This window comes from Candidatus Thorarchaeota archaeon, assembly GCA_013388835.1.
In the GTDB taxonomy this organism is placed as follows: domain Archaea; phylum Asgardarchaeota; class Thorarchaeia; order Thorarchaeales; family Thorarchaeaceae; genus JACAEL01.
Genome location: JACAEL010000055.1, coordinates 1 through 56,105 on the forward strand (window position 1 = coordinate 1; position 56,105 = coordinate 56,105).

Here is a 56,105-nt window from a genome sequence, read left to right on the forward strand (position 1 = left end):
AGTAGTGCTAGTTGTGGCTGTAGCACTGAGCCTTCTCAGGCCTGCTGCTGCAGTCCATGAGCCAACTGGAGTCCAAGCCAACGATGGCACCGTGTACTCGGGAGATGCCCAGATGCTGGCCATTGTCAACGAGGGAGACTATGACTACGGTGTGTGGAACCCAGTTACCGTCGGAGAGTACACTGGTACCTTTGAGTTCAAGGGGCATACCTATGCGGCACTTGGTGCGAGGAACATCGACTTCTACTGCTTGATAAAGATTAAGCCTGCAGACTCGCAACATAAGTACCTGCAGCTGAAAGTGGATGCCGACTTCTCGTACGGAATAAGTGCTGGATGGTTCTCCAGTGCCGCATGGCAAGTACAGTACGTCGTCTTGGACATGGGATACATGCCTCCAATCAGGACAGGCTGGAGCTCGTACAATCCGGGCGACAGTGTGTCTTGGGGAGTGAAGAACGACATGTACTTCGAAACCTCGGATGGCTACAAGACGATTTATGATGGCATGGACTACGTCAAGCCCTATGTCTTCTCCACTGGTCAGTGGTACTTTGTAGCAGTGTGGCTTCGCTGCGGTCTGGCCGGCTCGGCGGACTTCTACAGGTACCCGCAACAGGTTGGCTGTGCCCTCTGGCATACCTCATCCATCTCATGGCACTTCTATGCAGCATAGCCAACAGGAGTGTACAGGCAGCCGCCTGTACCACTCCCTTCTGTGCCGCTGTTTCAGTTCGGTCATGCCCGTTGCAACACAAAGTGGTAACAACTCCAGATTTGAGATGTACTTGGCAGCCCGTCGGTGGCAGGGGGGAAACGGAGGCAGATGAGAAACGACCAGACGATCATCGAACAGCACTGACCTACTCTGTTGCACAAGTGGCTTTGACCTGTCGCCTCACGGCTAAGACTGACACATGGGGTGGCCTTGTGTGCCATACTCGTACGAATCAGGCAGCGCTACGACCCCTCTGCAACTTCGGACATGACTTCCGCAACACAGTCACACTGCCCACTATATTTATATCAGATTGGTTGGCGTTGATTGTTCGAGCCTCGGTAGATTAGTTGGGAGATCGCACGGCTGAAGACCGTGTTGTCGCTGGTTCAAGTCCGGCCCGAGGCACCACACACCACTTCTGGCAACAATTGGCTTTGTCCGCTAGTCGTAAAAGCAATCTGTGTGACTGAATCTCGATTCATCATGGGCCCACACGAACACGCCCACCTAGCTGGCGAGATGCCTCGAAGCCATGACATACAGACGGTCCTGATGGCCCTTTTCCTCGCTACCTGGGCTGTCGACTCCTTCCTACTCAGGCTGACGACCTTTCTCTCGGCAGTTTTACCTATCTGGTATTCTGCGATTCCTGCGCTCGTGGTTTTCGCCCTATCCATATACTTCATGAGGGGGTCTCACAGAGTCCTCTTCGACACGAGAGTTGAGGGGCTTGTGACGCATGGGGTCTTTGGTCGAGTGAGACACCCGATGTATCTTGGAACAGTCCTTGTCTATCTCGCTATGGCCATCGCCACTCTGTCACTGGCTTCGCTGGTGCTGTGGTTCGTGATTCTTGCGTGCTATAACAGGCTCGCCAACTACGAGGAGATGAAGCTTGAGGAGCGGTTCGGTCAGGCCTTCTTGGAATACAGGAAGACTGTACGGAAGTGGCTCCCGTTCTAGAAACCAAGTCCCAGCAGACCTCCAGTCCGCATCTGCGAAGCAGAGAGGTCAAAAGGGAGGGGGGGGAGCGCTTGCGGCGCCCCCAGAGTTCTACTAGTAGTTAGATGGAGTGTGTCCGTCCTCGTGGCCCGGCCTGCTCTCAGCCCGCTTTGCAGGTCGGTATTTACGCCATCGTGCCTGACCATGCTCGCCCTTCCACCACCATCCCTTGCCAGCGCTCAGATACATGGGAATCTTGATTGATGCAACCATGACCTCCCAGAGGCTGGTCAAGACTATGACGAAGATGACTCCAATCCAGAAGAGATTGAATGGCATGACTATGTCGACGCCCGGGAACAGCTCCATCAGCTCGGCGAGCGTGACTATAGTCCAGTGGTCAGTTATGAACACAGGTATTCCCTGTAGTGGGAATGGTATGTTGATTAGGAACATGCAGAGGACCACCCATGATGCGCCCACCAGAGCCTCAATGATGAGGTTGACGTTGTTCTCTCCCACGAACATGAACAGAAGTGCCTTGATTCCGTCGCACAGCGCGAGTATGATTGCCGGGTAGACGAAAGGAAGCCACTCCGGGTAGACCACTGACCGGATGAGTGGGGAGGTCAAGACGAGAAGAAATATGATGGCGAAGATAAGGTCAGCCACAGCATCAGACAGAGGTTTCGGTTTGAAGGCGCCACTGCCAATTCCAAGTATGCGTTCGACCACCGTCTTCTCGCTGGCGGCCCCACCTCGGTCCAAGTAGGACAAACCGCCGATGATCAGGACCGCGTATATGAGGGACATCACCACGGAAGTGATAATGATGAAAGGAAAGTTGATTGACCCAAGTACGTCGGGCAGGGCAATCCCAATCATGCTCGCCCCAACAACAAAGAGCGTCGCCAGGACGATTAGGAGCAGCACAAGCCTCAACAGCGGCATCGTGTACTCGGCAGGCACGGGACCAATCTTGCGTCCGGTGCCCGCATACGCGCTCGCCGCATCCTTCGAATCACCGAATCGTTCGATAGCCAGCATTGCCGAGCCATGGGTCAGCTGACCCTGCCCTAGCGCTTCCGCTTCCTCAATGAGGTGTGTACGAATCTCAGCGAGAGTGTCCTCACTCCCTAGGGGGAGATATACTTTCACGCGTTCCAGATACTTGTCAATCAGGTCTATTGGTTTGTCAGTCATCTTGCTTCGGCTCCTATCAGTCGAGTCATCTCTTCTGAGAGTGTGTTCCAAGTGTCCGTCATCATGGCGAGAGCTCTGCGACCCTCTTGGGTGAGTCCATAGTATTTTTTTGGTTTTGTCGGGTCATCATAGTTCCAAGTGCCCACGAGAAGACCACGCTGTTCAAGTCTACGCAGCAGGGGGTAGACGGTACCCTGCTCGAGCTGCAAGAAGGACACCCGCGCGCTCAGCTGCTTGACTATCTCGTATCCATAGGCGGTTTGTTCATCCAACACAGCAAGAATCGCCAGAGAGGCGGCTCCACGCTTCACCTCTGTGGACCAGCGCTCATACTCCTCGAGGGCTTTTCTTGACTCCTTGCTCATCAGGACTCACCAGCCCTGCGTCTATCGCCTTGGTCGGGACTCATCTTGTTCTACACCTCAATATATGACGCATGATACTATGTGTCACATAGTGCTGTGCAACATTCATATATAAGTCTTGCTAGGTGTGCCCTCACACCAGACCGATGTCTTGCGCCGGAGGTCATAGAGCAGATTCTGAAAGCACCCAAGTGGCAAAGACTGGAATGCTGAGTGTTTGATACGCAAATCTATATTGCAGGTCAATGTCAGCCGCCAGAGAGTGATTGATTAATGAGAGAAGACGAGCAGGTGACTGTCAAGGTCAGGTTCTTGGACCCGGAGGCGAGGATACCAACAAGGGCCAGAGAGGGCGACGCTGCCTTCGACCTCTATTCGATCGCAGAGACCTGCCTCGCTCCGGGAGGTTACAATGTCGTACCTACTGGCATATCGATTGAGATACCGGCCGGATATGAGGGAGAGGTCCGGCCAAGAAGCGGACTGGCAGCCGAGCATGGGGTGACTGTGCTCAATTCGCCAGGCACCATCGACAGCGGCTATCGGGGAGAAGTGAAGGTGATACTTCTCAACTTGGGAGATAAGGAGTTCTTGGTCACGAAGGGCATGCGAATTGGTCAGCTCGCGATTCGAGCCGTACCGAAGACTCGGTTTGTTGAATCAGATGTCCTGTCAGAGACCGATAGGGGAGAAGATGGGTTCGGGAGTACCGGGACGCACTGACTCATAGCACCGGATCTGTCATTGCATCGACCACGGCGCCAAGGAGCAGTCCCCGAGGTAACTTGGTGAACACGAAGTACCGCATACCGTGCTTCAGTGTCACCTGCAGACCTTCCTGTCTACAGAGGCTTAACAGGATCTTGATGACGTCAGGGTGCCAGTTGGTGACATCTATAGCTCCCCCATCAGTTGACTCTCGGATCAACTGCCCCATCTCTGGTGTGTCCTTCTCGGAGAGAATTCTAGCCAAGTCCTCAGGACCGCCAATCACTGACAATGCTCGATGAAGCCCCATGACAGACTGTCGCTACACTTGCTAATAAACAACTCTGAAAGACAACATGCCAGTGGTCGTCGAATGGCTGACAAGGAGCGAGGACCCAGCTCAGTGCTCGCAGATTCACATAGGACTTACTGACGTCGGAGGTCGGCACGGACAGCGACAGGTGTCAGTTCAGAATAAACAGCAGCTGCATGAACATCCTCAGGGATAACGAGCCAATGCCATCTGTCGTTGCATCAGGAGCGACTCCTAATCTCGTCTGCTCAGCAAGTCATCTGGTCTTGTGCGCTGCTCGTCCCGTTCCTGCACAGCCGAGCCAGTGACGTGTCGGCAGGTCTAGTCGCAGACGAGAACAGTCTGTGTCAACAACTGCAGTCACTCTGTCTTTCAAGACGCGCATCCCCATGATGGACAGCAAGTCACCTAGGAACTTACTCTGCTCAGTAATCCTTTTATTCGACTCGTCAACGACCTACTCAGCTACGGGTCGTTGGTCTAGCTCGGCTATGATACCGCATTGACAGTGCGGTGGTCGCTGGTTCATGAGTGTCACACAGTGCCACTCAGCCAAGAAATCCGGCACGACCCACCATTCTTCTCTTCTCAGCACGAGCAGTCAGATGGAACTGAAGCGCCGACTAATGCCTGCCATGAGTATTGGCAAGGAGAAGAGCCGTGATTCTTGCCACTATTCGAGAACTGATGAGTGCCCTATGTAGTCCACAACGGAGCGACTGTTGAGAAGAGGTGGTGCGCCCGCCGGGATTTGAACCCGGGCCGGGTCCGTGGCAGGGACCCATCATAGCCCCGTGGTCGAACTCCCAGAGGCAGGGAGTTCTTAGACAACAGGCGCAACCGTTTCTGCTCAGTCAGCAGGGGAGATTGAAGCTGCCCTGCGAGTGTGAGCGGGAAAAACGCAGCAGTCGCCGTTAAAAAGCTTGCCAAGATTCAATTGCTCTGGACAGAGCACATGTCAGATGCAGGTGGAGCAGCACGTCGATCTCAGTGGATTGATGCTTCCAAGGGCATAGGGCTTCTGTGTGTGATCACAGTCCATTCCATGATACCGGACATCAATCCGGTCACAATCCACCTGAGTAGTTTCACCATTCCTCTATTCTTCATCCTGGCCGGACTCACTTACAACAGCGACGCTCACAGATATGACCTGAGGCACTTTGTCATGTCAAGAGGCCGGCAGTACCTGATTCCATACTTTATGCTGTACCTCCTCACACTCGTCCTATTCTCGCTGCTACAGCCCTACGTGGCAACCTATCTCACGCCCGACCAGCTCCTGTTCTGGTTCTTCTACGGTAGTGGACCACCCGATGCTGCCACTCACCTGTGGTTTCTGCCGGTCATGTACTTCGGTCTCGTGCTCTTTGCACTGATAGACCGCCTGACCGCACACCTGCCAACCGCCTCTCGTATACCGTTCCTGTTCTTGCTGCCATTCCTAGCTAGCGTAGTAGAGGCGACTCTCAGTCTGCAAGGGAGTCTTGTGCCATGGCATCTCAACGCAGTACTGATTTCGACAACATTCTCATTGATTGGAAACCAACTCAGAAGACTCAATGGTCTCAATGAGTGGAGCATCGGCTCCGCCGCACGCGACCTTGCACTTGCGTCAGCTGGTACGATGGTGCTTCTGCTACTGTCCAGTGTCAATGGTTTCACAGACATCGCGGTGGACAATACCGGAGCCTCTGTGTGGTTGTACATGGTGAATGGCACAATGGGCTCTGCAATCGTCTTCACCGTCGCCGGGCATGTGGCTCGTTCGGGTGGCAGAGTCAGAGGATCCCTCGTCAGCCTTGGAAACTACTCCCAAGAAGTGTACGAAATCCACCCCATCATGTTCTACCTCGTGCCGGTCTCCCTAGTACTGCTTGGATGGACCTCAACCCAGATTGCAGCGTGTCATTCTATCTTCTGGCCGCTTAGACTAGTAATAGGGACAGGTGTTTCATTCTTGGCTGCCAAGAAGGTCATCTCACGCCATAGAATTACGCGACTCATGTTCCGTGGTAGTACAGCAGAGAGGAAACCGCCGTTACCAAGCACTAGGCCCACAGGGAGTCAGAGTTAAGAACTAGCAGCAGTCAGGAGACTCACATGAGCAGAGTGCGTGGCCCAAGTGAGACCGTGAAGAGAAGTATCATGGCAGGCATTTACGCGAATCGAATGCTCCTCACTGCTGAACGCGACAGACCCGAAGGCTGGAAGCTTGTATCGGGGTTATGGAGCCCCTTCTACATTCAGCTTCGTCTTCTGAGTTCGTACCCAGAGATTCTGAAGCTCGCTGGAACCGCCATTGCAGAGACTATCAGGGAGCAGGCTCCCGAAGTCAACCGACTGGTTGGGATTGCGTTCGCTGGCGTACCAATCGCCACAGCAGCATCCATTGCATCGGGCATTCCTGCCTGCCACACACGGAAGGTGTTGGGTGTCAGGAATGAAGCTGATATGCAGAAGGCACTGGCAGAATACGGTCAGCACTCTCTCGTAGAGGGGGTGATGGAGGACGGGGACTCAATCTGCCTTGTAGATGACTTGGTCACAGGGCTTGAGAGCAAGCTCGTGGCACGGTCTCAAGTCCTCGCAGAAGTGAAGCAGAGAGGATTGTCAGATGTGAGATGTGAGAATGTGGCAGTCATAATCGACAGACAACAGGGGGCAGAACAGAAGGCTAAGGAGGCAAATCTTCGCCTTCACTCCATCATTCGCTTTGTTGATGAGGGCTTGCCAATGCTTCGAGATGTGATGACCCCTAGCGAGTACAAGCTTATTGAGGACTATCTTAGAAGCTCACAGTGACGTGGCTCCCGCGAGCGACCTCATATGTGCGCACGGTTGACATGATGAGCCATGTGGTGGATTAAGCGACGAGGCAATCTAGTACGCATGCATACGCATCTTCGGTGTACGACTGTAGACTGAGCTCTCATGCGGAGGTACTACGCAGTAGAAACGGCTATCTCTATCTTCACTAGAGTAGGAACGGTCGCTATGGCTGTAGAGAAGAAAGAGATTGAGCATATGCTCAACTTGGCCTTGGCTACATCGCTGAACCATCAGAAGTTCTATATGGATGCAGCTGCGGAGGCAACGGATTCGCACATCAAGGCGCTTCTAACGGTTCTGGGCGAGTCCGAGGACGAGATTGCAGCTGAGATAGAGAGGATGCGAGTCATGGGCGTCGTTGGAGCAGTGTTGGAATCTGATACCTCATCAAGTGACAGCCCTCCGGATGAAACACCTTTCGACCTTCAACGAGCCGAAACGGACCAGAGGCTCTTCATCTGCAACACGGCATTGGCCATGGAGATCAAGGGCTACACATTCTACCTCTCTATTGCCGTTCGCGCCAAGTCCGAACTGATAAGCAGACTCTTCGAGTATCTTGCCCGCCGCAAGGCTGCACAGATATCCAAGATTCGTCGTATGTGCGAGACATTCTGACACGCTCTACGATTTCCTTGCAGTCCGATTGGCGCCATTGGTGGATTAGAACACGTGTTCTGTGGGACTAATTAACGTAATAAATGCCGATACGAATCAAAACTCAGATAGATTTATATAGAAGTGTGTTAATACACATACACAAGCCGGCCGGGAGGGCCAGCAGAGGCAGAAGCTCCACGAACTCCATCGGAAATGGAGGGGTGGGAGGGATGCCTCAAGAACAGTGGTGATAGAGATGCAGACTGAAGCTCCTGTGTACATGCCCCCGATAGTGCTTGACAAATACGAGGAGTTCAGAGAGCTTGCAAGGGACGCGGCGCTACTGCTGTATAGCCCTGAGTTCTTCAGGAGTCCGTTTCTCGATGACCAGAGACGGATTCGCCGCGTCACCCTTACTGCAGTCGGTGTGAACGTGAGAGGCGTTCCTCTGACGTTCAAGTACACACTCGACTACAATGAACTCCGGGACAGGTCTGGGACTTGGGATCAGCAGACAGCGGACGTTGACAGAGTCATATCGGGCATTCTTGACACACTTGCCAGCGAATGCAACATGGTCAGCGGCTCTCTAGAGTCGGAACACACACTGGGCGAAGCGCTCAGTCGTCCGTAAGCGCGTTGTGACAGCACGCCCGTTGATGATGAGTGGTCAAGATTACTCGTGCGGACAGATACCAATATGAACAATTGTGTCAGTGTGGATTTGACCAGATTTGACCGAAGCTGAGCCCGTTGAGCAGCTGGTACCGCGCATAGTTGAGCAGTACAATCGCCAACCAAGAGGCTGGCGGGTACTACACACCCCGGCTGGAGACATGTTAGTCATTGGTCCGGAGTCTGCGTTTCAACTCAGATTGATAGCGCTGAGCCCGTTTCAGTTCACAGGTGCAGGAGTCGAGATATCTACACAGGACCCGAGTCTAGCAGAAGTTCGCAACACACCCGAGTTCGGACTCAGACCGCTTGACGAGAGGGACATAGAGAGATTCATGAGTGTGATCCAGAGCCCAGAGGCCGCACTGCCGATGATTGAAGAGATAGTCAAGAGAGAACCTGTCGCCCCGGCAGAGATAGAGCGCGAGAAGGTGAGACATCTGTTGAGTGGTCCGGTACTGACCAGACCAGACTTGACATCATTCAGCCCCGACACGCTGAAACTCCAACGCCAGCTCGAAGCCTCGGCACATGAGGTCTTCCGCAAGAGGCACTCCATGCGGGCAGGAATCTACTACTGAACCAGCCGCACGGTCCAGGCACGACAAGCGACGGAGAAGCGGCTCCAGAATTGCGGACAACATGAAAGAGAGCAGACCGCAACAACGTAATCCTTTTGTCCAGTACTACTGCGCTCCCGCGACAGCAGTCGTAGTAGTCTTATCAGCGAGGCCTGTTGATGAAGTCGCTCGTACACAACGGCATCATTGTATTGCCGCCTCCTCCATACCGTGGACTCTCAATAGTTGTACGGGGACAAACTCGTAAGCTTGATCCCTCACAGGAGGAGATGGCCATGGCATGGGTTCGAAAGCTGGGAACTCAGTATGTGGAGGACCCCGTGTTCGTACGCAACTTCATGACCGACTTCAGCAAGGCGCTCAGAGAGAAGCCCGTCCTCACTCCTGAGGAAATCGACTTTGGAGAGGTGATAAGGGCGGTTGCAGCAGAGCGCGCGGCCAAGGAGGCCATGACTCGTGAGGAGAAGAAGGCCGACCTTGAGAGAAGAAAGGCCGAGAGAGAGAGGCTGAAGGAGAGGTATGGCTATGCGTTCGTTGATGGCGAAAGAATGGAGCTTGCCAACTATCAGACAGAGCCATCGGGAATATTCATGGGCCGCGGAGAGCATCCACTGCGCGGGAGATGGAAGTCTGGCGCAACACATCAGGACATCACTCTCAATCTGAGTCCTGACGCGCCAAGACCAGAAGGACCGTGGGGAAACATAATTTGGGCAGAGGACTGTATGTGGATAGCGAAGTGGACAGACAGACTGACAGGGAATACCAAGTACATCTGGCTTCATGACAGCACACCAATCAAGCAGGAACGCGAGGAGGCCAAGTTCAACAAGGCGCTGAAGATTGGCAAGCGGATGGAGGAGATTCGTGAGCACATCATGCAGGGCATAACCTCAGACGATTCGAGAAGGCGCATGGTGGCCGCAGTGTGCTACCTCATTGACAGACTGAGTATCAGAGTTGGTGATGAGAAGGACCCTGATGAGGCTGACACAGTGGGCGCCACGACTCTTCGTGTGGAGCATGTCTCGTTCACGGAGAACTCTGTGGTCCTTGACTTCCTGGGAAAGGACAGCGTGCCGTGGCACAGGGAACTCGAACTGCCACGGGAGGTCTATGCGGTCATCAAGAAGCTGTATGACGATGCACGGGAGAGAGTGGCATCGTTTGAAGGACGGAGGAGCCGAGTGACAAGTGCCGACTCGAAGAAGGTGGCACAGATATTCCCCTCAGTGAGCAGTACACAGGTGAACAGCTTTCTGGGGGAGTGTGTTCCTGAACTCACTGCAAAGGTCTTCCGGACATTCCATGCAACGGAGACCATGGCTCGGGAGCTGGAAAACAGCAAAGTGCGCAGGACGGACCCCGACTTCATCAAGAAGGAGGCAATCAGGCGAGCCAATCTTGAAGTCGCTCGTGTGATGAATCATACAAAGCAGGCCCCGAAGGGATGGACAAACACCGCAGCACGTTACGAGCAGAGGATGAAGGCGGCAGAGCAGCGTCTCGCCAAGATGCATAAGAAGCTGGAGGAGAAGAAGAAGAGGCTTCGTGATGCTAAGGAGAGAGAGGAAGCGAAAAGGGCAAAGTCGCAAGAGACCAGAAGAAAGAAGACTGGCACTATCCAGCGACTTGAACAGTCTGTAGAGGCCGCCAAGGAGGCATACAAGAGAGCCAAGCTTGCCAAGCAGCGTATCGAAGTTGACTATGCATTGGCAAAGGCCACTCGTACGTGGAACCTTGGTACTTCACTCAAGTCGTATATTCACCCGAGGATCGTCTACCGGTGGTGCAAGAAGGTCGACTACGACTGGAGGCAAGTATACACTAAGCAACTACAGAGAAAGTTCGCATGGGTTGAAGCGGGAGAAGAGGAATCACTTGAAGGCTAGAGCAATTCCGACTTGATGCGTGCGACTATCTCGTCGCGAATGGACCTGAATCGATTCAGGACCTCAGACTCCGTCCCTTCAAATGCGGCAGGGTCCTCTAGCGACCAGTGCAAGGTCATCTTGGCACCGGGAAAGAACGGGCATGTCTGCTTGGCCCGGTCGCATACTGTCACGACCAGATCGAACGGGAGGCTCGTGAACCGGTCAACCGTCTTGGTATGTAGACGGCTCGTATCACAACCGAGTTCCCTGAGCACAGTGATAGCATGGGGGTTGACCTCTGGTGCCGGCTTCGTCCCCGCACTGTACACTTCAAAGATATCTCCGCCAAGCAATCTGAGTAGTGCTTCAGCCATCTGACTCCTCGCAGAGTTACCTGTGCACAGAAAGAGAACTCGCTTCCTCTCAGAGACTTGCTCACCGTCGGACGAGTTGCTGGAATCTCTGACGTACAAAGTGGGAAACCTCAAGCTTCAATCATGCAGCACTGGATAGAGTTGGTGGTGCGGCCACCGGGATTCGAACCCGGGTCACGAGCTTGGAAGGCTCATATCATAACCCCTAGACTATGGCCGCTGTGAGCCCCTGTCCCCGGGGATTCGATTTAAGCGTATTGTTGGGAAGTGCTTCAAGCGGGGACGCATCAATGACCTTCGTATCGCCGCTGACTTACGCCAGTCTTCCACGAGTAAGTCCACAGGACCTCGGCACACACATGCCATGCCATCATCACTTCGGGGTCAAGCTCAATCTGTATCGGAAAGAGACCCCTAATGTTGTCGGAAAAGGTGCCATGAGGAAACGCACCGACTCCCACTATGACGGGAATGTTGGGGTCGGATGGCAGAATCTCAGCTAGGCGACTGATGTCGGTTCGCGTTCCTCCCTCCATGGCCAATAGCGTGAGAGCAGAGTCCGAGCCGGCTTGCAGCTCGCGAATCAGCTGATCCAGTGTCTTGTCAGAAAGTTGTAGCAGTGCGTTGCCATCAGGGGGGACCTGACCAGCGAGAAGAAGCTGTTCCATCAGACCCACGAATCTGTCTTGGGCCCGTGGCAGACGAACATCAGGACTGACATATACCGTTCGTCCATCCAACAGGTGAAGATGCACGCCGAGCAGACCTGCCTTGCACAGCGGGGTCTCTAGGACTGCCATTAAGCTGTGCATCACGATGTCAGGCCGTCCCCTCCTTGCGCCGTCAGCGAGGCGTGTCATAGAGCGGCCGTGGTGTGTCTGGTCCAATAGAATCTCACGCGGGCTCTTCCGCCGCTTCGAGGCGAATTGCTGAATCTCCTTCAGTCGTGCCAATTCCGGTGGGACCAGCTCAAGTCCACAGTCGAGTAGAATCAGGTGAAGCATGTGACAACCAACCATGTGAGTTGTGGAAATGATTTAAGGCGATTGAGTCAGCGATGAGAAAGAGTTGAACATTGCTTTGAAACGAAGACCGCCCTCATCAGGAGCAAGGAGGCTGGCACAGGAGAGGGTACTACGACTCTGGGCCCTATCAAGGGAGATTGCCTCAGAGAGACCGGAACTGGCACGGTCCTGGATGACGAGTGCTAAGAGGACGGCACAGAGAGCGAGACTGAGGATTCCGCGTAACATAGACAGATACGTGTGCAAGCAGTGTGGCACATTACTCACTTCCACTGCGCGATGTCGTGTGAGAATACGCCACAACCGTTCAGCTCACATGGTTGTGACTTGTCTCAATTGTGGTGCTCACCGAAGATTTCGGGTGAGAAGACAAGATTAATGTGGGTGCACACAGAGGCCTAGGTGTTGACTATGGACAGCCGAACGCAGCCCGACCCCATAAGACTAAGCATAGCATGGCAGGAGCCAGCGATGATGCAGATAGGGAAGGGTGGTCTATCAGAGGGCGTGATCAGAGAAGCCAAGCGCCTTGTGAACAAGCACAGATACATCAAGATCAGACTTCTGTCAAGCGCGCTTGAGGGGCAGACGAAAGAGGACTCTTTCAAGAGCATATGCAGTCAGATAGGTGCCACACTGGCAGGAATCAGAGGTAACACTGCGGTAATCTACAAGAGCAAGTCAAGGAGACCGCCAGTCCGAGAATGACAGACGGGGCTCGCATGTTCTAACATAACGCTTTTATGGAGACTCAAGGCTGCATGTTCAGCCTTCTGAGGTAGGCATTCCGCCCAGTTGGTGTGCGGTGGACACTCCCTTGTTGGCATGGTGACTGACAATGCCCACAGTCTATGACATCCCGGCGAACATCTTCATCCGCCGATTGGCACAGGATCTCAAGTCCCGGAAGGAGATACAGATTCCCGATTGGGCCCTGTTCTCGAAGACGGGTGTTCATCGAGAGAGAGCCCCAGATGACCCTGAGTGGTGGTACATCAGATGCGCAAGCCTTCTCAGGAAGGTGTACCTGATAGGACCGATAGGCACTGAGAGGCTTACTGTCGAGTATGGCGGGAGGAAGCAGCGCGGAACAAAACCGAGCCGTTTCAGACGTGGAAGTGGAGCGGTCATCAGAACAGCGCTTCAGCAGTTAGAGAGAGCAGGATTACTCAGGAAATGCGGAAGCAAGGGACGAGAGATGACCGACATCGGCAGGTCCTACATGGACAAGCTGTCATCTGGGCTGAAGACCGAACTTGAGAAGGCGATACCAGAACTGCACAAGTACTGAGTCAGGACACCGAGGTGATTCTTTGGGAGAAGATGAGCTTGACGCCATCAGGCAGAGGAAGCTTGCTGCTCTCAGGGAACGGGCACTTCAGGAACAGGCGGAGAGTCAGCAAGCGGCCGAGTATGAGGCGCAGAAAGAGGCTTTGCTGAGGCAGATCCTCACTCCAGAGGCTCGAGCACGACTGACCAATATCAGGATGGTCAAGCCACAACTGGCTGACCAGATTGAGAGCCAGTTGATTCAGCTGGCCACCAGCGGAAGACTCAGAGGTAAAGTGACGGACGAACAGCTCAAGTCGCTCCTCCAGCAGATTCAAGGACGGGAGCGCGAAAGAAAGGTCACGTTCAGATAGGAAAGCTGCACATGGTGATGAGAATGGCACGAAACAAGCCACTGGGAAAGAAACTGAGGATGGGAAAGGCAATGAAGTCAAACTCCTCAGTGCCCTCATGGGCCGTCATGAAGACGGGTGGAAAGGTCAGAAGGACGCCAGGGCAGCGGCAATGGCGTGGCACCAAGCTGAAGCCATAGAAAGGTGATTGCTAGATGGCCCCAGACGAGATGAAGGAAGAGAACCTCCCGGAAGAGGAGAAACCAGAAGACACCGCTACCAGTGGAACAGATACCACCACCAGTGAAACGGTCAGTGAGACACCGGCCGCTCCGGCCGAGATGCGCGCTGAAGAAGAGATTGTCGAGGAGCGCATTTATACTGTCCCCCTCAGAATGGCATACTGGACCGGCAGCAGACTCCGAAGGTCCAACAGAGCGGTGAGAATACTGAAGCAGTTTGTGCAACGCCACATGAAGCCAGAGGGCATTCTTCTGGAGAAGGAAGTGAACGAGAGAATCTGGAACCGGGGCATTCAGAAGCCACCCAGAAGGATTCGCATTCGAGCCGCCAAGAACTCGGAGAACATAGTGAGAGTCTATCTGGCGGAGGGATAGCACATGACAGTCGCCCGAACCGACTTTGAGGGCGACTCGAATGTCGGAGCATTCGGAGTCGTCACTGACGGCTTTGTGTTCGTGTCTTCGAACATGTCCGAAAAGTCGATGGAGATGATTCAGCGGACTTTCAACCTGCCAGTAGTGCAGTCCACAGTGGCCACTCTCGATGCAGTAGGCATAATGTCAGCGGCGACATCAGGTGGCATAGTAGTGCCGTACACAACAACAGAAGACGAGCTGGCACGACTGAAGAGAGCCGCAGACTTCAACGTTGACTGGATCGACAACAAGATGACTGCACTTGGAAACATCATTCTGGCAAACGACAAGGGCGCCCTATGTCATCCAGACTTTGATGCTGCGTCTATTCAAAAGATTGAGGACACACTGGGTGTGGAGGTAGTGAAAGGCACAATAGCTAGGCTCCCACTCGTAGGAGCGAACGCTGTGGCCAACAACCACGGGGCGGTTGCCCATCCTCTTGCCACAAGTGAGGAGCTGGAGAGAATCAGGGACGTGCTAAAGGTCGATGTCGAGGTTGGCACCGTGAATAGGGGCAGTCCATACACACGTCTGGGAGTTCTTGCCAACGCAACAGGCCTGCTTGCAGGCTACGAGACCACGGGTGTGGAACTCGCACACATTTCTCAGGTACTGGGATTCGTATGACAGAGAGGAGAAACTGATGAGTATGAAAGTGTGGAGAGTAAATGGAGAGTTCAGGAAACTGAGGAGACGATTCCCGTTCAGTAGGGAACTGGCAGCCGAGAAGGAAGCCCATGCAAGAGAGAGAGTGCTCTCGGAACTTGGCAGTCACCACAGGGTTCCTAGGAAGGACATCCTGATCAGGGAACTCAAGGAGATCAAGCCAGAAGAGATAGTAGACCCCGTACTGAAGAAGTCACTGGGCTTGGAGAGCGCTCACTGATGACTGAAGAGCAGCAGGAGCAGTTCCAGAAGCTCTACAACGAGCAGCAGGCGGTCAACGCCAATCTTGAAGCGGTCAGAGAACGCCTTGAAGTGCTTCAGCTGTATCTGAACAACTACAGGATTGGACTGATGGTACTCGAAGAACTTGCGAAACGAGCAGAAGGCGACGAGGTCTTACTGGCTGTGGGGGGCGGGTTGTTCGTTCAGGCTAGACTCAGAAGCACTGCAAAGGTCTTCCGCGACATAGGCAGCGGGGTCAGAATAGAGTCAACCGTTGAGGACGCAAAGAAGTATGCACAGGAGTCCATCGCAAGCCTAGAGAAACAGTACGAGTCATTGTCATCAGAGAATCAGAAGCTCAGCAACTACGTCACAGCGCTTAACACTCAGCTTCAGGAACTCGTCACAAAGATACAGCGGCAGACTCGGGGGGCTTGAATAGGTGCTCGAGAGGCTGCGGAGCGCATTGGACTCCGCGGCAACTAAGGTCACGACGAAGGAACTGACTGAAAAGAACCTGAGTGATGCAGTATGGGAGCTGCAGCTCGTACTTATCCAGAACGATGTCGCAATGGAGGTTGCCGAACGAATCTGCAACATCACAAAAGAGAAGATTCTTGGTTCCCGGACGGGGCGTCTGGAGAAGGTCTCAACCACCTTCAAAGCGGCACTTCATGATGCAGTACTCGAAGTCCTCACCCCCAAGTTCCCACTGGACCCGCTCGCCCTTGCTGAAGAGAAGAAGAGAAGAGGGGAAGTCACAACAGTGATGTTTGTGGGTGTCAATGGGACCGGCAAGACAACGACTTTGGCCAAGATGGCGAAGCTGTATCTCAACAGGGGTTTCTCCGTAGTGATTGCAGCCGGGGACACCTACAGAGCAGGTAGCATTGAGCAGCTGGAGAAACACGGACAGCGGCTCGGCATTAGAGTAATCAAACAGGAGTACGGAGCTGATGCGGCGGCAGTGGCCTACGATACCATCGCCCACGCCAAGGCGAAGAAGATCGATGTGGTGTTGATTGACACTGCGGGGAGGATGCAGAGCAACAAGAACCTCTTGGCGGAGATGCAGAAGATAGCACGGGTTGCCAGCCCGGACATGAAGCTCTTCGTGGGGGACGCACTGGCTGGCAACGATGCCCTGTCACAGGCCAAGGAGTTTCATGAGGCAATTGGCATAGACGGCGCCATCCTGACCAAGTTTGATGCGGATCCATCAGGTGGTGCAGCTCTCTCAATTGCATTCGTCACAGGACGACCGGTGGTGTACTTGGGCATCGGTCAAGGGTACGATGACTTGCAGCGGTTCGACCCAGTCTGGTTTGCAGAACGTCTTGTCGCAGAGTGAGTTTCTGCATGGTCACGCTTATTACCTTGATAAGAGTTGAACCCATTCAGCAACTGGCTTAGAGGTGCTAAAGCCTTGACTATGAAAGGTAGAAGTTTCGTCGACCTGTCGGATTTCAAGAGGCCCGAGTTGAGAAGAATACTGGACTTGGCACACGAGTTGAAACGGAAGCAGCATGCCGGAGAGCCACATGAACTACTCAAGGGCAAGTCACTGGCAATGATATTCATGAAGCCATCCACTAGGACAAGAGTGTCATTCGAGGTTGGAATGACTCAACTTGGAGGACACGCATTGTACTTGGAAACTGGAGGTACCCAACTTGGGCGTGGGGAAACCATCTCCGACACCGCGAAGGTTCTCGGTCGGTACTGCGATGCAATAATGGCACGGGTCTTTGCACACAGTGATGTTGTTGAGCTTGCCAAGCATGCGAATGTACCGGTGATCAACGGGCTCTCGGACCTTCTCCACCCGTGTCAGATAATGGCGGACATGATGACGATTGAGGAACACAAGGGGAGGCTTCAGGGGCTCAAGATCGCGTATGTTGGAGACCCAAACAATGTGAGCAACTCGATAATGCAGGGATGCACAATTATGGGCATGGATGTAACCATCGGGTGCCCGAATACATACATGCCGGACCCACGGATACTTGAGAAGGCTACTGCGCTCAGCAGGGAATACGGCACAAAGCTCTCCGTTGTGCACAACCCCATGGAGGCAGTCAAGGGGGCAGATGTGATATACACTGACACCTTCTTCAGTATGGGACAGGAAAGAAGCAAAGAAAAGGAGAGTGCACTCATGCCATACCAAATCAATGACAGTCTGGTGGCGGCAGCGAATAAGGATGTCATTGTCATGCACTGTCTTCCTGCACATCGTGGTGAGGAGATCACAGACAGCGTGATGGATGGTCCACACAGCGTAGTCTTTGACGAGGCAGAGAACAGACTACATGCCCAAAAGGCAATACTCGCCCTTATTGTCTGAGGAGCCTGAGAGTTGTCAGCCGAGGTCGTTTCCATAGGGCGGGTGAATGTCGATGTGGTCATGAGAGTGGAGAGTCTCACGGGCACTGACCATCACTTCACGGGCCAAGACGGCTACATAGCATTCGGAGGGTCGGCCTCAAACTTCGCTGCACAGTCTGCAAAGCTGGGCGTGAAGACCGCCCTTCTGAGCTGTGTGGGAAGCGACCTATACGGCCAAGTCATTCTGAGAGAGCTGGCGAGGATAGGTGTGGACACCAGACTTGTGCTCACACTCGACAAGCAGCAAACGGGCATCTTCACGTACATATACGACGCCAACCGCAATGAGATGGTAATTGTCGAGCCAGGAGCGAACAAGTTCGTTGAGAAGCACCTCTTGGAAGAGAGTATGCTAGAGGGAACAAGCACAATCCATCTGGCGGGAGCCTTTCCTATGATGACAAGACGCGCGGCCGAGATAGCCACAGTAAATGGAATGGTCCTGTCAATAGACCCGGGACGAGCTGCCGCATCCCTTTCATTCAACGAGGTTCTGCCGCATACGGACCTCCTGTTTCTCAATCAGAGAGAACTTAGGGAGTATTTCGGAATGGAGGCCTCCGAGGCTGAACTCAGGAGACTTGCAAAGACCTTTCCGGGCATACTCGTGGTGAAACTTGCAGAGAGGGGGGCAGTGGCGACGGACGGGTTTGAGTACTGTGAGTCTCGCGCCTTCGATGTGCAGGTTGCTGACACCATGGGTGCGGGAGACTCCTTTGCGGCAGGATTCGTGGCAGCATGGACGCGCTCAGAGAACATAGAACAGGCACTGAATGTGGCTAATGCTGTGGCAGCCCTCACTATCACACAGAGAGGAGCGCAGGAGGGACAACCGAACTTAGAACAGCTTGAGAGATTCTTGGCAAAGTATGACATCTCGATAGGGACTATAGCGAGGGCTCTGCGTCCTGAGAGACGAGGAACAAAGTGACACATCCGTGTAATACCTGGATAGTATTCCACTTTTTGTTAGTTGGATGCGTGACTGCACCTGCACAGAAGGTGGAAGAATGCACCCGCTTTTGGAAGAAGTACTGAACGGATCGAGCACTACGCGACGTGACCATCAGACGCGACCAGTAAGAAGGATGCCTAGGAATGAAACCACAGACGAAGAACTGGCAGAGCTCCTCAACTCGGTCTCTGCAAGGATTCTTGTGGTCGGCGTCGGTGGCGCCGGAAACAATGCCATCACCCGGCTGATGGAGGTGGGCATTGAGGGGGCAGAAACGATGGCTATGAATACGGATGCTCAAGACCTCTACTTCTGCAACTCACATCACAAGCTTCTTCTCGGTAGGGAATGCTGCGGTGGACTCGGGGCTGGAAACCATCCGGAGATTGGAGAGGCGGCTGCGAAGGAGACCTATGAGATGATTAAAGATGTGACCCAGGCAGACCTGGTGTTCATCGCAGCAGGGATGGGGGGTGGAACAGGTACTGGGGCAGCACCTCTGGTTGCAAAGGCTGCAAAGGAGAATGGCGCGCTGACTGTGGCGATTGTGTGTCTGCCCTTCGAGGTCGAAGGACCGGTAAGAAAGAAGAATGCGGCGAGGGGACTGAGTGCGCTCATGGAACATGTCGACACCCTCATTGCTATCCCGAACGAAAAGCTGCTCGAGATTGCGCCGGATCTGACCTTGCCGGAGGCATTCATGGTTGCAGATGAGGTGCTTGTGCGTGCAGTGAAGGGCATTGCGGAACTCATTTCCAAGCCGGGCCTTGTTAACTTGGACTTTGCAGACGTACGCACGACAATGCGAAACGGTGGAGTGTCCATAATAGCGCTTGGTGAGGGTCAGGGCGAGAACCGCGCGGAGGAGGCTGTGTACAACGCACTTCGAAACCCCCTGATTGACGTTTCCATTGAGAACGCCCGTAACATACTCATCAATGTGACTGGCAGTGAGAACCTTCAACTGTGCGAGGCCAAACGCGTTGTTGAACTCGTGACTCAGCAGGTCAGAGCGGGAGCAGAGGTGATATACGGGGCACTCATAATGCCGGAACTTGAAGACCGGCTTCGAGTGACAATCATTGCCTCTGGCGTTTCCTCCCCATACATACTCGACTCAACAGCTGAGAGAGTCAGGCCTCTTGCTGATGACCTCAAGACCAGCCCAGATGTTAGCGAGCACGATAGTACTGAGGAACGCGATACGAGGCAATTGGCTACTGAGTAATGGTTAAAAGCCGACCGAAGGTTGTGACTATATGCGGTCAGCCCCAGCAGCGTCTGGGAACGGGATGTTGAGTTTACATGGGACTCGGCGAATTCATCAACAACAGCAGGAGAATACTGAAGCTTGCCACAAAGCCTTCAAGAAAGGAACTCTGGCTGAGTACTAGAATCAGCATTCTGGCAATGTTCCTTGTCGGCTTCCTTAGTTTCATCATTCAAATCCTGATGACTACCATCACGTCCGGTTGGGGCACCTAAGGGACTAGTCCCGACGACTCGGGAGGTCACTGCATGAGAGGAAAGACAAGCATCTACGCGATTCGTACAACCATAGGCCAGGAACGATCGGTCACAGACCTCGTGACAACTGCAGTGATAGGAGAATCCGATGTCTGGCAGTGCCCATACTGTGCCGAACAGTTCTCGTCAGAGAACAGTACCCTCAGGCACATGGAAAAGTGTGAAAAGAAGAAGAAGAGTGGCGAGCCAATCCTAGTGTCTCGCAACCAGCTGCTAGGTCGCGTGAAGTCGATTCTCGTCCCTGAAACTCTCCGAGGCTATGTCTTCATTGAAACGGAGGAGTTCCGTGATGTGGAGATAGCCATCTCTGGCGTGCCGCATGTCAGAGGACGCGTTGGGGGAAAGGTGAGTCTTGACGAAATAGACAAGTTTCTGACTCCAAAACCAGCCGCAGAGGGCATTTCGACAGGAGACGTCGTGGAGATCATCTCCGGACCCTTCAAGGGCGAACGTGCGAAGGTAGTACGAGTGGAGAGCGCAAAGGAGGAGCTGGTGCTCGAACTCCTTGACAGCCCCGTGACCATCCCAATAAGAGTTCATGCAGACTTCGTCAAACTTGTGGAGAAGGGCAAGGAACTCTTGGAACCCACCACTGAAGAGCCGACTCCGACACCTGTATCGACTCCGCAGGGAGGACGACAGGAAGAGGGGGAGAAGAGGGAAGAGGAGGAAGAGGAGGAGGACTCTTTCTGGTCTCAGGGCTGAGCCTCCCTCTGAGTCACGAGAATTGGTGGACCATCGGTGAATGTCAACTTAGGACATTGATGAACCTCCTCTTGAGAGAGATGATGACGGCGGACAGAGCACTCTGTCCACAACAGTTCCAGAGGGAGAGACCTTCTTCTCCCCTTCCACCATTCCTAACATGACGCATACGGTCGTCACTCCAAAACGCTTAAGAAGACACCAGAGGCCGATGCGGTCACCTCACTCCTTAAACAGACTGAGCGCAGGACGCTTCAGTCCGGGGTGTGATATACATGAAACAAGAAGCAGTAGACCTCACTGGACATCTAGCGTCTTCTGTCCAGAAGGTCGATTACACTCGTGATGTTGCGTACGTCTCGAGGACACTGCACTGCGGAGCGCGATTATAGTGAGTGAACGGAAAGTAGTAGTAGAGGCCATGGTTGAGGGTGGAAAGGCATCCGGAGGCCCTCCAATTGGCCCCGCACTTGGTCCCACCGGTGTCAATGTTTTCCAGGTTGTGACCAAGATCAATGAGGTGACTCAGCCATTTTCAGGTTTGAAGGTACCAGTCAAGATCATAGTAGACCCTAGCACAAAGGGTTTCGAAGTGGTAGTGGGTGTGCCACCGACAAGCGCACTCATACTGAAGGAGATAGGTGCACCGAAGGGGTCAGGGACACCCAACACGAGCACTATCGGAAACCTGACAATTGCGCAGCTCAAGAGTATCGCCAAAGTCAAGGCTTCAGAACTATCTGCTCAGACAATGAAGACGGCAGTGCTTACCATATCGGGCACATGTGTTTCGGTAGGTGTGACGATAGATGGCAAGCCAGCCAAGGAGTTCCAGAAGGAATTGAGGGCCGGCAAATACGATGACCAGTTGACCGAGCCTCTGAGGGAGGGCTAAGAGAGATGTCAGTAGATATGGACCGTATAGTGTCTGCCGTGGGTGAAGCTAGGGCTCAAGGCAAAGCGAGAGGAATAAAGTTCGAGCAAAGCTTCGACTTCTCTGTGAGTTTCAGAAAGAAAGAGATGGACATTTCAAAACCTGAGAACAGGTTCAATCAGGAACTGACCCTTCCAAACCGGCTGTATCCTCCTGCGAAGGTCTGTGCATTTGGCGACGGCGATTTTGCCGCTGCAGCAAGAACTGCTGGTGTGGAGAGAGTAGTGTCCAAGGAAGAGATACCAAGGATTGGTGAGGAGAAGAGGGAACGAAAGTCGCTTGCGAGGAACTACGACTACTTCATTGCGTCCACAGACACGATGCCTCTGATAGGTAGGTATCTTGGACAGGCTCTGGGTTCTAGAGGAAAGATGCCAAAGCCATTCCCACCACAGGCAGACCTCACGGGGGCAGTAAGTCAGTATCAGCGGACCGTGCGTATTCGAATGCGTAGCACTCCCACGTTCCATGTAAAGGTGGGTCATGAGAGAATGACTGACAAAGAGATAGCAGAGAACATCATGGCGGTGCTCAACCTGGTTGACAGCAAAGGCCACACGCCGAAGATTGGCGATATGATCGTCAAGACAACAATGGGGCCGCCCGTGAGAATCACGTCCTGGAGATGAGGATAGATGGCAATGCATGTGCATCAAATCCCCCAATGGAAGATTGACGAAGTCAGACAACTCGTCAGCGAGATGAAACAGAGCAAGGTAGTGGGTCTGGTCAATGTGGAGGGTATCGGCTCAAAGCAGCTCCAGGGAATAAGAGATACCCTGCGACAGTCCGCGAAGATACGCATGGCTCGCAACACGCTCATGATAAGAGCAATCAAGGAATCCGGACTACGGGGGATCGCAGCTCTCAGTGACCATGTCTCCGGGCCTGTCGCATTCATATTCAGCAATCAGGACCCATTCATACTGAGCAAGTTCTTGTCCGAGAACAAGGCTTCAGTCCCAGCAAAGGGAGGGCAGATTGCGACCAGCGACATAATCATCCCTGAGATGAACACAGGCGTCCCTCCAGGGCCATTCATCAGCGAACTGGCTGCTCTGAAAATCCCCGCAAAAGTCAAGGGTGGGGTCATCCACATCACACAGGAGACAGTCGCAGTCAAGGCTGGAGAGGTCATATCCAATACGATGGCACAGATGCTCACACGTCTTGGCCTTGAACCGATGAAAGTTCAACTCAGGCTAGTAGCAGCCTACACAGATGGTGCATTGCTTACAGAGGAGAACCTGCTGGTCGACCTTGACGCATTGCTAACAGAGGTGCTCCAAGCGCATCAGCATGCACTCAACCTGTCAATCAATGTCGGGTACCCGACTACGTACACCATCCCAGTGATCATAGCCAAGGCAGACATGGAGGCAAGAAACCTGGCGTTGAACATCGAGTTCTTCGAGCCAGACATCTTGTTGCAGTTCTTGTCCAAGGCGAACTGGGAGGCGTTAGCACTGGCTTCAGTGCTTGCCCAGAATAACCCCGAGGCGGTTCCTTCAGGAATCCTTACCAAGCACGAAACTGCCGCGACAACATCTGTGGCTGAAACACCTAGCAAGGACGAGGACAAGGACAAGACCAAGAAGGAACCTGAGAAAGAGGACAAGGAAGAAGAAAGTGTAACAGGTCTAGGAAGCCTGTTCGGATAGTCAACAAAGAGGTGACACACGAAATGGAATACGTATATGCAGCACTCTTGCTCCACAAGGCTGGCCAAGAGGTTAGCGAGAAGAGCATCGAGGCAGTGCTCACTGCCGCTGGTGTGAAGGCCGACAAGGGCAGACTCAAGGCGCTTCTTGCCGCCCTCGAAGGTGTAAACATTGATGAGGCTCTGAAGAGCGTCGCAATGCCTGTTGCAGCCCCTTCAAGCCCTGGAACTCCGACAGCAGCTGCCGGTTCAGGAGCCAAGAGCCAGAAGAAGGAAGAAGAGAAGGAAGAAAAGAAGGAAGAGGAATTCACTGCAGGTCTCGGCAGCCTCTTCGGTTGAAGTACTACGGATTCTTCAATCATAGTCTGGAGCGGAGAGGCGTCATGTCGATCCGCTCACATCTTTTTCTCATTCTGGCATCCAAAACAGTGAAATCCATATCAGTGACTATGGACGTCCGTGAAGATAGTCTTCGATGAACGAATGAGGCAGTCCTATGATGGAACACCTGCAGGAGCACCGGGCAGACTTGACAGCGCGCTGAGCGTGCTGAGGAGTAGGCCCGAATATGAGTTTGTAAAGCCGGTGCCTGCTTCGAGAGAACAGATACTTCTTGCTCACACTGAGAATCACATTGAGAGCGTTAAGCAGGACAGTGACTCTCGCAATGGGCTCCTGTTCCAGATGGCAGCCCTAGCAGCGGGCGGTGCGATAAGGACCGCAGAGATTGCCATGACTGGTGAACCTGCCTTTGGTCTTATCCGCCCTCCCGGGCACCATGCCTCTCACGACTCCTACTGGGGATACTGCTACTTCTCCAACATGGCATTGGCCCTGCTGTGGCTGAAACACACCAAGCAGATAGAGTCAGCGTTCATACTCGACTTTGATCTGCACACAGGGGATGGGACGATAGACATCCTGGGCAGTGACACGCGGTTCGTCATCTACAACCCGAATGGGAGGGGAGACGAGGAGTACATCCGGAACGTGAAGATGGCGCTTGACGAGAGCCCGGATGTGGACATCATAGCGGCCTCTGCGGGTTTTGACCAGTATGTCCACTGTTGGGGCGGTAACCTGAGCACAGACGCGTTCAGGAGGATAGGCGACATGATGCGGCAGTTCGCACAAGAAAGGTGCGACAGCCGCAGATTCGGACTGCTTGAGGGAGGCTACAATCACGAGGACCTCGGCAAGAACGTCCTAGCATTCTGTGAGGGCCTGAGAGGCAAAGGCTAGTCACTTGGTTTCCGGGAGGCAGCTGCGCTGCGGAAAGCTTTATGACTGTACAGCATGGACCACCTCCAATAGGGCCCGTTGCCTAGCCAGGGCTCTTGGGCAGTCCGCCTAGGAGAGATGAATAGGGCGCCAGCCTTCTAAACGACTACTCTGTGTGGTCCGAAGAGAGTTGGAGCTCGCGCGTTCAATCGACTCCGGAGTCTTCCGGACCGGAATAAATCGCGCCGGGCCCGCCATCGCTCAGAATGGTCCTCGCGCTCCATCTGTCAGACATATGCATTGAGTCTTGGAGACCATACTGCGGTGTGCAAGATGAGTCAGTGCCAGACTGCAACAGGTCTGGTAGTGATAGGCTTCAATCTAGTCAAGTTGCGCCATGAAGTTCCTGAAACATCCGTGCACCAATGAAATACGACCGTGAAACGCAGCTCCTCATCATCATCGGACCAGTATTCACAGACGGTAATGTAAGGCGTTCGTGCTGTCTTCTACTGTTCGCTCAACTGCCAAATACGAGAGATTCGGACAGCCAATCGGGAACCTTGCATTCAATGAGACGCTCTAGCTCAGTAATGGTGGCGGGTGAATGACTCTTTATCCGTGCGGCTCTCTTCGCACCTATACCAGGTATCATCTCCAGCTGTGACATTGTAGCGGTCTTGATGTCAAACGGGTATGGGAGCACCGTGACAGATCGTGGGCCATGGTCCACTACAAACACATCCATCGTATCGATGGTTCCAGAGCCCATCGGCATATGACAGAGGAGCGGATAGGATGCAAGCGGTCTCAGCAGGTAGTTGTTCCCCTCTTGCTGCTCCGCGAAGACCGAACGAATGACTGTCCCTAGAGGTGCCACCCTTCTGAGCATCGGAATGTCAATCATTCTCCGGACTTCCTCCTTGTGTCGGAAGAACTCGTTGTGTTTCAGACCACGCACCTTCTCAGAAGCGACTCTTGTCTGTGGGAAGCCTATCACCTGGCGGATGTTGATTCGTCTGAGGAGCAGGCCCCGCCGCAGCACCTCCGTGAGAAAGACCATGTTGTGGTCTGCAGTCGCTCTGCTCTCGCCCGGCAGTCCATAGACAAAGTTCACTCCAGGGAGAAGATGCGGAAGTCCGCGACCGGGTCGTGTGGATCCAACCTCGTTTAGAAGGGCGATTGCCTCTAGGGCCTCTTCCGGGGTCGCCTTCAGATTGTTCCTTCGGACGACCTCAGGGTCTGCAGACTCTACACCGAGGGCGGCAACGTCGCCAGGTGTATGGTACCTCATGATTGCCTTCGCGACCTCCCGACTCTCTTCCGGGTGTCGCGCAATCGTTCCCGGGTTCACATTGTCTATGTGCAGTACGCTCAAATCGGGGGCGACCCGTCGAGTCTTGGAGAACAGCTCCTCAATGACAGCAGGCTCTGGCCGGGGATACTCCTCATCACCCATCTGCTTGGACCCATAGGTGAAGAGATCAGCCTGGCGACCAATCCTGAAGGCGCGTATTCCAGATGCGTAGAGGGCCTCTATCTCCTCAACGATGCAGTTGATCTGACGCTGTTGCGGCGACCCATAGAGAGGCTCGGTACAAAAAGAACAGCCCCCCGTGAGGAACCGGGGACACCCCCTGTAGGTCTCAATCTCGCAGATCACATGGCCTCTGTGGAAGCCGGGCGCCTGCTTGACAATGGCAGAACCCTTGACGGCGAAGGTCTCCACCTCCGAGGGGGAGCTTCTCGTCACGCTCAAGTCTAGCGAGTCGAGGGCACTACCGCTCCGGAGCGACTCGGATAGGACTATCTCCGCATCACCCTTTACTATGTAGTCGAAAGGTGGGGACAGAGTGTCTGCGCTTAGGGCCACTCTGCCACCTTCAACACCACACCCGAAGCGGGCCCATGGTCCCACAAGCAACTTCGGCACGGACTCAAGCCGGGGGTCTGAGAAGAGCGTACGAGCCTCATTGACAGAGATAGGTGTGCCTCCGAGATACTTGCCGGGGACGATCATTCCTGCGATTAGAATGACCATGTCAGCCGAGCTCCATAGCCGGCGTGCCGAGTCGAAGCTGATACGCACTTGGTCGATTGTCTGATAGACCACCTCTGTGTGAGGACTACAAGTCCATATTGCCCCAGCTATGTAGCGCGGGTACGTGCTCATGTATGGAGGCACGCCGAGGCAGGTGGGCTCATCCACATACCCATCGACAATCACAGCTCGCTCCAGCTAGCTCCACTCCCTGAAATTGTCATATCCCCTTGCGGGTATGACGGTTTCGACCCCATCTGCAACATACCTCACCCCTGAGCCCTCTGATACCTGCCCAATCACCATCAGTGACGCTTTGTTGAGCCGCCCGACGCTCACTGCAGATTCGATCTTGTCCGATGGAATGGTCATGACAACCGAGAATTCCTCGCCGCCATTCATGATGAGTTCCAGCAGGTCTAGACCGTGTTGTGCTGCAAACTCCTGCACCCCTGATGAGATGGGCAGGCGATTGACAGAGAATGATAGACCCGCCTGATCTGCCATCATGTTCAGCGTTACCCCCAGTCCGTCACTGCTATCCATTGCCGCAGTCACCAATTCTCTTCTGGAAAGAGATTCCACAAGACCAAAGTGAAGCTCGGGCTTGTATGCTGCATTTAGAGCGCGGTCTCTCAGAGTCGGTGACGCGTCCAGTCCCTTCAGAAGAATCCTGTAGGCCACAGAGGTCAGACCGAAGCTATCAGTCACGACAATGAGGTCACCAGGTCGTGCTCCACCACGCAGCACGATTCTATCGGGAGGACAAAACCCGATGGCCACCCCTGTGAGGACAGTGTCCGGAGCGGAACCAGTGTCACCTCCAATGAACGTCACACCATTCTTGAGCCCGTATTGGGAGTACCCCCTGACAAACTCCAAGGCCTCAGAAAGGTCGAGGTCTGGGGGAACACATAGAGATAGCATGCTGGCAGCAGGACGTACTCCTTTGGCAACCAAATCACTCAGAACCATGACTGCTGTCTTTCGCCCCACTTGGGCGCTAGTCATTCCTGGCAGCCGGTCTGTGGACGAGACAAAGGTGTCGACGTTCAGAACCGCATTCAATTCAGGAACGGCAGCCAAGTCCGAGGCGTCCTCATCGAATCCCAGTCTGGCTCCATGAGCCATTCCAACCAGAGACCGTATCTCTGACAGTAGTCGTCTCTCGCCGACCTCACCTATCTTCATGACCAATCTCAAGCGTCGAGTCGCCAGCTCGATGATAAACCTTTATTAACGGAGATACAGGCAATCGCCTCCGGATTAGCCTCGGTGGCCAAGTGGTTACGGCGTCTGTCTCGTAAACAGAAGAACGTTGGCTGATTCCCAGCCCTCGGTCGAATCGCGGGTTCAAAAGACTGCATGACTCGCATGTGGTCGGAATGTCCCGCCCGGGGCTCCACTCCATCATCTCGCCATACTGCAACCAGCAGTTCGTATTCTGGCTCAACCACAGTCATTTCTGCGCGCATGTCAATCGGTCACGGACTTGACTACAGCCCGACCCCATCCTGAGCGGGAGATGGATGTGATTATGCCCAAGTTGAGGACTAGTATGACGAGGAAGAGCCAGTAGGGACCGAGGAAAGTGTAGATGTAACCTCCGGCCACAGGCGCTACCGAAGCGAGGAATACCACAATCACCCAGAAGACGGTCAGACCCTTTGCGGAGTCGCTGGATGGCAGGTTCTTCTGCACAAAGGAGATTATCACGTTCCACCACAGTAAGTCATTTGTGTACTTCAGTACTATTGCTACAAAGGCAGTTGTCATCAATACGCCCAGACCAGGATAGACAGACTCGAGCAGGACCCCCAGCTGCGGGGGACCCCAGAGTGGGAAGACCGGCGCCACGAGCAGTAGGAGCGCGCTTACTGGCATCATTGCGTAGACAATCAGTCCGGCACGTCGAATCCCAGATGTGTCAGACACATGTCCAATCTTGAGCAGAAGCGGAAACGAGATGACCAGATAGAACAACATTGTCAGGTTGATGCCCATGATTCCGACTCCGAGCACCTCACTGGCGTAGATTAGCGCGCCAAGCCTGAAGAGGCCATCACTTATCGCATCACAGACCACGACCCCCACCAGACAGGGGACTGAAACCATGAGGAGTCTGGCGGCCCTGGCGTTTTCGGAGAGGAACGTCCTTAGAAGAGACCCGACGCGTTGAGAACGCCTTCTGGGAGAGGGGTCAAGCCGCATCCGGGCCACTGCACATAGAAGAAGGAGGAAGCCCCCCATGAGATGCATCTGCTGGATTGCAGTGGTGAACCCTACTGTAAGAGTGAAGACCCCGAGCAGGAGCAGCACAGGCACTCCTAGTATACTGCCTGCAGTGAAGAGAGCAAGGGCAAAGCCACTCCTCTCAGTCTTGACCGTATCAAGTATGTATGCCGTCGAACCGCTTCGCGCTATGTCAGCACCTGCGTAAAGCAGCATCGCCGTCATGATGAGAAAGGTCTCACGGCTCAGTCCGATTATGAGGAAGTAGAGTGCTACGGGAGCCATGACGACAACTGCAGAGATCTTTCGGTCAATGGTGTCACCGATGTATCCTCCAAGGGCTCTGCAGACCGCACCCACAAGGCTCACGATTCCGGTGGCGGTACCAATGAAGAGAAGGTCCCAGCCGATTGTGTACAGATAGAGAGGCATGTATGAGTTCAGCACGATGAAGCCACTCGACACCCACGACGTGATGAGGAATACTGGATAGTTCCTCCAAGATAAGACCTCCTTGAAGGAACTCCAACGGGACGACTGGGTGGCGGCCACAGGCCTCGGCTTCTGTTCAACTCCCTCTGTCTGAGGCGAGTCTTTCACTTCAATTGAACTGGTTGCGGTCATTGTCCTATCGCAAGAGAGTGTAACATCGAGAATATTAACTGGGACTGACAGAAAGCGACACTGGCACCACCTGTGTGTGTGCAAGAACATCACAGGACTGTTTTGGCGACCTTCTCGTCATGGTGTGCAAGAAGTGCCACTCCATAGCAGATGCGGGAAGAGGCAGGATGAAGTATGTCAGACCGCCACTGAAGTGAATGCGCCGTGAGACTGACGTGTAAGCAGTCAGGGATTTGTGATGGTGCGGAAGGCTAGATTTGAACTCGCGAATCCCTACAACCATTCTTCGTGAGCAGATACACACTTGCGGAGGAAGTGTGAATACTGAGAGGAAGGCATTCCAAGACACTGGCGATGCTGGATGACAGCTTGGCGAGAGCACTCTGCCAGTCACATCACAACCCGGTGCTGGGCGGAATGAACTCACACGAGTCATCACCATCTCGTATGTGCCGGTGGCATTCCTTCTTCGCTGTATAGGAGAACAAAAGGAGACGGATTGTATCGGAATGTGTGAGAGGCAGTACCAAGAGGGACTTGAAGAAAGTCTTCGTTCCCTCACAGAGAAGACCTGCCTCGATGATCTGCGTCTCATAATCGAGCGGGAACTCACTATCCCGCTCCCTTGGAGGTGCTTCACCTGAAGACAAGACTGACCCAGTCCAAGAAGGGCAGGTCCTTGCTCCTGACCTTCCATGAGGGCTTCTCAACATACACCATCACTCTGCCCATGCCATACGCTGTCCGCTTCTTCGCGGAAGGACTCGTCAGCAGCCTTGAGATGCTCCACGAGCAGTCCGATGTGAGGAAGGAACTCGCGAGCAAGGACGGTGAGAAGGCATTTATCCAAGAGATGATTCGGAAGGCCGCTGGACTCCTCGAACGACTTCTGAAGTGCGAACAGGAATGACAGAGGATGAACGAAACGGTCGTGCGTTCCCGCTCAGCGCTACTCAGGCAGTACTATGGAGCGGCACAGCTCGGCTGGTTCCACCCAAGGTCGCTTCACTGGGCCAAGGTAGTGACCGAAGACGGCTTCTGGCGATGGATCCGTTCGGACAGTGGTGTAAGACGCAGACTGCTCAAGAAACCTCCAGTGCACGTGTACCAGACAGTTCTCAGGTTCAAGACTGACGGGCCACCGCGCGGTTGGAGGAGCACCGGATACCTCCTTGGCGGCCCAGTCCTGTTCGAAACCGACCTCTTTGACAAGAGCGAGCCTCTCTCCGTCTGGAAGGTTGTTGACTCAATCCACATCATAGATGGACTGGTCGACCTCATGAGGGACCGAGGTGACTACCGGCCAGACTGTATCACCTACAGCGGTTTCCGCGGCGTGCATGTGATGTTCTCCCAATCTACAACTCCCAAGAGCTTCATTACCTTGGAAGGACAGGACAGCAGACCGAGAGACCTGAGAAATTTCGTGAGGTCAAGGAAGCATATGGCTCGCTCAGTAGGGTGTTGGTGCAGGGAGTGGGACTGGAAGGTCAGTGCTGACATATGGCGTGTGGCCAGAGTGCCCTGGAGCATACACGGCAGCTCAGCTCTGCGGGCAATACCTCTGAAACCCCGGTCCACTCCTTCAAGCGTCACGAGGCAACTGCGAGAGGCGAGCCCCTTCAGCTTCACCTCATCAATCCACGTGAGGACTAAACGACACATCCCGCCATTCGTCTTTGTGGACGGTGAGACCTACGGCCCCTACGGAAAGGGATGGACGACCAGACTGCCCATTGCCGTGGCACTGCACCTGATCTGGCAGGACCTAGCGAGACCTCGGGAGGCAGGTCCGCGAAGGACATCGACTTGGTTCGAGAGAGGCTGGCAGGTGTTGTTCCATGCATCTGCGGAGGCGCGTCATGAGCACGATATGTCTGCAGGGAGGTCATCAGGATGACATCCGTGTGCCCGTGCGGGCGTTCATGCGGCAGCTGCGTCTACGGACACCTCTGTGGAGGATGTCTTGAAGAGGGCTGCATCCATGTGAGGGCAGAGCGACACGAGTCGGTATTGCATCGCACCAAGTGTCTGTTCTGCTCGAAGAAGAGGCTGGAGGGGCCATGCTCGCACGGTCCACTTGTGCCACCCAAGGAGTTTGAGCTTGTCAGTCCACAGGTGCTTGAGAACAACGTTGACGAGTGGAGCAGGCTTCGTGTGGACTACTCAGACCAGCCAGAACAACCGGACTGGCCGCTATTGGTCCCCGAAGTGTCAGATGTGACCGAAACGACGTCGCGCCTTGGTGTGAATCTGGACGAGGGACGATGGAGTCTTGGCACATGGAGAGCGATAGCTTGGGACATGACGGGGTACTTGTTCGACAGAGTACACGGGGCACCATGGGTCAGGAAGTCTTCACCCGAAGAGAACAACTGGTACTATCTTACGAAACGACATGCGGGACGGATTGATGACCTCATCTTCGTTGACAGGTTGCCGGACCAGCTGGCGATGCAGACCCCGCCCTCGGGAGCTATCGCGGAGTATCTGAACCGGCTCTTCAGCTGCCAATGGAGCCTCTTCGCCGACAAGAAGCCCAGACTGTGGCTGCTGACTCACGGTCATCCGAGCTATGTTGACTGGCCACCAGCATGGCACTGGAACCTCGGCATTCGGATGCTTGCCAGTCTCATCTCCTATGTTGGACCGGCGGTTTCAGACATGCTTCTCTCGCCGGAAGGCGTATGGTATCCAGACAGGAGTGGCAAGACTGACGGCCCAATTCCTGCACCCTACGTCTTCGCAGGTGACGACTCTAGGCTGGTGTTCTCAGAGTACGCAGAGATGCACTGGAGCAGTTTCCCGGGCATCATACCGTTCGTCCCCGGTGCAGACACCGCCCAACTGTCTTGGTTTGCCACGCAACTAGTAGACTTCGGCTATGTCACTCTAGCACTGGACGCACTGAATACAATCGCCCACGAGAACTTCGCGGGACTGCCTGAGGCCGTGCAGTGCCTGAGACGTGCCGGGGCACAACATGTCATAGTCTATGGTCCTTGGCCTCTCCATCCTCCGTCCAGCTTCGTCCCTCTTCGGAACGTCACCTATATTCCGTCTGCCCACCATATGGACATGACCGATGCGCCTGCAAGGTTCTGGAGAAAGCAAACTGAAACGCAGAAGGAGGGGGAGAGATGGCAACAGATTCCCAACTACAGGACCACACCGCTCAGGGAGATAGCTCATCGTGATGACTTGGAGTTCTGTTCATGTCCCGCATGCAAGGCGGCAATGACTCGAGAGGGGAGTCCAGTCAGCATCTGGCGATGGGGTCACCTTCTGCAGGCCGGACTGAGATGGCAGAAACGCTCCAAGTCCGCAAGGGAGGAGGCAGTTTCCGAATCGGCTGAGGAAACCCGCCTCTGGTATCAGGGACCTTCATACACAGTCTTCAGGCGTTGTCTGACCTACCCCTCAGAGTCACGCCATGTGTGCCGCGATGAATACTTCGACACTATCAGGGTCGCCGAAACGAGAATGGATGTGGTGTACCCAGATGGCTGGACAGCTCTGCCAGAGCAAATCCGTTGGACTGGTTGGAGAGGAGGACACGAATGGCAGTCCGACTTCCCGCGACTGGGGGACTGAGAGTTGTCTGGTGGGTCCCGTGCGGATCCGTACTATCAGAGAAACCCACCAAAAAAGAGCGCCGCGCCAAGTGCTTCCGAGAAAGGGGCGAAGAAGCGGGGCAGGAAACCGAACTTCGAGGAGGTGAAGAGACTCTACTTCGACGAGGGTTTGTCGATACCTGCGGTAGCAGAAGCGCTAGACGTCTCACGATACTCTGTCGTGGAGGTCTTCAAGGAACACGGTCTGCAGGCACGCAGGAGGCAGTACACCGACCAAGATGTCAAGGACCTCTATGACAAAGGACTGACACAACAGCAGGTGGCCGACCACTTCAAGATTTCATTCCAGTCGGTCATTGAGATATTCAAGAGAAACGGGTGGAAGGCCAGACCTCTGCTAAAGACCCCGATTGACAGAACTCTTGAGTTGTACAGACAAGGCTACACCCAGAAGGAGATGGCTGAGATACTGGGGGTCTCTCCTGCAGCTGTCTGGCAGTTGCTCAACAAGATGGGGTTGGTGTCCGCCCGAAACAAGGACTGGAAGATGCGAGAGGCATCCAATCGAGCCATAGAATACGAGAAGGGCAGGGAATGGAGACGCAAGAGGAAAGAGATTCATGAACGTGACAACCATACGTGTCAAGGATGTGGACGCAGCCCTGACAAGGTGAACGGTGTTAGGCTTGCTGTGCACCACATAGTACCTCTTGCTCAATGGATCTACGAAGGACGTGACCCGAGTGAGTATCCTGATGACCTTCTTGTCACGGTGTGCAAGAAGTGCCACTCCATAGCAGATGCGGGAAGAGGCAGGATGAAGTATGTCAGACCGCCACTGAAGTGAATGCGCCGTGAAACTGACGTGTAAGCGGTCAGGGATTTGTGATGGTGCGGAGGGCGAGATTTGAACTCGCGAATCCCTACGGAACTTCCCGCCGCGCAAGTGACTTGGAGCGGCCTAGGGACCTCAACCCGTAGCGGTCTTACCAACCGAAGCTGGTCAGCTTACGCCTTTGACCTGGCTTGGCAACCTCCGCATGGCATGGTAGTAGCAGGAGCACCTGTAGTCGGCAGTGAATCTCTTTTTACCTTTTCGGGCGGAGTGGTTTCTCTGTACCGAGTCACGACAGGACTCTGACGTTCTTGTAGCATATAGAAGAGTCGATGAGCGAGTCCCTGCGGCGTTACGTCTTGGAATGAATCGTACTCGAGATGGGGAGAACGAGAGGCGATCCATGCGATTCGAGTGCAGCTTATATTGGACCGACATGACAGACCGATGTGAAAGCGACACGCAGGACGAGGGCATGGGATAGAGTCAGACTGCGGTTTGTCGATGTGTTCGCCGATAGGAATCCCGACTTCTCTATGCCATGCGCCCATTGCAGGTTCTACGATGCCACATCGAGACAGTGCAGAGGTGTCGGTTCTGCCTACTACACGAGGAGAGTACCATTCGACGACTTCATTCCCAGAGCGGACGAGTGCACTGTGCGCCTTCCACCCGAACTGACATCGTACATCCAGTAATGTCATTCAGTCAGCGATGCGCACGGGCTTGGACGCAGAGCATAATAGAAGCTCTAGAAGTGATCACAAGAGTGGTTCGATGATGTGGACCTGACCAGTCATTGTACAAGTGAGCCACATCCAGTCCAAAGGCATCGGCCTCACTGACAGTTACGGACAGAGGCAACATGAACGTCTTAGAAAGGGACCCGCCCGGGAACAATGAGTGAGGGGGTGTGGCGTTAGGGCGAGTCCCTGGGTTTGGGTAGAGGTAGTTCCGGGGAAACAGCAGATTGTCGATGACTTATCGGCATCTGCCGATCATGGATTCGGGAGTGAGTACTGATTGTGCAATTTAAGAACAACCAGAGGATAGGATTCAGTCTGGAAGGCCACGGGAGATTCATTCCGCATGGAGGGCGGCGGAGGACCGCACATCAGCATGTTAGGTCAGTTCATCAGCATGGTCAAGCTGCGAAGGATATGTATAAAGGAGAATCCATGCAGGTTGGCACCGTCAGTTGAGGCGAAAGGATGCATGACGATTCCCAAGATCGGAATAGTGGGCACTGGTGCAATGGGAAGGATACATGCCAGAGTACTCAGCAACATACGTGCACTCGAAGCCGTGGCAGACACTTCGATTGATAGAGCGAGGCAAGTCGCCGAGACGTATGGAGTCCGCGCATTTGATGGTTTTGAGTCCATGTTGCAGGAGACAAGGCTGGACGGAGTGATAGTCGCCACTCCCACGCCTACACATGCCTCAATCGCAAAGAGCATTGCGTCAGACTATGAGGGCATAAGAGGTATACTGATTGAAAAGCCCTTGGCCAGTACACTGGCCGATGCAGAGAGCGTTGCAAGGGTTCTGAAGAAGAGGGGAATCATCGCCATTGTGTCACATTCCGAGATCTACAACCCGGTCGTGGAGAGAGCGCTTTCACTCATACGCAGCAGTGCTATCGGAAAGCCCAGAGCAGTGATTCATGACCGGAGGGGGTTCGTTCAGGCCTCACGAATACCGTCGCTGGGAGACGTGTTCGAGGACATCGGTGTTCACGACTTTGACATAATGTCCAGAATCAGCAGTGGACCAGCGGGACTATATGCTATTGGCAGTGAATCAGACCGTGTGTGCAACTCTGCGACCGTGCTAGTCAAGTTCGATAGTGGCACAGAGCATGTGTTCCATCTGTCAAGGCAGTACGCAGGCAGGACTAGGTCTATGGACGTGTCGGGAACCAAAGGGGTGCTAGTGCTTGATCTCTTTGGACAGATAATCAAGATTCAGGACCTTGACCAAGAGCCTTCTGCGGACGGCAGGGCCATCAGTCTTCCCGAGAGAGGTGCCACTGTCAAGGTCTACGGAGAGCCAGTACAGGAAGTACTCAATGACTTCATAAGATGCATTGAAATGGGCTCAAGTCCACGTGTCGGCCTAGACGACGGAGTGGCCGCGATCAGGGTGGTAGAAGCAGCACGTGAGTCAGTCCGTTTGGGCAAGGTAGTGAGGATTGACGTTCAGGCACGGTCCTGAACCGTCCCAATGAGATGGGTTCTCCTCGCATCTACAATCTGCGCGTTCACTGTCTTTCCCGGTTCAAGACTCTCGTCCAGTGTGATGGGTCGGTAAGATGGAGTGCGGCCGAAGCTGACACCATCTGCAGTTGCGCTGGTGATGAGCACAGGGCCAGTCCACCCAATCCACCTCTTGGCAGCCTCTATGCTCATATGACTCACCAAGTCGGAAACCACCCTGCCCCGTTCCTTCTTTGTCGCGGTCTTCACCTTTCTGTCCGACTTAGAGGCCTCGGTTCCTGGCCGGTCGCCATACTTCGAGATGTTCACCACATCTGGAGTTGCTCGTTTCAAGATGGATAGAGTCAGCTCAAAGTCGGAATCGGTCTCACCGGGGAAGCCCACAATCACATCAGTCGCAATCGTCGCATCAGGCAGAGCTGCACGGATAGCGTGGACTACCCGCTCCCACTCAAGAGAAGTGTACCTGCGGTTCATGGCTCTGAGTATCGCATCGCTACCGGACTGCACTGGAATGTGGAAGAACCTGAAAAAGTGTGACGACCGCATTACGTCTAGCATATCGGGAAGGAGCCTCTCAACCAGGTTTACATTGAACATTCCCAGCCTGAACCTGTGCACACCCGGGATGCCATCCAGAGTGCGCAGAAGACCAACCAAGTCCTCTCCTGTGTCGCTACCAAAGGCACCCGTGTCTTGGGCGGTGAGCCGAATCTCCTTGTAGCCGAGGTGGACACTGCGCTCCGCGACCTGTCTGAGACGGTCTATGGAGTAGCTTCTTACAGGTCCGCGAGCGAAACGCACCGCACAATATGTACAGGCACCCAGGCATCCCTCACAGATGGGGATAGTGTATATCACCCCTGGGGCAGTTGTCCGTAAGAACTCGAGTTTCGAAGCCGGGCCGGAGGTCAGACTGACAATTCCTCTCTCACCATTCACTACTCGCTGGAACACATCCTCGAGAACATCCAACGACTGGGGTCCCAGAATGGCCGCATAGGAGGGTATTGCAGCTGTGACTCTTGTCAGGTGTATTCTAGGTAGGCAACCCACGACCACAACGGGCTTCACACAACCGGATAGCTCCTCGAGTCTGTGGATGATCTTGTCTTCCGTGGGCGTTTTCACTCCACATGTGTTAATGAAGACCACGTCGGCGTCCTCAACGTGATTCACTCTCTCTGCGCCCAAATCGCGAAGAAGAGAGGTAATCAGGTCAGTATCAGAGGCATTGAGTGAACAGCCATAGGTCTCAATGTAGAACCTTTCGTCCAATCCCCCGCCCTATCCTCCTTGTACATGCGGCAGGATAGTAATCTCATCTCCATCGTGCACAGGCGTCAGTAGCCCTTGAAGATGGTCCGTGTCACGTCGGTTCAAGAGTATGATTAGATTGCCGCTGATATCGTTTCCATTCAGTATGATGCTTGCGGCAGATGCACCCCTGTCCGAAACAGCTCGCCTTATGACATCAGCAACGGTCGCACCTAAAGACACCTCAACATCGACAACGTTACTCCCAAGAGCGCGTCGGACTGGTCCAAAGGACTTGATTGTGACTCGCATCACGATTATCTCAACCCTGCCTGTGGTCAGCGACACCTGCACGAAGACGGTCGACTAACTCATCAGCCATCCTGTTACTTGCCTCAATGACTTCTTCAATCTCCGACTGACTCGCGTTGTCTATGTGTATTCCCACAGTCACCGCAGTTATCCGCTTGATGGACTTGCATATTCGTTCTGCAAGTGAACTGGCAAGGAGATAGTCCTTGTGACCGGGGAGAGTCAGAGTGCTGACACTGATTGTCATAGCATCTCGGTAGTGACTCCTAGCAGGGTACGCAACTGCCACTCCACCGATGTGATGCTCGTCGCCGCCATAGACGGCCACTAACAGGTCCTGACCCAGTACCTGTGCACTCATCACTAGCCTGTGCTTGCCTACATGAGAGTCGAACTGCATAGTATTCACTCTGAAAGACAACACGCTCTGGCTGTAATGCTTTCGGTCTGGTGCCATGCGGAAACATGGAACAACTCACTGCGAGTCTGCCTCTCTCGACTGGCGTTGCATCCGCCACGAGAGAGTCATTGTCTTGGGATGAGCAGCTCGGTATTCGTCCAGATGACCAATCGCCGTGGAGTGCGGAGCGCCAGTCACAGCATCTGGGTTGGTGTGAGCCTCATCGGAGACCTGCTTGAGAGAGGCTATGAGATAGTCCAGCTCCTCACGCGACTCGCTCTCAGTGGGCTCAATCATGAGACCCTCTGGGACGATAAGTGGAAAGTACACAGTTGGAGCGTGAATGCCAAAGTCGAGGAGCCGCTTTGCAACATTCATTGCACTTACTCCCGTTGAAGTCTTCAGCTGCTCTGCAGACAGTACACACTCGTGCATCCGCGGTGCTCCCGCCGAGAAGGGAAGTGTGTAACCGGGTATCTGGCGCACATGGTGAGCAACATAGTTCGCGTTAAGGACCGCGACTTCAGAGGCTCTCCTGAGACCCTGTCTACCCAGAGCGTATATGTAGGAGTATGCGCGTACTAGGACCCCAAAGTTCCCGTAGAAGCTGTGTACCTTTCCAATTGATCGTGGCAGGTCGTAGTTCAGGTCGAAGCGTCCGTCCGAGAGCCTCACAATCCGTGGGACCGGCAGGAACTCCGCAAGTCGCTCCTTGACCGCGACCGCACCCGCGCCCGGTCCTCCACCTCCGTGAGGAGTCGAGAATGTCTTATGCAGGTTGAGATGAACGACGTCGAAGCCCATGTCACCCGGTCGTGTGATTCCCATTATCGCATTGAAGTTGGCACCGTCATAGTAGAGTAGACCGCCAACATCATGAACTATACCAGCAATCTCCTCAATGTTCTTCTCGAACACGCCAATCGTGTTGGGATTGGTCAGCATGAGACCTGCAGTCTTTGGACCAGCTGCGCTCTTGAGAGCATCGAGATCAACGAGACCATCAGCGTTCGAGGGAATCACTACAACCTCGTAGCCAGCCATCGCTGCTGAGGCGGGGTTTGTTCCGTGCGCAGCGTCGGGAATGAGCATCTCAGTCCTCTGTGCACACTCCTTTGTCACGCACTTGTGATATTCACGCATCAGCATCACACCGGTAAACTCCCCGTGTGCTCCAGCAGCAGGCTGAAGTGTGACAGCATCCATGCCTGTGATCTCTGCAAGCCACCGCTCCAGTTCCCACATTAGCTCCAGCGCGCCTTGAGTGGTACGCACGTCCTGAAGAGGATGAAGCCATGAGAAACCGCGAAGAGCTGCGTTGCGTTCGTTGACGACAGGGTTATACTTCATCGTGCAGCTGCCCAGAGGATAAGTCCCGAGAGTCACTGCGAAGTTCATCTGAGAGAGACGGGTGTAGTGACGTATGACCTGAAGCTCTGTGGTATTTGGTATCAGTGGAGGAGCACTACGTCTCAACTCCGCAGGCACAACTCTGTCTAGTGGGCCGGTCTCCCGCAATACTTCAGGCTCCAGAGGCGGAAAGATGTGGCCTGTCGCGCCGGTCACCGCCTTCTCAAAGATGAGGGGTTCGGGCCATCGGGCCTGCTGGAAACGCCTATCATTCGGACCTGTATAGGGCACTATCATTCACCTCCCGCAATGTCACGGACTGCCTGCACCATGTCGTCAATGACCTTCTTCGACTGCAGCTCTGTCACTGAGAACAACATGGACTCTCCCAAGCTTGGAAACTCAGTGTTCAGAATCCAGCCACCATGGATACCACGCTTGAGTAGGCCCTCATGCACGTCATTGGATTTCAGCCCGTCGGTGAAGCGCACGACGAACCCTTTCCAGATGTGCTTTCCGATCGCGGGAGCAGTCACACCTCTGATCTTGTTCAACTGACTCGCTGCGTAGTTAGACTTGTGAGCGATTATCTCACCGAGCTGACAGAGTCCCTGCGAACCGAGAGTCGACAGGTAGATTGCAGCCGTCACTGCCATCAGTGCTTGGTTGGAACAGATGTTGCTCGTGGCCTTCTCACGACGTATGTGCTGTTCACGAGGACTGAGCGTGAGTACGAATCCCTGGTCTCGTGGTTCTCCGGTCGTGTAGGTCATGCCGACCAATCGACCGGGGAGCTGATAGATGAGCTTGCGGTCGTTTCTGCAGCCGAATACGCCAAGAAGCGGGCCACCGTAGGAAACGGGGTTCCCGAGCATCTGACCTTCCCCAATCACGATGTCAGCTCCATATTGGCCTGGCGGCCGTAGGATTCCCAGAGAGAGGACATCGACGCCAGCCACAAGGAGAGCATCATTCTCATGAACAATGCGGCTTATCTCGTCGACCTGAGTCTCAAGGAATCCCAAGTAACTGGGGTTCTCAACGTAGACTCCTGCGATCTGGTCATCTATCTTTGAGGAGAGATCTGCCAGTGACATGAGGCCAGTCTTCGAGTCAAATGCTACGCGTTCGACCTGTATACCTGCAGGCTCAGCAAGAGTCAACATGGCCCTGTAGTGTGCAGTGTTGATCGTGCCAGGAACCAAGAACTTGGGCTTCTTCTTGTTCACGCGTGACGCCATGCGTGCTGCCTCACCAAGCGCAGTCCCCATGTCATACATACTGCTGTTCACAACGTCAATTTCGAGTAGCTCTGCAAGAAGACTCTGGTACTCGTAGAGTGTCTGGAGCATCCCTTGGCTTATCTCAGGCTGATAGCTTGTATATGCAGTGACGAACTCGGAGCGGCCAGCCACCGCGGTCACTGCAGAAGGAATGTGATGAAAGCCAACACCGGAACCCAAGAACACGCTACCGTCGTCACCGGGCCTGTTCTTCGATGCTAGTTCTTCCACCCGTCGAATCACTTCTAACTCAGTATGCGACGATGGTATGTCAAGATCCCTTCGTAGTCTGAACTTCTCAGGGATATCACCGAATAGCTCGTCAATGGACTTTCGTCCCATGGACTTAAGCATCTCAGCCTCAGTTTCTCTTGACATCGGGATGTATGGATGTTGGAACTCCATTGCAGCGACCCTCGCTCTTTGCTGATGTCTCGGCGCCCCGAGAGCCAAATAGGTCTTCTGACTCTGGCACTGCGGAAACCGTTTTAAAGGCTGTTGAGACTAGCGCACCCCGGGCTGATTCAACTGAAACGATGGCTAATGGAAATACTGGCATGTCCTGTGAAGGATTGCAGGAGTCAGCTCGATTTGGACGTCTTCTCATCTCGCGAAACCTCTTCCAAGGATGGCACAGTCGAGGAGATTGAGGAGGGACTCATAACATGTCCAAAGTGCCATCGCTGGTACCCTGTCATCGAGGGCATAGCATGCATGCTTCCCGACGACCTCCGGTTGAGTGGAAAGCAGAGAATAGAGGAAACAGCGTTCTTGGAGCGATGGAGAGATCGGATACCCACTCACATACTGGAGGACGGAAGACCCTTCGGCCTCCAACCCCAAAGCTGAAATGTCTTACCGTTTTCCAGAAACCCCAATAGCCCCGTGGTGTAGTGGTCAATCATGGCGGGTTTTGGCCTCGCCGACCCAGGTTCGAATCCTGGCGGGGCTACCATATAGTCCGAAGCTAGGTGCGCTCTTTTACACTCAGGTCCTCCATGGAAGGAGAAACCTGCACATTGAAGAGGCGTTTGACCTGTGAGAGGACTAGGTGGTCCCCATTGAGCAGAATGTCAATCATGATGTGTCCAGAGAGACCGGAGGTTGATATCTTCTTCTCAAGCACAGCCTGAACCTGGAACACGCCCGCAGGGTTGTCCATCACAACTGTAATCTGCAGTGGCTTGCCCTTGCCTGGCTGGAGAATGACGTCTTCTATAGCGAGCGCGCTTACAGAGTGAATGTCGACCTTACCCTTCTGATAGGGTATTATGGTTCGTCCCTTGGTCATGTCACAGCCATCACCCAGCTTTGTCATTCCGGCCTCAAGGGTGAGACACTGCGTGTCGTCATCGTGAGCGTAGATGCCGTGCAGGGCGAAGGAGAGTATGTCAGTTGCCTTGGCAGGGTCATCATACAGGTCAAGCAACTTCTCCTCAAGAATGGGTCCCGCAAGTTGTACAGCAGCTTGAGAGTGTTCTGTTCGGTGTATTACCATGCCGATATCGTGAAGATATGTGGATGCCAGCACCACGAGACGTGCATCATCCATGTCTCCGATTCCTTCAGCTACGACGTTGGGCAGGAACGAGGCTGTGAGTATGTCGAATGCGCGTATGGCATTCCAAGATGCAACCTCTGCATGCGTCGGGCCGTGGTCAGTGTATCCAAGTCGTGATACTGCCATCCGATTCGCAGTACGCAGGAAAGCTTGGACACGAGGGGACTTGCTGAGGTATTGGTACATCTCAAGCGACTTGCTGTCGGGAGGTAGGAATTCCTTTACGTCAACTCTCTCCCGATTGAATGGTTCTTGACTTTTGCTCATGGTGAATTCCCCGAGGGAGTAAGCAGATCTCCAGACGTAGGACATTCTCGCAACTCACGTTGGACCGTTTCTATCAACGCGTTTGGTTCCCATACAGTCCAAGAAGGCTCAGACTCGCAGCAACTTCTGAACAATCATCAGACTACGATGACATATCAGACGAGGCGAGAAGCCAGCGCGAGTCCGGGACCTGTGTTGCACAGTGTCTGAAGTCTGCGCAGCGGGACACGACTCCACCCTGTCTGGAGAGATAAGGCTTCCCAAATGGGAATGCCTCAGATCTCTCCAGCCTCTTCGCGCAAGGTCATCAAGATGCGATCACTCGCTGAAACAGCCTGCCGGATGGTCTTGAGGTAGTCTTGGTGTGACTTCTCAAAGGCTGCACGACTTATCTTCTGTGTCTTCTTCCGTGCAAGGAGCTGTCTCAGGCCTGCCTTCGCCCCAGCAATACGCTCCTCTTGAAGTTCGAGCTGAGCGAGAAGGTCCCTGTACTTCGGACCGCAGGCAATCAACTGCTCTCTGAGCTCTGCAACCCTCGACTCGACTGTATCCATCTGGGCCTTGAGGTCTTGTTCTCGCATCATGAACTCCTTCTTCGACACCTTCCCTCGCTTCCGCTCGGCTTCCAGCTTCTCCAAGTCCAGAGCAAGAGCGGTCTTGTTTGAGTACTTGCTGGCGAACTCAGAGAGAAGCGCTGGCGGAGCCACTGATGCTCCTGTTTCCCTCTTGGACACGGACAGGTCCGTTTCTTCAACTGCGTGTGTGGTGACTGTCTTCCTGTAGACGACAAAGACCAGACCGACCAACCCAATCAAGAGGGAGAAGAGAAGGGGACGAGCAGCGGTGGCAAGTGAAACTTGGTAGATGACATACAGTTCAGGTGGATTGAGATGAGATGTGTTATAGCTCACGTATCGCAGGGTTGCATCAAAAGCACCGTAGAGGAGCCGGTATCCCGGCGATGCGTCGATGATAGTCACTCCTGCGGGCATCAGGACATCAACAACATGCGTCGTCACAAGTATCTCCCCGAGTGTTACCATCGGAAGCTCTACCTTGTTTCCTGCAGCAACAGTTTCCTGATAGCTTTGAAGATGAAGGACGTAGTCAACCTTGAAGGTATACTTGTAACCCGGCCAGAACTCCTTGTCACCAAACCGGTCCGCCTTCAGGTTTATACTGTGGGTGAAACTCGCGTTCCAATCATATGATTTGGGCAGTGATGCAGCAAGCAGACCAACTTCATCGTATATGCTGATGGAACTGGCGTACGCCGGAAAGACAATGGGCACCCTGCTCTCCTTAGCAGGACCAGTGTTCTGTAGCGTGATTGTTTCTGTGTAGTAGAGCCAACCCCACGAGTCTATTCGCACTTGTGTGATTCGGTCAGCCACCACTAGTGGTGTATAGGACTTCATGACTATTCGAATCGGATCGACGGACATTGCAGCTACATTGATTCGCACGCCCTCAGGAGAGGTCCCCTGAAGTGTGTCACCACTACGAAACGCGAAGGTCAGAGTTGCTCGTGCCAGAGGATACGGCACGAGAGGGAATCGCAGGCAGTCAAGCTGGTAGAGGTTGTTACCAGCATCGGTAATCACCTGTGTGGAGTGATAGTGGACCGTAACGGTGAATTTGTAGGAGGAGAGTAACCCCACAGGACTTGCCAGCAGTACTCTGAAATGCATCATGCCATCTCGGTCGTCTAGGCGAACTATCGACAGGGTCACAGACTCTTGGTCCGTCGCGGATGCCGAGAGATACTTCGCTGTGTAGTTCTGGTGAATATAGAACTCTATGGCGCTAATTGGAGCGGAGCCATTGTTCTCTACGGTGAACTCGTCGGCAATCTTGAGTTCATGATAGTACAATGTGGAGACTGTCCTTCCCACACTGAGTTTCATGCCCCGCAGTGGTGTTATCGGTATGTCTATTGTGACATTCACATGTGTAACACTGGTCTTGTTCGATGAGTCTGTGGCATTGAACCAGATCATATAGGTCCCGGACCCGTAGGAGGAGAGGTCCTTTCTGGCGGTCCACAGATGGGTCGCGAAATCGTAGTCCAGAGCAGTCCAGCTCCCGGCACCTATCTTATAGGCTGCGCGCCGGACAAGGTATTCGTCAGTCGCATTGAGTTCAAACACAGCAATCTCGTTCACGGTGCTGTTCTGGACAGGTTTGACCACTACAACTTCAGGCGGCTCGTTCGGTACGGCAGTGCCCAGCAGTGGAGCGGACCAGTCCGTGTGCGCTGTGGGCAGACCATCAATGTTCTCCGAACCGCTGAACATGACAATCATTGGATACTGAAGTGCGGTTTCGTTGAGGAACGGGATGTCTCGAGAATCAGTAGAGTTCATTCTAAGAAAGTACTCTATCTGAGTGGTCACGCCATCGTCGCTGGCATTGGACGCGAGAACCCGACTCTGATTGGTGTCAGGGAGGTGGCTGAAGGTCCCGGTGCCATAATCATCTCTGAAGATCACCTTGCTGTAGCTGGCTGGATTGAGGAACGAACTGCCAATCCTAGTGAGCTTGACGACGTATTCGAGATCTTCTCCGTAGAGTGTGTCAGTGGGGTTGGTATATGCTTCTTCTGCAGGGATTATGAAGCGCCGCTCCTCACCAATCCGCATTCCGATGATACCGTCTATGTATCCTTTGAGGAGCCGTTCTTGGTTCAGTGGGGTAGTGGATGTGTCGTCGGGGACCGTCCCGGTCTGGAACAGAGTGCCATTGCGCAGGTATAACTTGTACTCCACAGAGACTGCTTCAGCACCCGTGACTCTCGTGAAGGAATGGTGTGGTGTGCCAGGGGCGTAGCCATAGATGAGGTCGCTGCGGTTGAGACCATCCAAGATGAATGAGTCGCTCGGGTTTTTCCACCCGAGTGCAATCCAACCCTGTGTTCTGCATGATAGACCCACATAAAGGACAGTGGAGTTGTGTTCAAGATAGACGGTGACACCTGTTGCTGAATCGGTATAGCTGTAGGCATACTCCTTAGGGTCGATTATGCCGTCTGCGTGTCCGATGTGAGCGTCCACATAGGGTATGGACATGTTCAGCAGACCTTCGGCAGAGACTTTGCCACCTTCAGGCAAATCCGTGTCGGTCCCATACGTAGTCAATCCCATGAGAGAGCCGGATGCCATCACATTGCTAAACAGGAACAGTAGCAATAAGGAGAAAGTTGCGGCTTGTCGATGCAGATGGCTCACGTTGTATCACCGTGCGTCTTGATGTGTCCACAGGGTCAGCTCAGATATCACTGGACCGCGGACACCGCGCCCAGCTTCTGGTCCGATTAAATAGGTTTCGGACGTTGAACACATGTATCGTGTCTTCCTAGCCAGCTCCTTGCGAATTGTCGAGGGATGTGGGATTGACCACTGAACTGCGACTGTACCTCTTCGAAGCGCCCAGCAATTGGCTTGGCTCATTGATGGCCAATTGGCATGGCAGATTTGGACCCGAAAAGTGTAAAACGAGGACCCGGGTTTCTGCAGAACCTATACAAGGAGCTGACTAGACCCAATGAATACGGTAGCTGCCGGACTGGTAGCATTTCTCGTGGTCCTTCTTGCAACGCCAATCACCATCCGAGCGCTTCTCAGTAAAGGCATGACTGGCACAGACGTTCACAAGGTCAGTCGTCCGGAGATAGCAAAGGGAGGCGGGGTGCTGCTCCTGTTTGGCATTGTGACGGCACTATTGCTAGTGGTCGGCCTGACGACATTCTGCAACGGACAGGTGAGCGCGGGCATACTGGGAGCGCTGGTTGCAATCCTCATGGCCGGGATGATTGGCATAATGGATGACATTCTGGACTTTAGGAACAGGACCAAAGTGATACTCCCCTTGCTCGCATCAATCCCACTTGCTGCCCTGCAGGTCGGCACAACTACCCTCGCAATACCGTTTGTTGGGGTTATCGATCTTGGTGTCTTGTACCCACTTGTTGTTGTACCTTTGATGGTCACATTCATCATTGACTCCACCAACATGTACGCAGGAATGAATGGGCTTGAGGCAGGCCTGACATTCGTGAACGCATCGGCGATAGTGACCTACCTAACACTCATGCCTCTCATTAGGGGCACACCACTTAGTACTGCACAGAATGAGGCGGGATTCATAGCTGCAGCAGTTCTTGGGGCGTCGGCTGCATTTCTTGTCTACAACAGATACCCAGCAAAGATTCTCTCAGGCGATGTGGGACTTCTTCCATTAGGGGCAGCCATGGCAGCGTCACTGATTCTGGGCAACATGGACAGACTTGCGATACTCATGTACACAACGTATGGAATCAACTTCCTGCTGTACATAGTATACAAGACACAAGTGAAACGGAAAGGAATGCCCTATGCGAAGTTTGCCAGTCCGAGGGAAGACGGTACACTCAGCGTTGTGGGACCTTATGCCATGTACTGGATCATTCCACACTTCGTCAGAACAACAGAGAAGCGCAACGTTGAACTCCTAATAGCACTTCAGGCACTGATAGCATATGGTGCGGTCGCAATTCTTCTACTAGGCATCCCGTTAGGAATTGGCTGGATCTAGTTCAGCTTGTCCGGCAGGTAGGTGTCGACGACGAAGTCCACACCATACCGGCTGAACGCCTGCTGCTCCGCCTTCAAGCGGAGTTCTTGAAACTCTCGAATGTACTCCTGCCATGCAGCGTCAGCATAGCGTACGTCGTTCAGCAGCTCGTCCAGTCGCTTCAGGTCAGCATTGGTCATTGGTTCGGTAGGGAGAGCATATTTCTTGATGTCAGCCGCACTGACACCAATCCACTTCGCATCCGGTACGGTGAGGTCCCTGATGTGTGCAGAATTCGCGCTACCTGAAATGATCACACGCGCAATGTGCATACCCCACGGGTCGCCATCTGTGAAGATGTATACCGGCAGACCAAGTTCCTTGTTGAGTCGACGGATTAGACGTCGTGTGGCACGCGGAGACTGCCCGCCCAGATGGACCAAGACTGCTTTGAAGGTCTCCCAGGCGCGGGTCTCGACGAGCCGCGAGAACATACCTCCTGACTCGACTGCAAGCACAATCTCGGCATCTGAACTCACAGGCTCTGCAGTCATGAGAGCAGCTCCAATGGGCAGCCCGTCAGGACTGACTGTGAGGTCCACGGTCCTGCCCGCATAGCCGGGCACAGTGTATCTCATCAGGACCGGCCCATAGACTGAAGAGCGCTCCTCCGAGAAGACCCCGAAGTCTTCTCTTGCCAGCCCGGTGATGCACTCCAAGTCTGTGACAATCCTGTCAGACTCGGCCTGATCCTTGAATTTCACCCCAAAGGCCTCACTGGAGTAGTACAGGTCCCTGAGTGAACTGGTGCGAGAGCAGCTCAGTAGTTTCTTGGCAAAAGACGCAACCCAGAGTGTCTGAGCGAAGCTACGAGCGTGCTTGGAGTTGCCCGAGTCACGGACCACAGTCTGAGGTCCCAGCGCAAATCTCTGTTCGGCCTCACTGAACACAATGTTTGAGGTTTCCCGGTCGGGTATAGACAGCCGCGGAAACTCTCCTCGCCGGATACTCTCAATGACCGCGCTGCCGAGACGGGTCAGGATGTCTATTGGTTGTGAACTATCTCCCATCTTCCTTCACCTCGAAGAGTGCATTGACAAGCGAGTCGATGTCGGAACTATCCTCAGTGCCATCTGTGAGTTCCATTGCAAACCTAGCTATGAGACGCATCTCACGAGACAACTCTCTCATCCTCTTCGACTCCCAAGTGGATTGGACCATCCCCCTAGCTGTAGTCTTGAGCCTTCTTCCAAGCGATCTGTACAGCGCAATCAGTGCCGATTCTATCTCTGCAACTGGTGCAATGGACTGCTTTCCGGCCTCCTTGTAGGGTATCCGGGTGGAACAGACATGGACTGCAAGAATCGGATTGCCCGTCAATCCGGTGCTGTATCGAGACCAGCCAAGACCCCTGTTGACCCTCGTGAGAACACACTCAGCCGCATCGTACAATAGTGGGACTCTGTTTGCAAACCGGTAGAGAAGCGGAAAGTCCAGGTCTGAAGTACCAGCACCAATTGCCAACACGCCCTCCACAATGAACGGGTAGCCTTCCCAATCCCTCACACTGCTACAGGCGTAGCCAAGGGGTCTGCAGTCGAGGACAGCAGCAACAGAATTGAGAAAGCTCTCTTCACCAATCGGGCTGAGACCATCGGAAGATGGAGGTAGTACCCCATCAAAAGTCTTCAGTGCCTTGCTCAACACTATCAGCTCATCACGTGACAGAGTCTCTATACGACGGCTTCCATCAAGAGACAGAAAGGCCAGAAGCCGACTTGCGGTCTGATTGCCCAACTGCTGAAACGAACTCACCAAGAAGTCGCGAAGCCGTGTCTCAGAACGGGACTTGGAAATGAGTCGTCGAAGGAGCTCCAAGTCAGCCGCGCGCGGATGGGGCTTGGTAGGTACTGTCTTGGGAGGAACGGTCCGACACCACGGACCGAATACGATTGTCTGACCGGCTATGCTGGCTTGAATCTCCGCATGGGGAGTGCCCACAGTAGTGAGCCGCAAGTACTCTAGTACCCTGTCTCGTGCCCTCTTCAAGTCCCCCTTGAGCCTTATGTTGACAGTGGTTCCCGTAGTGTCCCGAACTGCTGGTGCCCTATCCTCAATTATCGGTCGATTGTTCTCAATGTCAATGAGAATCCTGAATCTCTCACCCGAGCCACAGCTCGTCCGAGTGTGAATCTCCACAGGCGAGTTCGTCGTCACCTGCCCATACAATACCGCCATCGTGACACCCAGACCGAAGGTTCCCCTTCGCTGTCGCAGGTTATACTTACTTCCATAGAAGACTGTACCAAAGGCGTCAGCCACTTGGTCAGCGGGAACTCCAGAGCCGTTATCAGACACCACAATGGTGAGTGTGCCGGTCTCGTCCTCGTTCAGTTCAACTTGAATTCGCGGAAGGGTTCCGATGTCCTCGCAGGCGTCAAGACTGTTCTCGACTAGCTCCCGGACCGTTGAGTATACTGCTTGCACTTGGTTTCCAAAGCCAGCCATCTGACGGTTTCTGTAGAAGAACTCCGATGGCGAAATCCTTGCGAAAGAATCGGATGTGTCAGATGGCGTCATCGCATGGTCAATGATAGGTCTCATAGCGTTCATATTAGGCGACGTATTACGGACCTACTGCTCCCACAGCTCCACGGATGCACGGGTTATCTCGCGACGCATCTTCTCAAGGTATCCGTATACTGCCGGGTGAGGAGCACCCTGAATGAGCATTTCAATGGCGCGGGTTGCATACTCCAAGCCCGGGTCAACTCCGATTATTGAAGCCGTGTGACCGTACACGCTGACTTTGACCCCGGTTATCTCTTCGATTACGCGTCGTGCACGACCCCTCTCTCCAATCAGTCGTCCGGAAATGCGCTTTATATGGGACGGTGACGACCCGGCATTCTCTTTCAGAGACATCACGACCAGTCGAGCGTCCTCATCAATCAGCGTAAGCGCATTGTGTGGACTGAATCCCCTACCTATAGCATGCACAATGTCACGCGCCTTCCACAGTAGTACGGGGTCTTCCGTGTCAGGCGGACTCCTGATTATCACAAGACCCTCGTGATCTATCTCCAGAATCACATTGGTCAGCGACTCTATTCTTTTCTTGACTCGACCGTTCCGCCCAATAATGACACCCACTCGTTCCGTAGGAATCCGTAACGTTTCAATGTGCATCATCTGTTAGTTCACCAGAATTGACGATCGAGTCAACAATGAGTTGTGGATTGTCAGTTTCGACACCGAGTTTCTTGAAGTATGCAATCACGTTTTGAATGTCACGAAGCAGGAACTGCCTAGCATGCTCGTGGGTTCTGAGTACAGACTGAGACACATCGATGAATACGGGACCATTGCTCCACAGGATGTTGTACTCACTGAGATCCGCGTGGACCAGACCAGCCTCTCTGTAGCCAATCTCCACCATTGAGATGATTTCATCAAACACCTCCGCTGGTGACTCTAATCGAGTATCCCGAAGAAGAGGAGCTGCATTGCCCGAACTGCTGTCACCGATAAACTCCATCACCAGGACGTTCCGCTGAATGTCAAGCGGACGAGGAACACGTACTCCCGCCGCGCTATATCTCTGAAGGTTCTTGTACTCTTTCATTGCCCAGAGCGGGATGAGCTGCCGATTTCGGCGACTGACATGTCTGAAGCGAGGGTCTCCGAGGATGTACTCAGACATATAGTTGGATTGAGCAGTCACAACTCGGTATATCTTGATGGCAACTGCATTCCCTTCCGCGTCCTCACCCCTGTAGATGTTCGACTCTTTGCCGGCACTGACCACACCATGGATTCTGCGGAGGGTGCCTCTGCCGAGAAGCCGATACAACACCTTCAGAGTCGGTGGGTCAATCACGCCCTCTACCACTTTGAACTCGTCGTCGTCATGACGACGCTTCATTCCACGGCGTTCGATATCAGACTCAATCAATCTGCGCTTCGTTTCAATGCGCTTCAACGGCACTCACCGACTCACTACAAGCACACAGACGAGAGCAGTGCAAAGGAATCTTGCACATTGGCTAGGACCCATCTCTCGCTTCGGTTCAGAGAACAGGACATCAGGAACTAGAACATCTTAAGGATTCCTTTCTTCTGAAGCCAATCGAGTTCATTACCACGATAGCGCCAGACTACATCGCACTTTGCTTCAGTCTGGAAGTCCCATGGGACTACAAGCACAGTATCGCCGATTCTCATCCAGACCCGCTTCTTCATCCTGCCCGGGATTCGTCCCACACGAATCTCTCCGTCCTCGCAGCGAACGCGCACCCTGTCAAAGCCTAGCATCTGGACAATGATACCGAACATCTCACCATCGTTACGATTTGGGACCCTGACTCTCGTTACCTCACCAGTTCCCGCGTCATCGGATTCTCGATTGGACAAAAACATCCTCCATCTGTCATTCAGCTCCGGAAGGAAGCGGAGCGCTGCCAGCTGGAGGCTCTTGAGGCATTTAAGCGTACCGAAACAGAAGTGGGACCTTCTACTGCGCTGGAGTCTCATCCAACTCTATGACGTACAGAGTATCGTCCAGAAGCAGTGCAGAGACCGTGTCCCCAACTCGGACGGGCACATTTAGTCGCTTCGAGTCGACTTCGACTGTAGCGAAGGAAGTCAAGTCCATGAAGAGTACTGACTGTCCTTGGCAGTCTGCAACAGCAGTGTATCTCCGCTTCCGTTCCTCAGAACATATGAACTCTACAGAACTCCACTTGGAACTGCGAGGGTTCACGGCGAAGGTAGTCCCATCAACCAGGTCATAACAGCTCAGATTGCCATGCGCGATTGCCTTGGCTTGACACGGATGACCACCGACCATTAGGAAGTCGCCCGCTACAAACCGGGGGAGTCGAAGGACAATGGTCACCCTGTATTTTCCCTTGCTGCCCGGCTCCTGACTGATGAGCTTATAGTTCTCCTTCCTCTCGGCCAGAAACGTTGACTCAATCTCATCGGATATTCGTCGAGCAAGATGCTCGGACCCTATCTTGAAGTCCAAACCGTACTTGTGACGCTCGACTGAAGTCACGAAGGCCTTGACATCCCGACCATAGGCGTCATGAGTCATCTGTGTGACGATGTCGCTAATTCGCTCAACCTCGTCTTCGGAGAGATGACGCCCTTGAGCTCGAATCTGAAGCACAGCATTGTGATAGCCGCCACTCATCAGCCCACATGTATCGCATGTTGCAGGGCTGATGCGGATTTGCACTGGTATCCGCTCCTCATGCGCCTCAAGTTCATTGTGCGACTTGCCATGCGCGACCACGGATAGGTCCACTACACGATCAAGCTGACGCTCTATCTCATGGTACAGATCTACGTCAGCATTCAGAAGACTAGCCTCATGCGAGATGAACAGCGCAATCTGCAGGTCTAGCAGTTCGGTGGCATTCACGTAGTGCTCTAGGATTGGCTTCCAACCACCAGGGAGAGCAACCGCACCACAACGCCTGCAGACTTGCATTGACAGAGGGGAGTCGATGTGGACTAGTGGATGTGATTCTCTGTAGCATCGCGGACATAGTCCCTCCACTATCGATTCGGCGCCACATACATAACATGGTGCAGGCATTGCACTCCACCAATTGCGTATTCTGTGCACGCATTATAAGCTGCTTGATGCGACGACATCTATAGACGAACCCACATCGCATGTGGTTGCCCGTCTATGTAGACGACAGCCTGTCTGTGCACCATTCCTGCATCGATTGCAGCTTTGACCGTGGTCGCACCGACCATGTTGACGATTGTGGCACGCTGCATGTGCTCAAGGCATGTCTTCAAGTCCACCAGCTCGCCGCCATAGAACTCCTCACTGACCTTGAACTGAAGGTCTCCCTGAACCAAGGTCTTTCCAAGGAGCTCCTTATCACAGACTGCGACGAGGTAGTGCTCGAGGGTCTCTCTCACGCGCATATAGACAGAACTCATGAGATCACCATATTGTTTACACGGGCCTTATCGCGGTACGTGCACCACAAGCCGTGCAGACCAGATAGTAGGCACCACTCTCATGGGACTCGTTAGTATCTGGACGACCACAGACAGGGCATATCACGTACTGGTTTATGTACTGCCACAGTAGATCCTCTATCTGTTTCGGCGAGAACTTCCCATTGAATGCAGCCCCACTGCCTTCGAAAATGCCTGCAGTAGCGAGCTGACCAGACACATACTTCAAGACCTCCTTCCCGGAGCGATTCAAGACGTCAACTATCTCCTGAAAGTTCTGCCAATAGCTCCGGTTGCCCTGGACCATCAGCTCCACAGGTGGCACTTGGAACCGCTCTCCGGTTCGTTTGAAAGCGTCTTCCGGCACCTGTGACCGAGCACGTTGCAGCAGGCGTTCGTAGTCATCCATACTGGTATTCCAGTCGGCATCGCTATTGAAGCTTCTGCTTGGTGAGACTCTCAGTTCAAAGATTCCTTCAGAGAACAACTAAGATGGAACAAACCACCCGACCTTCACTTCTCTGATTAGCTGCTTCTCTTGAAGGTCAATGACATGCAGCTGGACTTCAGACTTCTGAATCCCCTTGGCCGCAAACTCCTCTGCAATCCTCTTGATGTCGACCCCTTTGTCTCCGGCATTGGCCCTGATGAACTCGAGTATCTGACCGGGCAGTGTATGGTCCTCCTTCTCTCGCGCTGCACCAGAACCTCTTCGCGACTTCTTCTCCGAGCGCGTCTCAGCAGTAGCTCGGACACTCTCTGCAGGCTTGGTCATCTCTGGCACTTCCACTGTGGGACGAGAGTCATCGCGATCTGTGTCAGCTTGCAATGGCACACCGGTTAGTCTGATAATCCCCATGCTACGCTCTAGTATGTGTAGGGTTATGTAGTTCGGATTCTTCAATTCTCGAATCACTTCAGGTTCAATGTACACCTCAGGGCTCTGTCCCTCCTGTCCTTGTGACTGACGCAGCTTCCCAACCACCAGCACGAGTCCGCCCTTGTTGGTTGTCTTGACCAGCCCAAGCTTTCGAGGGTCCGAGTCCCATGCCTTCACTCGAACAGTCCCAGTGGTGTCATCAAGGGTGATTGTGGCAAACTCCTTGTCCTTCTTTGACTGGAATCTGTCAACAACATGACCTACTGTGAGAATCCGTCGCATCTCCACCCCGTTTGGAGTCACAAACCTGGGACCATCGCCTTCTGAACGCAATTCACAGCTCTCAATGTCGTGCAGATTCACCCTAACAGCAGCTATGCGCTCTTTCATTCCTAGGACCTGCCTGTTCAGTGTTCATTTACTGCGTGATGCTATTTATCGTATACGCAAACAGCCGTTCACATGAAATCGGAGAGAGCACTCTGACGTGAACCACTCAGACGCGAAAGACCAGTATTCACTCGCTCCTCGCTAAAGTTGTGCTCCCTGCAGAGTATCCTCAGTACGGCATCCTCATTCGGGTCAGTCCAATGAAGCTGTGGCGTTTCAATGGAAGGGGGATTGAGGAATATGTTTCGGATCTCGTCCACAGAGAAGTCCAACCGGATCTTGGCTGCCTCTGCTGCGGTTTCCAGTCTTCCGTGTTGCTTGATCAGTTTGACAGCTTTCTTCCACCCGACCCCAGCCACCTTTTCATTGTAGTCGGTACCCAAGAGGATTGCCACATCAATCAGCTGTACGCGGGTTAGGCCCAACACTCGAAGGTTTACTTCAAGGTCGACCACCTCGGGAAGCACTGTCTTGAAGCCGCCGCCTCGTGATGCGCGCCTCCTGCCGCTCACTGACAGATTACGAATCACGCGGGGACTGCCGTACAACAATGAGTCGTAGTCTTGGCTTGCGCTGGCCCACACTTCGCCGGAACGGGCCATCTGTGCAGCGAGAGCCTCGCCTTCAGAGGGAGCCTGAACACAAGGGACTCCAAGTGCCTGCAGCAGCAGCTTGCTCTCCTCGACCATCTCTCCACTCAGTCTAGAACTTCCTTGTGCGGCCTTCCTTGCATCTTCGATACGGCCCTCTTCCCTGGCTTGTATCCAGTCTTCGTAGGCTGCATCCCGGGCCATGCGTCGCCTCTCAATCTCTGCGGCCTTGAGCAGTGGAGACTCCCCGTCAAACACATACACAGGTCGAATCTCATGCTCAAGCAAGTTAAGGGTTCTATAGAAGAGACCAGTCAGATGGCTCGTCACTCGTCCTTTGAAGTCTTGGAGTGGAGTGCCATCAGGTTGTCGAATGGTAGCAAGGAACTGATAGAGTGTGTTGAATGCATCGATAGCGATGGCCTTACGAGCAAGTTCATTCAGACTGATTGTTTCCGCGGTGACTACGTCGCCAAGTTTGGTACCCACGAGAGAACACTCCGTGTATGTCAATCTCGATGTGTCGGGTGCCCAAGATGGACACAGGACGAAACTGGTTGAGGACAGTCTCATGCGTATTCTTCGTTAGGTTTATAAAAACCCCAATGATGGGGGCCAAGAGTCAGGACCGAGAGAACAGTTCCTTCGGGTGATATATTGGCATCCATGAAAGCAATCAGGTGTACCTCCTGCCACAGGTCTGTTTCCCCACAAGGGAGAAATGTGAAGTTCAGTTGCCCACAATGCGGTGGCTTCACCATATGGCGATGCGAAGTGTGTCGGAAGTTCTCCGTGAGGTACAGCTGTCCGAACTGCGGCTTTGAGGGGCCGTAGAGAATGGAGTTGATTTGACATGGCGCGAGTAGTTGTCACGCTCCGGATAATGCCTGAAGATGTCGATGTGAATCTCGACCAGCTTCTCAAGAAGATCAAGGCAGCTGTGCCACGCGGCACTGATGTGCGAGCGCACGAGAT

General features: G+C 53.8%; 64 protein-coding genes and 8 tRNA genes (1 of these 72 running past the window's edge). 44 read left to right on the forward strand and 28 right to left on the reverse strand.

The features are described from left to right. The 3 genes from HXY34_09380 to HXY34_09390 form a co-directional block, all read left to right on the forward strand. On the forward strand, positions 1-676 hold a 676-nt coding region (locus tag HXY34_09380), incomplete at its 5' end, for a hypothetical protein (GenBank protein ID NWF96343.1). Positions 677-1,053: 377 nt separating this feature from the next. Beyond that, positions 1,054-1,129, forward strand: a tRNA-Phe gene (locus HXY34_09385). A 54-nt stretch (positions 1,130-1,183) separates the two neighbouring features. Beyond that, on the forward strand, positions 1,184-1,684 hold the full coding sequence (locus HXY34_09390; GenBank protein NWF96344.1) for an isoprenylcysteine carboxylmethyltransferase family protein: 501 nt from the start codon (positions 1,184-1,186) through the stop codon (positions 1,682-1,684). Between the two features lie 93 nt (positions 1,685-1,777). Here HXY34_09390 and HXY34_09395 read toward each other — a convergent pair whose 3' ends face one another. Next, positions 1,778-2,866, reverse strand: a complete 1,089-nt coding sequence (locus tag HXY34_09395; protein ID NWF96345.1) for a hypothetical protein — start codon at positions 2,864-2,866, stop codon at positions 1,778-1,780. Next, positions 2,863-3,231, reverse strand: a complete 369-nt coding sequence (locus tag HXY34_09400; protein NWF96346.1) for a helix-turn-helix transcriptional regulator — start codon at positions 3,229-3,231, stop codon at positions 2,863-2,865. The genes HXY34_09395 and HXY34_09400 overlap by 4 nt, the downstream gene beginning before the upstream one ends. Before the next feature lie 273 nt (positions 3,232-3,504). On the opposite strand from HXY34_09400, the gene dut reads away from it, so the two are divergent. After that, a complete protein-coding gene (gene dut, locus HXY34_09405; protein ID NWF96347.1) occupies positions 3,505-3,954 on the forward strand; it encodes a dUTP diphosphatase in 450 nt (149 codons plus the stop codon). A gap of 1 nt (position 3,955) precedes the next feature. On the opposite strand, the gene HXY34_09410 is transcribed toward dut, so the two are convergent. Then, the gene (locus tag HXY34_09410) at positions 3,956-4,249 is read right to left on the reverse strand and encodes a hypothetical protein (GenBank protein ID NWF96348.1); all 294 of its coding nucleotides are present in this window, start codon (positions 4,247-4,249) and stop codon (positions 3,956-3,958) included. 472 nt (positions 4,250-4,721) lie between these two features. On the opposite strand from HXY34_09410, the gene HXY34_09415 reads away from it, so the two are divergent. Next, a tRNA-Val gene (locus tag HXY34_09415) sits at positions 4,722-4,829 on the forward strand. A gap of 156 nt (positions 4,830-4,985) precedes the next feature. Here the strand turns inward: HXY34_09415 and HXY34_09420 are convergent. Beyond that, positions 4,986-5,090 (reverse strand) — tRNA-Gly (locus tag HXY34_09420). A 117-nt stretch (positions 5,091-5,207) separates the two neighbouring features. Here HXY34_09420 and HXY34_09425 point away from each other — a divergent pair. The 6 genes from HXY34_09425 to HXY34_09450 all read left to right on the forward strand — a co-directional run bounded on the left by HXY34_09425 (position 5,208) and on the right by HXY34_09450 (position 10,832). After that, a complete protein-coding gene (locus HXY34_09425) occupies positions 5,208-6,329 on the forward strand; it encodes an acyltransferase (GenBank protein ID NWF96349.1) in 1,122 nt (373 codons plus the stop codon). Between the two features lie 26 nt (positions 6,330-6,355). Further along, complete coding sequence (locus HXY34_09430; GenBank protein ID NWF96350.1) at positions 6,356-7,057, forward strand: hypothetical protein; 702 nt, start codon at positions 6,356-6,358, stop codon at positions 7,055-7,057. A gap of 129 nt (positions 7,058-7,186) precedes the next feature. Beyond that, positions 7,187-7,702 (forward strand): hypothetical protein, encoded by a 516-nt coding sequence (locus tag HXY34_09435; GenBank protein NWF96351.1) that lies wholly within the window; start codon positions 7,187-7,189, stop codon positions 7,700-7,702. 238 nt (positions 7,703-7,940) lie between these two features. Then, on the forward strand, positions 7,941-8,318 hold the full coding sequence (locus tag HXY34_09440) for a hypothetical protein (protein ID NWF96352.1): 378 nt from the start codon (positions 7,941-7,943) through the stop codon (positions 8,316-8,318). A gap of 100 nt (positions 8,319-8,418) precedes the next feature. Then, on the forward strand, positions 8,419-8,940 hold the full coding sequence (locus HXY34_09445) for a hypothetical protein (GenBank protein NWF96353.1): 522 nt from the start codon (positions 8,419-8,421) through the stop codon (positions 8,938-8,940). A 158-nt stretch (positions 8,941-9,098) separates the two neighbouring features. After that, positions 9,099-10,832, forward strand: a complete 1,734-nt coding sequence (locus tag HXY34_09450) for a DNA topoisomerase I (GenBank protein NWF96354.1) — start codon at positions 9,099-9,101, stop codon at positions 10,830-10,832. Here HXY34_09450 and HXY34_09455 read toward each other — a convergent pair. From HXY34_09455 to HXY34_09465, 3 genes are all read right to left on the reverse strand, one after another. Beyond that, positions 10,829-11,188, reverse strand: coding sequence for an arsenate reductase ArsC (locus HXY34_09455; protein NWF96355.1), 360 nt, complete (start codon positions 11,186-11,188; stop codon positions 10,829-10,831). The genes HXY34_09450 and HXY34_09455 overlap by 4 nt on opposite strands. A 145-nt stretch (positions 11,189-11,333) precedes the next feature. Next, positions 11,334-11,408, reverse strand: a tRNA-Gly gene (locus HXY34_09460). 67 nt (positions 11,409-11,475) lie between these two features. Beyond that, positions 11,476-12,192 carry a 16S rRNA methyltransferase gene (locus HXY34_09465; protein ID NWF96356.1) on the reverse strand — a complete coding sequence of 239 codons (717 nt, stop codon included), beginning with the start codon at positions 12,190-12,192 and terminating at the stop codon, positions 11,476-11,478. 64 nt (positions 12,193-12,256) lie between these two features. Here HXY34_09465 and HXY34_09470 point away from each other — a divergent pair, with 64 nt between their 5' ends. The 21 genes from HXY34_09470 to HXY34_09570 all read left to right on the forward strand — a co-directional run bounded on the left by HXY34_09470 (position 12,257) and on the right by HXY34_09570 (position 25,035). Beyond that, a complete protein-coding gene (locus HXY34_09470) occupies positions 12,257-12,592 on the forward strand; it encodes a ribonuclease P (GenBank protein ID NWF96357.1) in 336 nt (111 codons plus the stop codon). A gap of 32 nt (positions 12,593-12,624) precedes the next feature. Then, positions 12,625-12,921: a YhbY family RNA-binding protein gene (locus HXY34_09475; GenBank protein NWF96358.1), complete on the forward strand. Its 297-nt coding sequence runs from the start codon at positions 12,625-12,627 to the stop codon at positions 12,919-12,921. A gap of 130 nt (positions 12,922-13,051) precedes the next feature. Beyond that, positions 13,052-13,504: a 30S ribosomal protein S19e gene (locus HXY34_09480; GenBank protein NWF96359.1), complete on the forward strand. Its 453-nt coding sequence runs from the start codon at positions 13,052-13,054 to the stop codon at positions 13,502-13,504. A gap of 22 nt (positions 13,505-13,526) precedes the next feature. Beyond that, entirely contained in the window at positions 13,527-13,856 is a 330-nt protein-coding gene (locus tag HXY34_09485; GenBank protein NWF96360.1) for a DNA-binding protein, read from the forward strand. Positions 13,857-13,879: 23 nt separating this feature from the next. Continuing rightward, complete coding sequence (locus HXY34_09490; protein ID NWF96361.1) at positions 13,880-14,035, forward strand: 50S ribosomal protein L39e; 156 nt, start codon at positions 13,880-13,882, stop codon at positions 14,033-14,035. A 141-nt stretch (positions 14,036-14,176) separates the two neighbouring features. Further along, complete coding sequence (locus HXY34_09495) at positions 14,177-14,452, forward strand: 60S ribosomal protein L31 (GenBank protein NWF96362.1); 276 nt, start codon at positions 14,177-14,179, stop codon at positions 14,450-14,452. Between the two features lie 3 nt (positions 14,453-14,455). Further along, positions 14,456-15,124: a translation initiation factor IF-6 gene (locus HXY34_09500; protein ID NWF96363.1), complete on the forward strand. Its 669-nt coding sequence runs from the start codon at positions 14,456-14,458 to the stop codon at positions 15,122-15,124. A 16-nt stretch (positions 15,125-15,140) separates the two neighbouring features. Then, positions 15,141-15,383, forward strand: a complete 243-nt coding sequence (locus HXY34_09505) for a 50S ribosomal protein L18a (GenBank protein ID NWF96364.1) — start codon at positions 15,141-15,143, stop codon at positions 15,381-15,383. Beyond that, complete coding sequence (gene pfdA, locus HXY34_09510; GenBank protein ID NWF96365.1) at positions 15,383-15,823, forward strand: prefoldin subunit alpha; 441 nt, start codon at positions 15,383-15,385, stop codon at positions 15,821-15,823. The genes HXY34_09505 and pfdA overlap by 1 nt, the downstream gene beginning before the upstream one ends. 4 nt (positions 15,824-15,827) lie before the next feature. Then, a complete protein-coding gene (ftsY, locus tag HXY34_09515) occupies positions 15,828-16,736 on the forward strand; it encodes a signal recognition particle-docking protein FtsY (GenBank protein NWF96366.1) in 909 nt (302 codons plus the stop codon). Between the two features lie 81 nt (positions 16,737-16,817). Further along, positions 16,818-17,735, forward strand: a complete 918-nt coding sequence (gene argF, locus HXY34_09520; GenBank protein NWF96367.1) for an ornithine carbamoyltransferase — start codon at positions 16,818-16,820, stop codon at positions 17,733-17,735. A gap of 12 nt (positions 17,736-17,747) precedes the next feature. Continuing rightward, positions 17,748-18,707: a carbohydrate kinase family protein gene (locus HXY34_09525; protein NWF96368.1), complete on the forward strand. Its 960-nt coding sequence runs from the start codon at positions 17,748-17,750 to the stop codon at positions 18,705-18,707. Between the two features lie 157 nt (positions 18,708-18,864). Continuing rightward, positions 18,865-19,959: a cell division protein FtsZ gene (gene ftsZ / locus HXY34_09530; GenBank protein NWF96369.1), complete on the forward strand. Its 1,095-nt coding sequence runs from the start codon at positions 18,865-18,867 to the stop codon at positions 19,957-19,959. 77 nt (positions 19,960-20,036) lie between these two features. After that, complete coding sequence (locus HXY34_09535; protein ID NWF96370.1) at positions 20,037-20,216, forward strand: protein translocase SEC61 complex subunit gamma; 180 nt, start codon at positions 20,037-20,039, stop codon at positions 20,214-20,216. Positions 20,217-20,249: 33 nt separating this feature from the next. Beyond that, complete coding sequence (locus HXY34_09540; GenBank protein ID NWF96371.1) at positions 20,250-20,963, forward strand: transcription elongation factor Spt5; 714 nt, start codon at positions 20,250-20,252, stop codon at positions 20,961-20,963. A 421-nt stretch (positions 20,964-21,384) separates the two neighbouring features. Next, on the forward strand, positions 21,385-21,858 hold the full coding sequence (locus HXY34_09545; protein NWF96372.1) for a 50S ribosomal protein L11: 474 nt from the start codon (positions 21,385-21,387) through the stop codon (positions 21,856-21,858). 5 nt (positions 21,859-21,863) lie between these two features. Beyond that, complete coding sequence (locus HXY34_09550; protein NWF96373.1) at positions 21,864-22,526, forward strand: 50S ribosomal protein L1; 663 nt, start codon at positions 21,864-21,866, stop codon at positions 22,524-22,526. 6 nt (positions 22,527-22,532) lie between these two features. Then, a complete protein-coding gene (locus tag HXY34_09555) occupies positions 22,533-23,558 on the forward strand; it encodes a 50S ribosomal protein L10 (protein NWF96374.1) in 1,026 nt (341 codons plus the stop codon). Between the two features lie 23 nt (positions 23,559-23,581). Further along, a complete protein-coding gene (locus tag HXY34_09560; GenBank protein ID NWF96375.1) occupies positions 23,582-23,896 on the forward strand; it encodes a 50S ribosomal protein P1 in 315 nt (104 codons plus the stop codon). Positions 23,897-24,016: 120 nt separating this feature from the next. Beyond that, positions 24,017-24,799 carry a histone deacetylase family protein gene (locus HXY34_09565; GenBank protein NWF96376.1) on the forward strand — a complete coding sequence of 261 codons (783 nt, stop codon included), beginning with the start codon at positions 24,017-24,019 and terminating at the stop codon, positions 24,797-24,799. Between the two features lie 71 nt (positions 24,800-24,870). Then, positions 24,871-25,035, forward strand: a tRNA-Arg gene (locus HXY34_09570). A gap of 263 nt (positions 25,036-25,298) precedes the next feature. On the opposite strand, the gene HXY34_09575 is transcribed toward HXY34_09570, so the two are convergent. Next, positions 25,299-27,005 (reverse strand): radical SAM protein, encoded by a 1,707-nt coding sequence (locus HXY34_09575; GenBank protein NWF96377.1) that lies wholly within the window; start codon positions 27,003-27,005, stop codon positions 25,299-25,301. Positions 27,006-27,017: 12 nt separating this feature from the next. Next, positions 27,018-28,010, reverse strand: a complete 993-nt coding sequence (locus HXY34_09580; protein NWF96378.1) for a thiamine-monophosphate kinase — start codon at positions 28,008-28,010, stop codon at positions 27,018-27,020. A gap of 78 nt (positions 28,011-28,088) precedes the next feature. Between HXY34_09580 and HXY34_09585 the strand changes: the two genes are divergently transcribed. Then, positions 28,089-28,224, forward strand: a tRNA-Thr gene (locus HXY34_09585). Between the two features lie 71 nt (positions 28,225-28,295). Here HXY34_09585 and HXY34_09590 read toward each other — a convergent pair. Further along, a complete protein-coding gene (locus HXY34_09590; GenBank protein NWF96379.1) occupies positions 28,296-29,675 on the reverse strand; it encodes an MFS transporter in 1,380 nt (459 codons plus the stop codon). A 625-nt stretch (positions 29,676-30,300) separates the two neighbouring features. On the opposite strand from HXY34_09590, the gene HXY34_09595 reads away from it, so the two are divergent. Genes HXY34_09595 through HXY34_09610 form a run of 4 tightly spaced genes read left to right on the forward strand, consistent with a single transcriptional unit; the run spans position 30,301 to position 34,097 of the window. After that, positions 30,301-30,585 (forward strand): hypothetical protein, encoded by a 285-nt coding sequence (locus HXY34_09595; GenBank protein ID NWF96380.1) that lies wholly within the window; start codon positions 30,301-30,303, stop codon positions 30,583-30,585. 6 nt (positions 30,586-30,591) lie between these two features. Then, a complete protein-coding gene (locus HXY34_09600; GenBank protein ID NWF96381.1) occupies positions 30,592-31,575 on the forward strand; it encodes a hypothetical protein in 984 nt (327 codons plus the stop codon). Then, on the forward strand, positions 31,572-33,269 hold the full coding sequence (locus HXY34_09605; protein NWF96382.1) for a hypothetical protein: 1,698 nt from the start codon (positions 31,572-31,574) through the stop codon (positions 33,267-33,269). Before HXY34_09600 ends, HXY34_09605 begins: the two co-directional genes overlap by 4 nt. A 3-nt stretch (positions 33,270-33,272) precedes the next feature. Continuing rightward, positions 33,273-34,097, forward strand: coding sequence for an HNH endonuclease (locus HXY34_09610; GenBank protein ID NWF96383.1), 825 nt, complete (start codon positions 33,273-33,275; stop codon positions 34,095-34,097). 42 nt (positions 34,098-34,139) lie between these two features. Here HXY34_09610 and HXY34_09615 read toward each other — a convergent pair. Next, positions 34,140-34,290: transfer RNA gene (locus tag HXY34_09615), tRNA-OTHER, on the reverse strand. 244 nt (positions 34,291-34,534) lie between these two features. On the opposite strand from HXY34_09615, the gene HXY34_09620 reads away from it, so the two are divergent. Together HXY34_09620 and HXY34_09625 are read left to right on the forward strand one after the other, a co-directional pair. Continuing rightward, entirely contained in the window at positions 34,535-34,783 is a 249-nt protein-coding gene (locus HXY34_09620; GenBank protein NWF96384.1) for a hypothetical protein, read from the forward strand. A 391-nt stretch (positions 34,784-35,174) separates the two neighbouring features. Beyond that, positions 35,175-36,302: a Gfo/Idh/MocA family oxidoreductase gene (locus HXY34_09625; protein ID NWF96385.1), complete on the forward strand. Its 1,128-nt coding sequence runs from the start codon at positions 35,175-35,177 to the stop codon at positions 36,300-36,302. Here the strand turns inward: HXY34_09625 and HXY34_09630 are convergent. From HXY34_09630 to gcvPA, 5 genes are all read right to left on the reverse strand, one after another. After that, the gene (locus tag HXY34_09630; protein ID NWF96386.1) at positions 36,287-37,582 is read right to left on the reverse strand and encodes a tRNA (N(6)-L-threonylcarbamoyladenosine(37)-C(2))-methylthiotransferase; all 1,296 of its coding nucleotides are present in this window, start codon (positions 37,580-37,582) and stop codon (positions 36,287-36,289) included. The genes HXY34_09625 and HXY34_09630 overlap by 16 nt on opposite strands. 9 nt (positions 37,583-37,591) lie before the next feature. Further along, positions 37,592-37,873, reverse strand: a complete 282-nt coding sequence (locus tag HXY34_09635) for a MoaD family protein (protein ID NWF96387.1) — start codon at positions 37,871-37,873, stop codon at positions 37,592-37,594. Between the two features lie 10 nt (positions 37,874-37,883). Then, on the reverse strand, positions 37,884-38,273 hold the full coding sequence (locus HXY34_09640; protein ID NWF96388.1) for a hypothetical protein: 390 nt from the start codon (positions 38,271-38,273) through the stop codon (positions 37,884-37,886). 75 nt (positions 38,274-38,348) lie between these two features. Next, a complete protein-coding gene (gene gcvPB / locus HXY34_09645) occupies positions 38,349-39,920 on the reverse strand; it encodes an aminomethyl-transferring glycine dehydrogenase subunit GcvPB (protein NWF96389.1) in 1,572 nt (523 codons plus the stop codon). After that, positions 39,917-41,311 (reverse strand): aminomethyl-transferring glycine dehydrogenase subunit GcvPA, encoded by a 1,395-nt coding sequence (gcvPA, locus tag HXY34_09650; protein ID NWF96390.1) that lies wholly within the window; start codon positions 41,309-41,311, stop codon positions 39,917-39,919. The genes gcvPB and gcvPA overlap by 4 nt, the downstream gene beginning before the upstream one ends. A gap of 138 nt (positions 41,312-41,449) precedes the next feature. Between gcvPA and HXY34_09655 the strand changes: the two genes are divergently transcribed. Next, positions 41,450-41,755 (forward strand): hypothetical protein, encoded by a 306-nt coding sequence (locus HXY34_09655; GenBank protein NWF96391.1) that lies wholly within the window; start codon positions 41,450-41,452, stop codon positions 41,753-41,755. A gap of 30 nt (positions 41,756-41,785) precedes the next feature. Continuing rightward, positions 41,786-41,861: transfer RNA gene (locus HXY34_09660), tRNA-Gln, on the forward strand. 12 nt (positions 41,862-41,873) lie between these two features. Here the strand turns inward: HXY34_09660 and HXY34_09665 are convergent. Continuing rightward, positions 41,874-42,734 (reverse strand): phosphohydrolase, encoded by an 861-nt coding sequence (locus HXY34_09665; GenBank protein NWF96392.1) that lies wholly within the window; start codon positions 42,732-42,734, stop codon positions 41,874-41,876. 275 nt (positions 42,735-43,009) lie between these two features. After that, a complete protein-coding gene (locus HXY34_09670; GenBank protein NWF96393.1) occupies positions 43,010-45,802 on the reverse strand; it encodes an FKBP-type peptidyl-prolyl cis-trans isomerase in 2,793 nt (930 codons plus the stop codon). 475 nt (positions 45,803-46,277) lie between these two features. On the opposite strand from HXY34_09670, the gene HXY34_09675 reads away from it, so the two are divergent. After that, positions 46,278-47,306 carry a hypothetical protein gene (locus HXY34_09675; protein NWF96394.1) on the forward strand — a complete coding sequence of 343 codons (1,029 nt, stop codon included), beginning with the start codon at positions 46,278-46,280 and terminating at the stop codon, positions 47,304-47,306. On the opposite strand, the gene HXY34_09680 is transcribed toward HXY34_09675, so the two are convergent. The 10 genes from HXY34_09680 to HXY34_09725 all read right to left on the reverse strand — a co-directional run bounded on the left by HXY34_09680 (position 47,303) and on the right by HXY34_09725 (position 55,619). Beyond that, on the reverse strand, positions 47,303-48,355 hold the full coding sequence (locus tag HXY34_09680; protein NWF96395.1) for a DNA topoisomerase IV subunit A: 1,053 nt from the start codon (positions 48,353-48,355) through the stop codon (positions 47,303-47,305). The genes HXY34_09675 and HXY34_09680 overlap by 4 nt on opposite strands. Continuing rightward, a complete protein-coding gene (locus tag HXY34_09685) occupies positions 48,345-49,898 on the reverse strand; it encodes a DNA topoisomerase VI subunit B (GenBank protein ID NWF96396.1) in 1,554 nt (517 codons plus the stop codon). The genes HXY34_09680 and HXY34_09685 overlap by 11 nt, the downstream gene beginning before the upstream one ends. A 21-nt stretch (positions 49,899-49,919) precedes the next feature. Next, the gene (locus HXY34_09690) at positions 49,920-50,477 is read right to left on the reverse strand and encodes an RNA-processing protein (protein ID NWF96397.1); all 558 of its coding nucleotides are present in this window, start codon (positions 50,475-50,477) and stop codon (positions 49,920-49,922) included. Next, positions 50,464-51,267, reverse strand: a complete 804-nt coding sequence (locus HXY34_09695) for a serine protein kinase RIO (GenBank protein NWF96398.1) — start codon at positions 51,265-51,267, stop codon at positions 50,464-50,466. Before HXY34_09695 ends, HXY34_09690 begins: the two co-directional genes overlap by 14 nt. A 110-nt stretch (positions 51,268-51,377) precedes the next feature. Next, positions 51,378-51,704 (reverse strand): translation initiation factor eIF-1A, encoded by a 327-nt coding sequence (eif1A, locus tag HXY34_09700; GenBank protein NWF96399.1) that lies wholly within the window; start codon positions 51,702-51,704, stop codon positions 51,378-51,380. Positions 51,705-51,798: 94 nt separating this feature from the next. Beyond that, positions 51,799-52,890, reverse strand: a complete 1,092-nt coding sequence (locus HXY34_09705) for a hypothetical protein (protein ID NWF96400.1) — start codon at positions 52,888-52,890, stop codon at positions 51,799-51,801. Between the two features lie 59 nt (positions 52,891-52,949). Next, positions 52,950-53,249: a DUF424 family protein gene (locus HXY34_09710; GenBank protein ID NWF96401.1), complete on the reverse strand. Its 300-nt coding sequence runs from the start codon at positions 53,247-53,249 to the stop codon at positions 52,950-52,952. 16 nt (positions 53,250-53,265) lie between these two features. Continuing rightward, entirely contained in the window at positions 53,266-53,679 is a 414-nt protein-coding gene (locus tag HXY34_09715; GenBank protein ID NWF96402.1) for a translation initiation factor IF-2 subunit beta, read from the reverse strand. 78 nt (positions 53,680-53,757) lie between these two features. Continuing rightward, positions 53,758-54,540 (reverse strand): hypothetical protein, encoded by a 783-nt coding sequence (locus tag HXY34_09720; GenBank protein NWF96403.1) that lies wholly within the window; start codon positions 54,538-54,540, stop codon positions 53,758-53,760. Positions 54,541-54,608: 68 nt separating this feature from the next. Continuing rightward, complete coding sequence (locus HXY34_09725; protein ID NWF96404.1) at positions 54,609-55,619, reverse strand: flap endonuclease-1; 1,011 nt, start codon at positions 55,617-55,619, stop codon at positions 54,609-54,611. A gap of 177 nt (positions 55,620-55,796) precedes the next feature. Here HXY34_09725 and HXY34_09730 point away from each other — a divergent pair, with 177 nt between their 5' ends. Together HXY34_09730 and HXY34_09735 are read left to right on the forward strand one after the other, a co-directional pair. Continuing rightward, positions 55,797-55,964 carry a DUF1610 domain-containing protein gene (locus tag HXY34_09730; protein ID NWF96405.1) on the forward strand — a complete coding sequence of 56 codons (168 nt, stop codon included), beginning with the start codon at positions 55,797-55,799 and terminating at the stop codon, positions 55,962-55,964. A gap of 19 nt (positions 55,965-55,983) precedes the next feature. Next, positions 55,984-56,105, forward strand: partial view of an elongation factor 1-beta gene (locus tag HXY34_09735; GenBank protein NWF96406.1) — the 5' portion only. Its footprint extends 145 nt past the window's final position; 122 of the gene's 267 nt are visible here — the first part of the coding sequence; the start codon lies at positions 55,984-55,986; the stop codon falls past the right edge of the window.

Bases quoted from the DNA above. Each gene is read 5' to 3' on its own strand.
- HXY34_09395 (NWF96345.1), bottom strand. From the start codon at position 2,866: ATGACTGACAAACCAATAGACCTGATTGACAAGTATCTGGAACGCGTG.
- HXY34_09400 (NWF96346.1), bottom strand. From the start codon at position 3,231: ATGAGCAAGGAGTCAAGAAAAGCCCTCGAGGAGTATGAGCGCTGGTCC.
- dut (NWF96347.1), top strand. From the start codon at position 3,505: ATGAGAGAAGACGAGCAGGTGACTGTCAAGGTCAGGTTCTTGGACCCG.
- HXY34_09410 (NWF96348.1), bottom strand. From the start codon at position 4,249: ATGGGGCTTCATCGAGCATTGTCAGTGATTGGCGGTCCTGAGGACTTG.
- HXY34_09425 (NWF96349.1), top strand. From the start codon at position 5,208: ATGTCAGATGCAGGTGGAGCAGCACGTCGATCTCAGTGGATTGATGCT.
- HXY34_09430 (NWF96350.1), top strand. From the start codon at position 6,356: ATGAGCAGAGTGCGTGGCCCAAGTGAGACCGTGAAGAGAAGTATCATG.
- HXY34_09435 (NWF96351.1), top strand. From the start codon at position 7,187: ATGCGGAGGTACTACGCAGTAGAAACGGCTATCTCTATCTTCACTAGA.
- HXY34_09440 (NWF96352.1), top strand. From the start codon at position 7,941: ATGCAGACTGAAGCTCCTGTGTACATGCCCCCGATAGTGCTTGACAAA.
- HXY34_09450 (NWF96354.1), top strand. From the start codon at position 9,099: ATGAAGTCGCTCGTACACAACGGCATCATTGTATTGCCGCCTCCTCCA.
- HXY34_09455 (NWF96355.1), bottom strand. From the start codon at position 11,188: ATGGCTGAAGCACTACTCAGATTGCTTGGCGGAGATATCTTTGAAGTG.
- HXY34_09465 (NWF96356.1), bottom strand. From the start codon at position 12,192: ATGCTTCACCTGATTCTACTCGACTGTGGACTTGAGCTGGTCCCACCG.
- HXY34_09475 (NWF96358.1), top strand. From the start codon at position 12,625: ATGGACAGCCGAACGCAGCCCGACCCCATAAGACTAAGCATAGCATGG.
- HXY34_09480 (NWF96359.1), top strand. From the start codon at position 13,052: ATGCCCACAGTCTATGACATCCCGGCGAACATCTTCATCCGCCGATTG.
- HXY34_09490 (NWF96361.1), top strand. From the start codon at position 13,880: ATGGCACGAAACAAGCCACTGGGAAAGAAACTGAGGATGGGAAAGGCA.
- HXY34_09495 (NWF96362.1), top strand. From the start codon at position 14,177: ATGCGCGCTGAAGAAGAGATTGTCGAGGAGCGCATTTATACTGTCCCC.
- HXY34_09500 (NWF96363.1), top strand. From the start codon at position 14,456: ATGACAGTCGCCCGAACCGACTTTGAGGGCGACTCGAATGTCGGAGCA.
- HXY34_09505 (NWF96364.1), top strand. From the start codon at position 15,141: ATGAGTATGAAAGTGTGGAGAGTAAATGGAGAGTTCAGGAAACTGAGG.
- pfdA (NWF96365.1), top strand. From the start codon at position 15,383: ATGACTGAAGAGCAGCAGGAGCAGTTCCAGAAGCTCTACAACGAGCAG.
- argF (NWF96367.1), top strand. From the start codon at position 16,818: ATGAAAGGTAGAAGTTTCGTCGACCTGTCGGATTTCAAGAGGCCCGAG.
- ftsZ (NWF96369.1), top strand. From the start codon at position 18,865: ATGCCTAGGAATGAAACCACAGACGAAGAACTGGCAGAGCTCCTCAAC.
- HXY34_09535 (NWF96370.1), top strand. From the start codon at position 20,037: ATGGGACTCGGCGAATTCATCAACAACAGCAGGAGAATACTGAAGCTT.
- HXY34_09540 (NWF96371.1), top strand. From the start codon at position 20,250: ATGAGAGGAAAGACAAGCATCTACGCGATTCGTACAACCATAGGCCAG.
- HXY34_09545 (NWF96372.1), top strand. From the start codon at position 21,385: ATGGTTGAGGGTGGAAAGGCATCCGGAGGCCCTCCAATTGGCCCCGCA.
- HXY34_09550 (NWF96373.1), top strand. From the start codon at position 21,864: ATGTCAGTAGATATGGACCGTATAGTGTCTGCCGTGGGTGAAGCTAGG.
- HXY34_09555 (NWF96374.1), top strand. From the start codon at position 22,533: ATGGCAATGCATGTGCATCAAATCCCCCAATGGAAGATTGACGAAGTC.
- HXY34_09560 (NWF96375.1), top strand. From the start codon at position 23,582: ATGGAATACGTATATGCAGCACTCTTGCTCCACAAGGCTGGCCAAGAG.
- HXY34_09580 (NWF96378.1), bottom strand. From the start codon at position 28,010: ATGAAGATAGGTGAGGTCGGCGAGAGACGACTACTGTCAGAGATACGG.
- HXY34_09590 (NWF96379.1), bottom strand. From the start codon at position 29,675: ATGACCGCAACCAGTTCAATTGAAGTGAAAGACTCGCCTCAGACAGAG.
- HXY34_09600 (NWF96381.1), top strand. From the start codon at position 30,592: ATGAACGAAACGGTCGTGCGTTCCCGCTCAGCGCTACTCAGGCAGTAC.
- HXY34_09605 (NWF96382.1), top strand. From the start codon at position 31,572: ATGACATCCGTGTGCCCGTGCGGGCGTTCATGCGGCAGCTGCGTCTAC.
- HXY34_09625 (NWF96385.1), top strand. From the start codon at position 35,175: ATGGAGGGCGGCGGAGGACCGCACATCAGCATGTTAGGTCAGTTCATC.
- HXY34_09635 (NWF96387.1), bottom strand. From the start codon at position 37,873: ATGCGAGTCACAATCAAGTCCTTTGGACCAGTCCGACGCGCTCTTGGG.
- HXY34_09640 (NWF96388.1), bottom strand. From the start codon at position 38,273: ATGCAGTTCGACTCTCATGTAGGCAAGCACAGGCTAGTGATGAGTGCA.
- gcvPB (NWF96389.1), bottom strand. From the start codon at position 39,920: ATGATAGTGCCCTATACAGGTCCGAATGATAGGCGTTTCCAGCAGGCC.
- gcvPA (NWF96390.1), bottom strand. From the start codon at position 41,311: ATGGAGTTCCAACATCCATACATCCCGATGTCAAGAGAAACTGAGGCT.
- HXY34_09655 (NWF96391.1), top strand. From the start codon at position 41,450: ATGGAAATACTGGCATGTCCTGTGAAGGATTGCAGGAGTCAGCTCGAT.
- HXY34_09665 (NWF96392.1), bottom strand. From the start codon at position 42,734: ATGAGCAAAAGTCAAGAACCATTCAATCGGGAGAGAGTTGACGTAAAG.
- HXY34_09670 (NWF96393.1), bottom strand. From the start codon at position 45,802: ATGTCCATACCCTATGTGGACGCTCACATCGGACACGCAGACGGCATA.
- HXY34_09675 (NWF96394.1), top strand. From the start codon at position 46,278: ATGAATACGGTAGCTGCCGGACTGGTAGCATTTCTCGTGGTCCTTCTT.
- HXY34_09680 (NWF96395.1), bottom strand. From the start codon at position 48,355: ATGGGAGATAGTTCACAACCAATAGACATCCTGACCCGTCTCGGCAGC.
- HXY34_09685 (NWF96396.1), bottom strand. From the start codon at position 49,898: ATGAACGCTATGAGACCTATCATTGACCATGCGATGACGCCATCTGAC.
- HXY34_09690 (NWF96397.1), bottom strand. From the start codon at position 50,477: ATGATGCACATTGAAACGTTACGGATTCCTACGGAACGAGTGGGTGTC.
- eif1A (NWF96399.1), bottom strand. From the start codon at position 51,704: ATGTTTTTGTCCAATCGAGAATCCGATGACGCGGGAACTGGTGAGGTA.
- HXY34_09705 (NWF96400.1), bottom strand. From the start codon at position 52,890: ATGCCTGCACCATGTTATGTATGTGGCGCCGAATCGATAGTGGAGGGA.
- HXY34_09710 (NWF96401.1), bottom strand. From the start codon at position 53,249: ATGAGTTCTGTCTATATGCGCGTGAGAGAGACCCTCGAGCACTACCTC.
- HXY34_09715 (NWF96402.1), bottom strand. From the start codon at position 53,679: ATGGATGACTACGAACGCCTGCTGCAACGTGCTCGGTCACAGGTGCCG.
- HXY34_09720 (NWF96403.1), bottom strand. From the start codon at position 54,540: ATGAAAGAGCGCATAGCTGCTGTTAGGGTGAATCTGCACGACATTGAG.
- HXY34_09730 (NWF96405.1), top strand. From the start codon at position 55,797: ATGAAAGCAATCAGGTGTACCTCCTGCCACAGGTCTGTTTCCCCACAA.